Source organism: Terrabacter sp. P2_E3 (assembly GCF_056403915.1).
In genome coordinates this window covers 1-57,461 of the sequence record NZ_JBFUEN010000013.1, presented here as the reverse complement: position 1 = coordinate 57,461, position 57,461 = coordinate 1, and the positions used below count along the sequence as shown (strand labels likewise).

Annotated in this window: 52 protein-coding genes, 1 rRNA gene and 1 pseudogene (1 of these 54 running past the window's edge); 46 read left to right on the top strand and 8 right to left on the bottom strand. The window is 71.8% G+C overall.

What is annotated here, in order from left to right; genetic code table 11:
* From murC to AC1DW8_RS17335, 8 genes are all read left to right on the top strand, one after another.
* A protein-coding gene (gene murC / locus AC1DW8_RS17370; protein ID WP_056827286.1) for a UDP-N-acetylmuramate--L-alanine ligase crosses the window boundary here: on the top strand, positions 1-633 show its 3' portion. It extends 843 nt beyond the left edge of the window; 633 of the gene's 1,476 nt are visible here — the last part of the coding sequence; its start codon lies beyond the left edge, outside the window; its stop codon occupies positions 631-633.
* The gene (locus tag AC1DW8_RS17365; protein WP_082623027.1) at positions 630-1,406 is read left to right on the top strand and encodes a cell division protein FtsQ/DivIB; all 777 of its coding nucleotides are present in this window, start codon (positions 630-632) and stop codon (positions 1,404-1,406) included. The genes murC and AC1DW8_RS17365 overlap by 4 nt, the downstream gene beginning before the upstream one ends.
* A 361-nt stretch (positions 1,407-1,767) precedes the next feature.
* Positions 1,768-3,057, top strand: coding sequence for a cell division protein FtsZ (gene ftsZ, locus AC1DW8_RS17360; RefSeq protein WP_056827287.1), 1,290 nt, complete (start codon positions 1,768-1,770; stop codon positions 3,055-3,057).
* A gap of 141 nt (positions 3,058-3,198) precedes the next feature.
* Positions 3,199-3,945 carry a purine nucleoside phosphorylase YfiH/LACC1 family protein gene (locus AC1DW8_RS17355; protein WP_056827288.1) on the top strand — a complete coding sequence of 249 codons (747 nt, stop codon included), beginning with the start codon at positions 3,199-3,201 and terminating at the stop codon, positions 3,943-3,945.
* Positions 3,942-4,682, top strand: coding sequence for a YggS family pyridoxal phosphate-dependent enzyme (locus AC1DW8_RS17350; RefSeq protein ID WP_056827289.1), 741 nt, complete (start codon positions 3,942-3,944; stop codon positions 4,680-4,682). Before AC1DW8_RS17355 ends, AC1DW8_RS17350 begins: the two co-directional genes overlap by 4 nt.
* Positions 4,683-4,722: 40 nt before the next feature.
* The gene (locus AC1DW8_RS17345) at positions 4,723-5,205 is read left to right on the top strand and encodes a cell division protein SepF (RefSeq protein ID WP_056776256.1); all 483 of its coding nucleotides are present in this window, start codon (positions 4,723-4,725) and stop codon (positions 5,203-5,205) included.
* A 100-nt stretch (positions 5,206-5,305) separates the two neighbouring features.
* On the top strand, positions 5,306-5,590 hold the full coding sequence (locus AC1DW8_RS17340; protein ID WP_020144665.1) for a YggT family protein: 285 nt from the start codon (positions 5,306-5,308) through the stop codon (positions 5,588-5,590).
* A gap of 133 nt (positions 5,591-5,723) precedes the next feature.
* Positions 5,724-6,956 carry a DivIVA domain-containing protein gene (locus AC1DW8_RS17335; RefSeq protein WP_056776258.1) on the top strand — a complete coding sequence of 411 codons (1,233 nt, stop codon included), beginning with the start codon at positions 5,724-5,726 and terminating at the stop codon, positions 6,954-6,956.
* A 130-nt stretch (positions 6,957-7,086) separates the two neighbouring features.
* On the opposite strand, the gene AC1DW8_RS17330 is transcribed toward AC1DW8_RS17335, so the two are convergent.
* Positions 7,087-7,779, bottom strand: a complete 693-nt coding sequence (locus AC1DW8_RS17330; protein ID WP_162260626.1) for a hypothetical protein — start codon at positions 7,777-7,779, stop codon at positions 7,087-7,089.
* A 31-nt stretch (positions 7,780-7,810) separates the two neighbouring features.
* On the opposite strand from AC1DW8_RS17330, the gene AC1DW8_RS17325 reads away from it, so the two are divergent.
* From AC1DW8_RS17325 to AC1DW8_RS17315, 3 genes are read left to right on the top strand one after another with little or no spacing between them, the layout of a single operon-like run.
* Complete coding sequence (locus AC1DW8_RS17325) at positions 7,811-8,293, top strand: TraR/DksA family transcriptional regulator (RefSeq protein WP_056776261.1); 483 nt, start codon at positions 7,811-7,813, stop codon at positions 8,291-8,293.
* A gap of 44 nt (positions 8,294-8,337) precedes the next feature.
* Positions 8,338-9,054, top strand: a complete 717-nt coding sequence (gene lspA / locus AC1DW8_RS17320; RefSeq protein ID WP_056776263.1) for a signal peptidase II — start codon at positions 8,338-8,340, stop codon at positions 9,052-9,054.
* Positions 9,047-9,979 carry an RluA family pseudouridine synthase gene (locus AC1DW8_RS17315; protein WP_056776265.1) on the top strand — a complete coding sequence of 311 codons (933 nt, stop codon included), beginning with the start codon at positions 9,047-9,049 and terminating at the stop codon, positions 9,977-9,979. Before lspA ends, AC1DW8_RS17315 begins: the two co-directional genes overlap by 8 nt.
* Before the next feature lie 3 nt (positions 9,980-9,982).
* Here the strand turns inward: AC1DW8_RS17315 and AC1DW8_RS17310 are convergent, their stop codons facing one another.
* The 3 genes from AC1DW8_RS17310 to AC1DW8_RS17300 form a co-directional block, all read right to left on the bottom strand.
* Positions 9,983-10,747: a hypothetical protein gene (locus AC1DW8_RS17310; protein WP_478095315.1), complete on the bottom strand. Its 765-nt coding sequence runs from the start codon at positions 10,745-10,747 to the stop codon at positions 9,983-9,985.
* A 78-nt stretch (positions 10,748-10,825) separates the two neighbouring features.
* Positions 10,826-11,665, bottom strand: coding sequence for a hypothetical protein (locus AC1DW8_RS17305; RefSeq protein WP_478095314.1), 840 nt, complete (start codon positions 11,663-11,665; stop codon positions 10,826-10,828).
* Complete coding sequence (locus tag AC1DW8_RS17300) at positions 11,658-12,221, bottom strand: RNA polymerase sigma factor (protein WP_478095313.1); 564 nt, start codon at positions 12,219-12,221, stop codon at positions 11,658-11,660. Before AC1DW8_RS17300 ends, AC1DW8_RS17305 begins: the two co-directional genes overlap by 8 nt.
* A 139-nt stretch (positions 12,222-12,360) precedes the next feature.
* On the opposite strand from AC1DW8_RS17300, the gene dnaE reads away from it, so the two are divergent.
* The 7 genes from dnaE to AC1DW8_RS17265 all read left to right on the top strand — a co-directional run bounded on the left by dnaE (position 12,361) and on the right by AC1DW8_RS17265 (position 24,240).
* Positions 12,361-15,954: a DNA polymerase III subunit alpha gene (gene dnaE, locus AC1DW8_RS17295; RefSeq protein WP_478095312.1), complete on the top strand. Its 3,594-nt coding sequence runs from the start codon at positions 12,361-12,363 to the stop codon at positions 15,952-15,954.
* On the top strand, positions 15,954-17,069 hold the full coding sequence (locus AC1DW8_RS17290) for a winged helix DNA-binding domain-containing protein (RefSeq protein ID WP_442297834.1): 1,116 nt from the start codon (positions 15,954-15,956) through the stop codon (positions 17,067-17,069). The genes dnaE and AC1DW8_RS17290 overlap by 1 nt, the downstream gene beginning before the upstream one ends.
* Position 17,070: 1 nt before the next feature.
* Positions 17,071-18,033: a pseudouridine synthase gene (locus AC1DW8_RS17285; protein ID WP_478095311.1), complete on the top strand. Its 963-nt coding sequence runs from the start codon at positions 17,071-17,073 to the stop codon at positions 18,031-18,033.
* A gap of 134 nt (positions 18,034-18,167) precedes the next feature.
* On the top strand, positions 18,168-21,599 hold the full coding sequence (locus AC1DW8_RS17280; protein ID WP_478095310.1) for an ExeM/NucH family extracellular endonuclease: 3,432 nt from the start codon (positions 18,168-18,170) through the stop codon (positions 21,597-21,599).
* A gap of 97 nt (positions 21,600-21,696) precedes the next feature.
* Positions 21,697-22,008: a nitroreductase/quinone reductase family protein gene (locus AC1DW8_RS17275; protein WP_478095309.1), complete on the top strand. Its 312-nt coding sequence runs from the start codon at positions 21,697-21,699 to the stop codon at positions 22,006-22,008.
* Positions 21,974-22,114 (top strand): nitroreductase/quinone reductase family protein, encoded by a 141-nt coding sequence (locus AC1DW8_RS17270; RefSeq protein ID WP_478095308.1) that lies wholly within the window; start codon positions 21,974-21,976, stop codon positions 22,112-22,114. The genes AC1DW8_RS17275 and AC1DW8_RS17270 overlap by 35 nt, the downstream gene beginning before the upstream one ends.
* 26 nt (positions 22,115-22,140) lie before the next feature.
* A complete protein-coding gene (locus tag AC1DW8_RS17265) occupies positions 22,141-24,240 on the top strand; it encodes a S9 family peptidase (RefSeq protein WP_478095307.1) in 2,100 nt (699 codons plus the stop codon).
* A 33-nt stretch (positions 24,241-24,273) separates the two neighbouring features.
* Here the strand turns inward: AC1DW8_RS17265 and AC1DW8_RS17260 are convergent, their stop codons facing one another.
* On the bottom strand, positions 24,274-25,530 hold the full coding sequence (locus tag AC1DW8_RS17260) for an endonuclease (protein ID WP_478095306.1): 1,257 nt from the start codon (positions 25,528-25,530) through the stop codon (positions 24,274-24,276).
* Positions 25,531-25,763: 233 nt separating this feature from the next.
* On the opposite strand from AC1DW8_RS17260, the gene hisD reads away from it, so the two are divergent.
* The 5 genes from hisD to AC1DW8_RS17235 are packed head-to-tail and all read left to right on the top strand — an operon-like array spanning position 25,764 to position 30,042.
* Entirely contained in the window at positions 25,764-27,131 is a 1,368-nt protein-coding gene (hisD, locus tag AC1DW8_RS17255; protein ID WP_056776288.1) for a histidinol dehydrogenase, read from the top strand.
* On the top strand, positions 27,128-28,297 hold the full coding sequence (locus AC1DW8_RS17250) for a histidinol-phosphate transaminase (RefSeq protein ID WP_056776291.1): 1,170 nt from the start codon (positions 27,128-27,130) through the stop codon (positions 28,295-28,297). Before hisD ends, AC1DW8_RS17250 begins: the two co-directional genes overlap by 4 nt.
* Positions 28,294-28,902: an imidazoleglycerol-phosphate dehydratase HisB gene (gene hisB, locus AC1DW8_RS17245; protein ID WP_056776294.1), complete on the top strand. Its 609-nt coding sequence runs from the start codon at positions 28,294-28,296 to the stop codon at positions 28,900-28,902. Before AC1DW8_RS17250 ends, hisB begins: the two co-directional genes overlap by 4 nt.
* 16 nt (positions 28,903-28,918) lie before the next feature.
* On the top strand, positions 28,919-29,557 hold the full coding sequence (gene hisH, locus AC1DW8_RS17240; RefSeq protein ID WP_056776297.1) for an imidazole glycerol phosphate synthase subunit HisH: 639 nt from the start codon (positions 28,919-28,921) through the stop codon (positions 29,555-29,557).
* 56 nt (positions 29,558-29,613) lie between these two features.
* Positions 29,614-30,042 carry a hypothetical protein gene (locus AC1DW8_RS17235; RefSeq protein ID WP_478095305.1) on the top strand — a complete coding sequence of 143 codons (429 nt, stop codon included), beginning with the start codon at positions 29,614-29,616 and terminating at the stop codon, positions 30,040-30,042.
* 6 nt (positions 30,043-30,048) lie between these two features.
* Here AC1DW8_RS17235 and AC1DW8_RS17230 read toward each other — a convergent pair whose 3' ends face one another.
* Positions 30,049-31,008 carry a homocysteine S-methyltransferase family protein gene (locus tag AC1DW8_RS17230; protein WP_478095304.1) on the bottom strand — a complete coding sequence of 320 codons (960 nt, stop codon included), beginning with the start codon at positions 31,006-31,008 and terminating at the stop codon, positions 30,049-30,051.
* Between the two features lie 261 nt (positions 31,009-31,269).
* On the opposite strand from AC1DW8_RS17230, the gene priA reads away from it, so the two are divergent.
* The 3 genes from priA to AC1DW8_RS17215 are packed head-to-tail and all read left to right on the top strand — an operon-like array spanning position 31,270 to position 34,258.
* Positions 31,270-32,028: a bifunctional 1-(5-phosphoribosyl)-5-((5-phosphoribosylamino)methylideneamino)imidazole-4-carboxamide isomerase/phosphoribosylanthranilate isomerase PriA gene (priA, locus tag AC1DW8_RS17225; RefSeq protein WP_478095303.1), complete on the top strand. Its 759-nt coding sequence runs from the start codon at positions 31,270-31,272 to the stop codon at positions 32,026-32,028.
* Positions 32,025-32,816 carry an SseB family protein gene (locus AC1DW8_RS17220; protein ID WP_056827298.1) on the top strand — a complete coding sequence of 264 codons (792 nt, stop codon included), beginning with the start codon at positions 32,025-32,027 and terminating at the stop codon, positions 32,814-32,816. Before priA ends, AC1DW8_RS17220 begins: the two co-directional genes overlap by 4 nt.
* Before the next feature lie 26 nt (positions 32,817-32,842).
* A complete protein-coding gene (locus tag AC1DW8_RS17215) occupies positions 32,843-34,258 on the top strand; it encodes a DUF445 domain-containing protein (RefSeq protein WP_478095302.1) in 1,416 nt (471 codons plus the stop codon).
* A 30-nt stretch (positions 34,259-34,288) separates the two neighbouring features.
* On the opposite strand, the gene AC1DW8_RS17210 is transcribed toward AC1DW8_RS17215, so the two are convergent.
* Complete coding sequence (locus AC1DW8_RS17210; protein WP_056776314.1) at positions 34,289-34,750, bottom strand: MarR family winged helix-turn-helix transcriptional regulator; 462 nt, start codon at positions 34,748-34,750, stop codon at positions 34,289-34,291.
* Between the two features lie 59 nt (positions 34,751-34,809).
* On the opposite strand from AC1DW8_RS17210, the gene AC1DW8_RS17205 reads away from it, so the two are divergent.
* Both AC1DW8_RS17205 and AC1DW8_RS17200 read left to right on the top strand, forming a co-directional pair.
* Entirely contained in the window at positions 34,810-35,238 is a 429-nt protein-coding gene (locus tag AC1DW8_RS17205; RefSeq protein WP_056776317.1) for an organic hydroperoxide resistance protein, read from the top strand.
* Between the two features lie 65 nt (positions 35,239-35,303).
* A complete protein-coding gene (locus AC1DW8_RS17200; RefSeq protein WP_478095301.1) occupies positions 35,304-36,305 on the top strand; it encodes an NADP-dependent oxidoreductase in 1,002 nt (333 codons plus the stop codon).
* A gap of 77 nt (positions 36,306-36,382) precedes the next feature.
* Here AC1DW8_RS17200 and AC1DW8_RS17195 read toward each other — a convergent pair whose 3' ends face one another.
* The gene (locus AC1DW8_RS17195) at positions 36,383-38,449 is read right to left on the bottom strand and encodes an elongation factor G-like protein EF-G2 (RefSeq protein WP_056776323.1); all 2,067 of its coding nucleotides are present in this window, start codon (positions 38,447-38,449) and stop codon (positions 36,383-36,385) included.
* 166 nt (positions 38,450-38,615) lie between these two features.
* On the opposite strand from AC1DW8_RS17195, the gene AC1DW8_RS17190 reads away from it, so the two are divergent.
* From AC1DW8_RS17190 to AC1DW8_RS17105, 18 genes and pseudogenes are all read left to right on the top strand, one after another.
* On the top strand, positions 38,616-39,947 hold the full coding sequence (locus AC1DW8_RS17190) for an MFS transporter (RefSeq protein ID WP_478095300.1): 1,332 nt from the start codon (positions 38,616-38,618) through the stop codon (positions 39,945-39,947).
* Between the two features lie 331 nt (positions 39,948-40,278).
* On the top strand, positions 40,279-40,875 hold the full coding sequence (gene infC, locus AC1DW8_RS17185) for a translation initiation factor IF-3 (RefSeq protein ID WP_369793525.1): 597 nt from the start codon (positions 40,279-40,281) through the stop codon (positions 40,873-40,875).
* A gap of 93 nt (positions 40,876-40,968) precedes the next feature.
* The gene (gene rpmI, locus AC1DW8_RS17180) at positions 40,969-41,163 is read left to right on the top strand and encodes a 50S ribosomal protein L35 (RefSeq protein WP_020144695.1); all 195 of its coding nucleotides are present in this window, start codon (positions 40,969-40,971) and stop codon (positions 41,161-41,163) included.
* A gap of 96 nt (positions 41,164-41,259) precedes the next feature.
* Complete coding sequence (rplT, locus tag AC1DW8_RS17175) at positions 41,260-41,661, top strand: 50S ribosomal protein L20 (protein ID WP_020144696.1); 402 nt, start codon at positions 41,260-41,262, stop codon at positions 41,659-41,661.
* A gap of 49 nt (positions 41,662-41,710) precedes the next feature.
* Positions 41,711-42,514 (top strand): TrmH family RNA methyltransferase, encoded by an 804-nt coding sequence (locus AC1DW8_RS17170; protein WP_478095299.1) that lies wholly within the window; start codon positions 41,711-41,713, stop codon positions 42,512-42,514.
* A 38-nt stretch (positions 42,515-42,552) separates the two neighbouring features.
* Positions 42,553-43,680, top strand: coding sequence for a sensor histidine kinase (locus AC1DW8_RS17165; RefSeq protein WP_478095298.1), 1,128 nt, complete (start codon positions 42,553-42,555; stop codon positions 43,678-43,680).
* Positions 43,681-43,788: 108 nt separating this feature from the next.
* Complete coding sequence (gene pheS / locus AC1DW8_RS17160; protein ID WP_056827316.1) at positions 43,789-44,898, top strand: phenylalanine--tRNA ligase subunit alpha; 1,110 nt, start codon at positions 43,789-43,791, stop codon at positions 44,896-44,898.
* Between the two features lies 1 nt (position 44,899).
* A complete protein-coding gene (pheT, locus tag AC1DW8_RS17155) occupies positions 44,900-47,458 on the top strand; it encodes a phenylalanine--tRNA ligase subunit beta (protein WP_478095297.1) in 2,559 nt (852 codons plus the stop codon).
* Positions 47,459-47,503: 45 nt separating this feature from the next.
* Positions 47,504-48,547 (top strand): N-acetyl-gamma-glutamyl-phosphate reductase, encoded by a 1,044-nt coding sequence (gene argC / locus AC1DW8_RS17150; protein WP_478095296.1) that lies wholly within the window; start codon positions 47,504-47,506, stop codon positions 48,545-48,547.
* The gene (gene argJ, locus AC1DW8_RS17145; protein ID WP_478095295.1) at positions 48,544-49,707 is read left to right on the top strand and encodes a bifunctional glutamate N-acetyltransferase/amino-acid acetyltransferase ArgJ; all 1,164 of its coding nucleotides are present in this window, start codon (positions 48,544-48,546) and stop codon (positions 49,705-49,707) included. Before argC ends, argJ begins: the two co-directional genes overlap by 4 nt.
* Positions 49,704-50,711: an acetylglutamate kinase gene (argB, locus tag AC1DW8_RS17140; protein ID WP_478095294.1), complete on the top strand. Its 1,008-nt coding sequence runs from the start codon at positions 49,704-49,706 to the stop codon at positions 50,709-50,711. The genes argJ and argB overlap by 4 nt, the downstream gene beginning before the upstream one ends.
* Positions 50,708-51,901 carry an acetylornithine transaminase gene (locus AC1DW8_RS17135; RefSeq protein WP_478095293.1) on the top strand — a complete coding sequence of 398 codons (1,194 nt, stop codon included), beginning with the start codon at positions 50,708-50,710 and terminating at the stop codon, positions 51,899-51,901. Before argB ends, AC1DW8_RS17135 begins: the two co-directional genes overlap by 4 nt.
* Positions 51,898-52,383 (top strand): arginine repressor, encoded by a 486-nt coding sequence (argR, locus tag AC1DW8_RS17130; protein WP_056776346.1) that lies wholly within the window; start codon positions 51,898-51,900, stop codon positions 52,381-52,383. The genes AC1DW8_RS17135 and argR overlap by 4 nt, the downstream gene beginning before the upstream one ends.
* 66 nt (positions 52,384-52,449) lie before the next feature.
* The gene (gene argH / locus AC1DW8_RS17125) at positions 52,450-53,940 is read left to right on the top strand and encodes an argininosuccinate lyase (protein ID WP_478095292.1); all 1,491 of its coding nucleotides are present in this window, start codon (positions 52,450-52,452) and stop codon (positions 53,938-53,940) included.
* 22 nt (positions 53,941-53,962) lie between these two features.
* Positions 53,963-54,601 carry a DNA-3-methyladenine glycosylase gene (locus tag AC1DW8_RS17120; protein ID WP_200961796.1) on the top strand — a complete coding sequence of 213 codons (639 nt, stop codon included), beginning with the start codon at positions 53,963-53,965 and terminating at the stop codon, positions 54,599-54,601.
* Positions 54,598-55,104: pseudogene (locus tag AC1DW8_RS17115) on the top strand (DNA-3-methyladenine glycosylase); the annotation flags it as partial. The gene AC1DW8_RS17120 and the pseudogene AC1DW8_RS17115, both read left to right, overlap by 4 nt.
* Positions 55,105-55,320: 216 nt before the next feature.
* Entirely contained in the window at positions 55,321-56,580 is a 1,260-nt protein-coding gene (tyrS, locus tag AC1DW8_RS17110; protein ID WP_056827308.1) for a tyrosine--tRNA ligase, read from the top strand.
* A gap of 664 nt (positions 56,581-57,244) precedes the next feature.
* Positions 57,245-57,461 (top strand): 16S ribosomal RNA (locus AC1DW8_RS17105); the annotation flags it as partial.

Sequence of the window (57,461 nt, the reverse complement as noted above, 5' to 3'; positions counted from 1 at the left end):
GTCACGTCCTCGGTCACGCTGCTCGACGAGGGCGTCGAGCGACGCATGACGCTCGGTGTGCCGGGCCGCCACAACGCGCTCAACGCCGCGGCCGCGTACGCCGCCGCCGTCCACGGGCTCGGTCAGGCGCCCGACCAGGTCCTGGCCGGGCTGGCGTCCTTCACGGGGACGCGCCGTCGTTTCGAGCCGAAGGGCGAGGCCGGCGGAGTCGTCGTCGTCGACGACTACGCCCACAACGCGGGCAAGGTCGCAGCGGTCGTCGAGACCGCCAAGGACCTCGTCGGCGACACCGGCCGGCTCGTCGTCGTCTTCCAGCCGCACCTCTACAGCCGCACGCGCGACTTCGCCGCCGAGCTCGGGGCCGGTCTGTCCCCGGCGGACGTCGTCGTCCTCATGGACGTCTACGCCGCCCGCGAGGACCCCGTGCCCGGAGTGTCCGGCCGACTCGTCGCCGACGCCGTGACGGCGGCCCGGCCCGAGGTGGAGGTCCACTACGTGCCCTCGTGGTCGGAGGTGGCCGGTCGGGTCGCAGGCCTCGCCCGGCCAGGGGACCTCGTGCTCACCGTCGGCGCGGGCGACGTCACGATGATCGGCCCGGAGGTGCTGCGGATCCTCGGGGGAGGCACGCCATGATGCTCGAGCACGGCAACGCCCGCCGCCGGGTCGCGGGCACCGGGCTCGCCTCGTCGCGCACCCGCTTCGAGCGCCGCGCGGCCGCCGCTCGGCGACGTCCTCGCCTCGTCGCGGGGATCCTTGCGACCCTCGTGCTGGGCGCCGGGCTGCTCGTGTGGGTGGGGTGGTTCAGCAGTGCCCTCACCGCGTCTCGCGTCGAGGTGCACGGCGTGAGCGCGGCCGCCTCCGCGCAGGTGCGTGCCGTCGCCCGGGTGCCGCTCGGCGGGCCGCTCATGCGCGTCGACACCGACGCCGTCGCGCAGCGGCTGCTCGCCGGCAAGGCGTGGAGCTCGGTCACCGTCGGCCGCGGTCTGCCCGACACCGTCGTCATCACGGTGACGCCCAGGGTCGCCGTGCTCGCCGTCCGCAACCCTCGAGGTGAGGTGGACGTCGTGGACCGCGACGGGGTCGCCTTCCGCACCGTCGGCAGTGCCCCCGACGGCGTCCCGCTCGTCAGCTCGGGGTCCGCGCAGGTCACCAAGGCCGGGGTCGAGGCAGCCCTGGGCGCGCTGGGGTCCCTCGACCCGTCGCTGCGTGCCGACGTCTCAGGGGTGTCGGTGTCGACGGCGGACCAGGTCTCCTTCACCGTCAAGGCCAAGGGGGAGAAGCGCAAGACGGTCGTCTGGGGTGGCGCCGCCGACGGCAAACGCAAGGCGAACCTCGTGAAGATCCTTCTGCCAGAACCCGGTTCGACGATCGACGTCAGCGTCCCGTCGTCACCGGTCACACGCTGACACCCACGGCCGGGGCGTCTCGTCCGCCACGGGACCCGCCCACGGGCCCGCAGGCCGGTCGTGGGAGGGTGATCCCCGGGCGGTCGTGACCCGAGTGTCCGGTGGTGCTGGTGTGGCCCTTGGGGCGCGGCTCCCGGAATTGGGTCAATCCCGGTGACGACACGCCGCGGCGTGGGTTGATCGACCCTGTGCCTCGTCATACCGTCAGGGCACTGGTTCGTGACCAAACTGTAACCTTTATGTCTACGTTTAAGGTTTGAGGGCTACACGCTCGGAACGAGCCGCACCACCCAGACCACGCACCGCCCGTCCCCCAGACCACCCGCAGCACCGGCACCACCAGTCAGGAAGGCCCACTCTCGTGGCAGCAGCACCGCAGAACTACTTGGCCGTCATCAAGGTCGTCGGCATCGGCGGCGGCGGCGTCAATGCCATCAATCGCATGATCGAGGTCGGCCTCAAGGGTGTCGAGTTCATCGCCATCAACACCGATGCCCAGGCGCTGCTCATGAGCGACGCCGACGTCAAGCTCGACGTCGGCCGCGAGCTGACGCGCGGCCTCGGCGCCGGCGCCGACCCCGAGGTCGGCAAGAAGGCCGCCGAGGACCACTCCGAGGAGATCGAGGAGGTCCTCAAGGGGGCCGACATGGTCTTCGTCACCGCCGGTGAGGGCGGCGGCACGGGCACCGGCGGCGCCCCCGTCGTGGCTCGCATCGCGCGCGAGCTCGGTGCCCTGACGATCGGTGTCGTCACTCGCCCGTTCACCTTCGAGGGCCGTCGTCGCGCCAACCAGGCCGAGTCCGGCATCGGCAGCCTCCGCGAGGAGGTCGACACCCTGATCGTCATCCCCAACGACCGGCTGCTCTCGATCAGCGACCGCAACGTGTCGATGATGGACGCCTTCCGCTCGGCCGACCAGGTCCTGCTCTCCGGTGTCCAGGGCATCACCGACCTCATCACGACGCCCGGTCTCATCAACCTCGACTTCGCCGACGTCAAGTCGGTCATGCAGGGGGCGGGCTCAGCCCTCATGGGCATCGGGTCCGCGCGCGGCGAGGACCGGGCCGTCCAGGCGGCCGAGCTCGCGATCAGCAGCCCGCTGCTCGAGGCGTCCATCGACGGCGCGCACGGCGTCCTCCTCTCCGTGCAGGGTGGGTCCGACCTCGGTCTCTTCGAGATCAACGAGGCCGCTCGCCTGGTCCAGGAGGCCGCCCACCCGGAGGCCAACATCATCTTCGGTGCCGTCATCGACGACGCCCTGGGCGACGAGGTCCGGGTCACGGTCATCGCCGCGGGCTTCGACAGCGGCGGCCCCAGCCAGCGACACGACGACCGCGCCCTCGGGCAGGTCATGGGTCGCTCGCAGCCGGCCCAGCAGCGTCCGGCCTCGCCGGCCCCGCAGTCGGCGCCGCAGCACTCCAACGGCGTGCCCCAGGCGGCTCCGCAGCAGGCGGCGCCGCAGCAGGCACAGGCGGCCCCGGTGCACCACCAGCAGCCCGCCCAGCAGCTGCCGACCCAGCAGCCCGCTGCCCCGGCGCAGCAGCCCCAGCACCACGCTCCGGCCCCCGCGGCCCAGCCGGTGCAGCAGCCGCCGCGCCAGGTGACGTTCGACGAGGGCGACGACCTCGACGTCCCCGACTTCCTCAAGTAGGGCCACGGGCGGCCCGAGGCCGAGATCGACCCGGACGGGCGGGAGACGCGCTCAGCGTCTCCCGCCCGTCGGCGTCCCAGGGGCCCCGCAACGGTGCGGTCGGCCGCGGGCCGCTCTGGTCCCCGGGATAGGTTTGTCGTCGTGTTCTACTGGCGCACCACCACCGCGAGCGACGGCGACACCTGCTCCGTCGACCTCGCCTTCACGGGTCGGTCGGCAGGCCGGGGGAGCGGGCCGTATGCCGGTCTCAACCTCGGCGGTCACGTCGGCGACGACCCCGCCGATGTCGAGGGCAACCGCACCGCCGTCGCGCACGAGATCGACGTCCCACGCGATCGTCTCGTCCTCATGAACCAGGTCCACGGGGCCGACGTCGTGCAGGTCGACGGGCCGTGGGTCGGGGAGCCACCAGCGGTCGACGGAATCGTCACGCGCGCAACCGATCTCGCGCTCGGTGTGCTGGTCGCCGACTGTGTTCCGGTGCTGCTGCACGATGCTCGCGCCGGAGTCGCCGGCGCGGTGCACGCCGGTCGGCCGGGCATGCTCGCGGGCATCGTCGGCCGGGCCGTCACCGCGATGCGCGACCTCGGTGCGACGTCCGTCTCGGCGACCGTGGGGCCGTCCGTCTGTGGACGGTGCTACGAGGTCCCGACAGAGATGGCGCGCACCGCCGCCGAGACCTCAGCGGCCTCCGCCGCACGATCCTGGACCGGGACCCCGGCCATCGACGTGGCCGCCGGCGTCGTCGAACAGCTCGCTGCGGCTGACGTCGCGGTGCAGTGGGTCCCGGGCTGCACCCGCGAGAGCGGCGACCTCTACTCCTACCGGCGCGACGGCCGTACCGGTCGTTTCGCCGGCATCGTCGCGCTCCGGCCGGTGCACGCGTGACGGGCGCCCCGTCGAGCGGTGACGCGGCGCGACGCGACGAGCTGCGCGACAGCCTCGGTGCCGTGCGCACGCGCATCGAGCGCGGCTGCGCCGAGGCCGGACGCGACCCCGACGACGTCACCCTCGTCGTCGTCACGAAGTACTTCCCGACCTCCGACGTCCTGCTCCTGCACGACCTCGGCGTCAGGCACTTCGGCGAGAACCGCGACCAGGAGGCCGCCGAGAAGTTCCGAGAGGTCCGGCACCGGCTCTCGGAGGCCGGCGCCGAGGCGCCGACCCTCCACTTCATCGGCCGGCTCCAGAGCAACAAGGCGGCGCACGTCGCGGGCTACGCCGACGTCGTCCAGTCCGTCGACCGCACGAAGCTCGTCGCCGCCCTCGCCAAGGGCGCCCACGCCGCGGACCGGACCGTCGAGGTGCTGCTCCAGGTGAGCCTCGACGGCGACACGTCGCGCGGTGGTGTCCTCCCCGCCGATGTCGACGCCCTCGCGGACACCGTTGCGGCACAACAGCTCCTGGACCTGCGCGGCGTCATGGCCGTCGCCCCTCTGGGCGCCGACCCCGACGCGGCGTTCACCCGGCTGCGAGAGGTGGCGGACGGCATACGTGCTCGGCACCCCGGTGCCGACTGGATCTCCGCCGGCATGAGCGGCGACCTCGAGGCCGGGCTGCGGCACGGAGCGACACTCCTGCGTGTCGGCACGGCAATCCTCGGTTCACGCCCGTCACTTCTGTAACGTCGTCAACGATCACAATCCGACGTTTTGGGAGTTGGCCATGGCAGGGGCACTGCGCAAGACGATGGTGTACCTCGGACTGAGCGAGGAGGACCAGCGTCATGATCGTTACGACGACTACGACGCCTACGACGAGTCCGACCGCTACGACGACGAGACCGAGCACACCGCTGCCGTGACGCAGCTGCCCACGAAGCGGCCCGTCGCCGCCGTCGTGCGCGACGTCGAGGTCGGTTCGCTCAACCGCATCACGACGATCCACCCTCGCACCTACAACGAGGCCAAGAACATCGGTGAGTGGTTCCGCGACCAGGTGCCGGTCATCATGAACCTCAGCGACATGGACGACGCCGACGCCAAGCGTCTCGTCGACTTCGCGGCTGGGCTCGTCTTCGGGCTGCACGGCACGATCGAGCGGGTCACCTCCAAGGTGTTCCTCCTCTCGCCGGCGCACGTCGAGATCTCCGCCGACGAGCCCGAGGCGCCGGCGGCCAACACCCGCGGCTTCTTCAACCAGAGCTGAGCCCACCAGTCCACCGCCGTGAGCGCGAACCGGGGTCACAGGACCATCGACCTGGGCCCCGGTTCACACTCTTGCCCCGACATCAGGGACACTGACCGACATGGACGCGTTCTGGACGATCTACGGGGTGGTGGTCTTCACCTTCTTCATCGCCCTCATCGGCCGCTTCGTCATCGACTGGGTGCAGGTGCTGGCCCGGTCCTGGCGACCCACCGGGGTCGTCCTGGTCCTCGCCGAGGCCGTCTACACCGTGACCGACCCGCCCCTGCGCGCCCTGCGCAAGGTCATCCCGTCACCGAGCCTCGGTGGCGTCCGACTCGACCTCAGCTTCCTCGTCCTGATGTTGCTGACCTCTCTCGCTCTCAACGTGCCGAGCTTCTTCTGACCGACCGGCGGTCACCCGTCCCGCACCTCGGGCCGCGGGTGTCCACACGCCGATCGGTGAGCATGGCTTTGGTTCGTGACCGGAACGTTAGATACCGTTGACCCGAACCATTACGTCTGTATCGAGGTGACACATGGCGCTTACGCCTGAACAGGTGCTCAACAAGCACTTCCAGACCACGCAGTTCCGTCGTGGCTACGAGGAGCGGGACGTTGACGACTTCCTGGACGAGATCGTGGCGGAGATGCGTTCGCTCATCGAGCAGCGTGACGACTACCTGAAGCAGCTCAACGACTGCCGCGCGAGCAAGAACCAGTCGGCCGTCCGTGCCGACGGTGCGACCGCGGCCATGCCGGCCGTGGGCCGGCCCGGTGACGACGCCAAGCTCGGCGGCCTCACCGCGAAGATCCAGGACGCGGAGCGCGCCTTCAAGGCCGCCACCGACCGCGCGGCCAAGGCCAAGGCCGACGCCGAGAACGCCGAGCGGGTCGCCAAGGAGCGCATCGACCGCGCCAAGGCCGAGGCCGAGCGCGCCGAGGCGGCCGCCAAGTCCGCCGTCGACTCGCAGGCGCTCAACGACGCCCAGGCCAAGCTCAACGGCATCAACTCCCAGGTCGCCGACGCCGAGGGCAAGCTCACCAAGGCGCAGGAGAACGCCCGCGCCGCCGAGGAGCGGGCCGCCAAGGCCCAGGCCGACGCGGAGGCTGCCGCGGCCACCGCTGCACGACTGCGCGAGGAGGCCGCCAAAGCTCCGGCGCCGGCTCCCGCTCCCGCCGCAGCCGCTGCTGCCGCGCCGGCCGCAGCCGCCGCGACGGGCAACGTCGACGCCGCGGGTGTCATCGCCCTCGCCCAGCGCCTGCACGACGAGCACGTGGCCGCCGGTGAGACCCGTCGCGACGAGCTCATCTCCGAGGCCGAGAACCGCCACCGCGAGCTGCTCGCCGCGGCCCAGGCCCGGCACGACGATCTCATCAACACCGGTCAGAGCCGTCACGACGAGGCCACCCAGCAGGCCGAGCAGATCTCGGCCGCAGCCGCGGCCCAGCGTGAGCAGATGATCTCCGAGGCGACCTCGCAGCGCGACCAGATGATCGCCGAGGCGACGTCCAAGCGTGACGAGATGCTCACCGAGGCTCGCGAGCGGGCCACCGGCATGGTCGCCGAGGCGCAGCAGAAGAAGGCGGCCCTCCTCGAGGAGCTCGACAAGCAGAAGGGCCTGCTCGACCGCAAGATCGCCGAGCTGCGTGGCTTCGAGAAGAACTACCGCAGCAACCTCAAGTCCTACATCGAGGGTCAGCTGCACGACCTCGACTCGAGCGCCCAGGAGCCGGCCCACGCCGGAGCCGGAGACGGCAACCAGGGCTGAGTCCCACCTCGAACAGACGCACGCAGGCCGTCCGGGCATCGTCCCGGGCGGCCTGAGGTGTATCCGAAGGGCGAACACTTCGCCCGCATAGGCGTTTCGCGTTTGTGCACGACCCGTGCGGGGCTTATTGTCAGCCCCACTTGTCAGCGTCGACGGCTTGAGCGACGGAGGGTCTGATGGCGGCGAAGAAGACGGCAGCGGCGACGACCGCGGCCAAGCGGGCCACCGCGAGCAGGACGACGGGCGCAGCCAGGAAGGCAGCGCCTGCGGCGAAGACTGCGACGAAGCCTGCGACCGCGAGCAGGACCGCGACGAAGACGGCGACGAAGACCGCGACCACGGCTTCAACGGCCAAGAAGGCCGCGACGAGAGCCACGCCGGCGAAGAAGACGGCGACCAAGGCCGTCCCCGTGAGGACGACGGCGACCAAGGCCGCGCCGGTCAAGAAGGCCGCGACGAAGGCCGCGCCGGTCAAGAAGGCCGCGACGAAGGCTGCGCCGGCGAAGAAGGCCGCGACGAAGGCTGCGCCGGCGAAGAAGGCCGCGACGAAGGCTGCGCCGGCGCAGAAGACGGCGACCAAGGCTGCGCCGGCGCAGAAGACGGCGACCAAGGCTGTGCCCGTGAAGAAGACGGCGACCAAGGCCGCCGCCGAGAAGCGGGTCACGACGAAGGCCGCGCCGGCGAAGAAGACCGCGACGAAGGCCGCGCCCGTCAAGAAGTCCGCTCCGGCGGCTGGAAGGACCACCCGGTCCACGGCGGCGACGAAGCCGCCCGCCACGACGTCCACCCGAGCAGGAGCCGCGAGCGCGAAGTCCGCTGCCAAGGCCCCTGCGACACGAACCAAGAAGGCATCAGTGACCACGAGCTCCACGGCAGGACCCCGCTCGACCACGAAGAAGGCCGCGGGCACCACGACGAACCGCACCAGCGCCCGCAAGCTCGCTGAACAGCTGCGGGTCAAGGACGACGAGAGCCCCTGGAGCGAGGACGAGATCAGCGAGGTGCGTGGGGTCCTGCTCGAGGAGATCGAGCAGCACCGCGTCGAGCTCAAGCTCGCGGAGGACGAGCTCGACGACCTGCTGCGCGCCTCGGGCGACGGCTCGGGCGACGACCAGGCGGACGCCGGCGCCAAGACGGCCGAGCGCGAGCACGAGATCTCCGTCGCGGCCAACGCTCGCGCGAGCCTGCGCCAGGCCGAGCACGCGCTCGAGCAGCTCGAGGCCGGCACCTACGGCATCTGCGAGAACTGCGGCAACCCGATCGGCAAGCTTCGACTTCAGGCCCGTCCTCGTGCGACCCTGTGCATGACATGCCAGGAGAAGCAAGACCGCCACTGACGCCCACGCACGCCACGTCGACCCCCCGCGCGGGGGTCGACGGCGTGTCCACCACTACCTCGACCGAGACCGTGAGTTCGACGCCCGCCGACGAGAGCCGCCCGACGCCCGACCGGCGCAGGCGACTGTTCGTCGTCCTCGGCGTCGTCGCCGTTCTCGCCTTCGTCAGCGACCAGTTGACGAAGATGGTCGCCCTCGACGTGCTCGGCGACGGCGAGTCACGCCCGTTCGTCGGAGACTTCATCCGGCTCAAGCTCATCGGCAACCCCGGCGCGGCCCTGTCGCTCGGGGCGGGCAACACGTGGGTCATGACCGGCATCGCCCTCGCGGTGCTCGTCGCGATCGTCGTCGTCGCCCGCCAGCTCGGGTCGCGGGCCTGGGCCATCGCGCTCGGCCTGCTGCTCGGAGCCGCGATCGGCAACCTCACCGACCGGTTCGTCCGTCCACCCGGCGGCGGCCAGGGGCACGTCGTGGACTTCATCGACTACAACCGCTGGTTCATCGGCAACGTCGCCGACATCTGGATCGTCTCCGCAGCGTGTCTCGTCGTCATCCTGGCTCTGCTCGGGATCGGCGTCGACGGCCGGCGCGACCACGGCCGGGCCGCGACCGCTCCCGACGCCACGACCGACCAGACCACTGTCCGGACCACCGGCGAGACGACCACGAACGGCGAGACCGACATGACGCAGCAGACCCACGGGACGCCGGACGCTCCCGAGACGCACGAGGCGCGGCGTCAGGGGGGCGACCATGCCTGACGTGCGCACCGTGCTCGTGCCGGACGGCCTCGAGGGCGAACGCGTCGACGCCGGCGTGGCCCGCCTCTTCGGGGTCTCGCGCACCAAGGCCGCCGACCTCGCCGCCGACGGCCACGTCGTCATCGACGGCAAGGCGGTCGCGAAGTCCGAGCGGCTCTCCGCCGGCTCGATGCTCGAGGTCTCGTTGCCGCGCGCCGAGGACAGCCCGAGCCTGCAGGTCATCGCCCAGCCGGTGCCAGGCATGTCGATCGTCCACGACGACGACGACATCGTCGTCGTCGACAAGCCGGTGGGTGTCGCCGCGCACCCCAGCGTCGGCTGGAGCGGACCGGACGTCGTGTCGGGGCTCGCCGCGGCGGGCTACCGGATCTCGACCTCGGGGGCCCCCGAGCGCCAGGGCGTCGTCAGCCGACTCGACGTCGGCACGTCCGGTCTCATGGTCGTCGCCAAGAGCGAGTACGCCTACTCCCGGCTCAAGCAGGCCTTCCGCAGCCGGACGGTCGACAAGACGTACCACGCCCTCGTCCAGGGCCTGCCGGACCCGGTCGTAGGGACCATCGACGCGCCGATCGGACGCCACCCCGGGCACGACTACAAGTTCGCCGTGATGAAGAGCGGCAAGCCGTCGGTGACGCACTACGAGGTCATCGAGGCGTTCCGCTACGCCAGCCTGCTCGACATCCACCTCGAGACGGGCCGCACCCACCAGATCCGCGTGCACTTCGCAGCGCTGCACCACCCGTGCTGCGGTGACCCGACCTACGGCGCCGACCCGAAGCTCGCAGCTCGCCTCAAGCTCGAGCGACAGTGGCTGCATGCAAAGGGTCTCGGCTTCGAGCACCCGGGCACGGGGGAGTACGTCCACTTCGAGAGTGACTACCCGGAGGACCTCCAGCGCGCGCTCGACATCATCGCGACCTTGTGACCTTCACCCTCGAGGTGAGGGTGAAGGCCCGTGCGGGCCGTTCCGTATGCCGTGTGGCGGCGTCGTGTCCGTGCTGAACCCGACCGGGGCGGCGCGCTCCGGGTCGGGCCGGCGCGGGTTCGTGGCGGCCACGGTGCCGGAGCCTGCCCGGGACCGCCACCGTCCGAGAGCGACCCCGAGCCCGATCGCCAACACCGCGGCGGCGGTCGTCGCCCACCAGGGCACCGCACCGGGAGCCGCCCCCGCGACCGTGGTGGGCAACACGGCTGCCACCCGGGCGGCAGCCACCGGCCGTGCCGTGGGCGAGGACGTCGAGGTCGGGGACGGCCTCGCGTCGCCGTAGACGCCGAGGGAGGTCAGCGTCGCGAGGAGCAGGGCGGTGTCCTTGGGCCGGTGCAGCACGGCGGGCGCCTGGAAGAGGTCCTTGCCGTCGGCGAGGTTCATCGACGTCTCGACCCAGACGTCGTCGCCGTCGATGATGACGGCGTCGACGCGCCACGGCGTGACGTCGTGGATCAGCCACGTCAGCCGGACCCGCGAGTCCATGAACGACACCGCGGGCATCGCGTCACCGGTGGGGGTGTTGTAGACGTCGAGGGCCTTCTCGAGGTTCGCGTAGGCCTGGCTCCCGGTGAGGGCGCCCGCGGCCCGGGACCCGTCGTAGTCGACGGCGAGCACGGACGTCGGGCCGCCGGCGGAGGCCGGCGGCGCGGCCACGACGAGCAGCGCCGCCGCGACGGCGGCGACGAGCAGGGGGAGTCTGCGCATGGTGTTCTCCTGGGGCGAGTGGGCCCCCGCGAGGGGCCGACGCCACCTCAACACCGCTGCGGGCGCGGAGGTTCGCCCTCAGCCGGCCGACCGGGCCACGCGCAGCGCTTCCTCGAGGCTGTTCGCACCCTCGAGGCGGTAGGTCACCTCACCCGCCGAGGACGGGACGACCCAGACGAGAGTCGGCCCGGCGAGGCGCGGCGGCTCGGAGTGGGTGTCCCCGGTCCGGTCCACCCACTCGACGCGGTGCGGCGACCCGATCCACACCGCGTCGTGGTCGGCCACCCGGGTCGGGGTGACCGCGTCCCACACCGTCTTGAGGTAGCCCCACGACAACGACCCGACGAAGACGTCGAGACGGGTCGTGTCGGCGCCCGACCCCCACACCAGCTCGGCGACGCGACCGTCGTGCGTGACCGTGACGGACGTCGGTGGGCCGAGCGCCGTGGGCGTCCCGATGTCCGCGCCGATGACCTGCTCCGCCTGCCTCAGCGTCACTGGCGTCGCCGTGGCCCCTCCGGCGCTGCTGCCCACCGCTCTGGACGCCGGCGATGTCGTCGTGGGAGTCGTGGGAGTCGCGGGCGGTGCGGGCACCTCCCGTACCACGATGCCGCCGATGCGGAGCAGCTCGAGGACCGCCGCACGGACCGGCGGGACGAGAGCGAGCACGAGCACGACGACGGCGGCCGTCGCCCAGCCGAGCCGGCGCCTCATGACGCGCGTGGGACGTGCGACGCTGGGGGTCGTCGCCACCACCTCGGGCGGCCGCACGGATGGCGGCTCGGGCGCCGGCTCGGCCCGCTGCACGGCGGCCAGGCGGGTGAGCACGAGTTTCGCGAGGTCCGGCCTGGGCGGCTCGGTCACGAGCGTGCGGCCGAGGGCGACGAGCTCGGCTTCGAGGTCGAGGTGGTCAGGCATCGGCCATCACCTCCCGGAGCGAGCGCAGGGCGCGGTGGAGCCGGGACTTGACCGTTCCCGGCGGGATGTCGAGCGTCCCGGCGGTCTCCGCCTCCGAGAGCTCGAGCAGGTAGCGGCACGTCACGACCTCGCGCAGGTCGTCGGGCAGACCCTCCACCGCCTCGACGAGCCCGGCTCGCCGGTCGCGTGAGACCGCTGCGTCGGCCGGGTCCGGGACGGGGTCCGTCGCCGTCCTCTCCGCGGCCACACGGAGCTCGCGCAGGGCGCGCCGTGACCGGCCGCGCTGGAGGTTGCGCGTCTCGTTGACGACGATCCGCAGCAGCCACGGACGGAAACCCGCGCCCTCGTGGAACCGCGGCAGGGCCTGGTATGCCTTCACGAACGCCTCCTGCACGACGTCGTCGGCCTCGCTGCCGGCGCCGGAGAGCACCGCCAGTCGTTTGGCGATCGGGGCGTGCAGCGTGACGAGCACCGCGTACGCCGATGCGTCCCCGGCGCGTACGCGAGCCAGTACCGCTGCCTCATCCGACGTGTCGATCGCTGCCTCCGTCCCCACCGACGACCGTGCCTCGGAACCATGGTGCCGTCCCGACGCCTCCTCAACACCGCTCGCGCCGGATCGGTTCGCGCGGACCGCGCGACACCCCAACCGACACGCCGAGGAGTGTCCTCGCGGAGGCTTAGACTCGTCCACGATGTCGACCGAAGCCGCCCCGCGCAACGACCAGAACTTCGTGCACCTCCACGTGCACACGGAGTACTCCATGCTCGACGGGGCGGCGCGTATCGGCGACCTCTTCAGCGAGGCGGCGCGGATGGGCATGCCGGCCCTCGCGACGACCGACCACGGCTACGTCTTCGGCGCCTACGAGTTCTGGAAGAAGGCGCAGGGCACCGGCGTCAAGCCGATCATCGGCGTCGAGGCCTACATCACGCCGGGCACGCACCGCACCGACCGCACCAAGGTCAGCTGGGGCGACGGCGGTCGCGACGACATCTCGGGCAGCGGCGCCTACACCCACATGACGATGCTCGCCGAGAACAACCAGGGCATGCACAACCTCTTCCGGATGAGCTCCATCGCGAGCCTCGACCAGGTCTACACCAAGTGGCCGCGCATCGACCGCGACCTCCTCTCGACCTACGGCAAGGGCCTCATCGTCACGACAGGCTGCCCGTCGAGCGAGATCCAGACGAAGCTGCGGTTCGGGATGTACGACGAGGCGCGCGAGGTCGCCGGCGAGCTGCGTGACATCTTCGGCAACGAGAACGTCTACGTCGAGCTGATGGACCACGGCCTCGACATCGAGCGCCGCACCCAGAAGGACCTCATCCGGCTCGCGCGCGACCTAAAGCTGCCGCTCCTGGCCACCAACGACCTGCACTACACCCGCGCCGAGGACGCCAAGGCCCACGCCGCCCTGCTCTGCGTCCAGTCGGGCTCGACCTTGATGGACCCCAACCGGTTCAAGTTCGACGCCGACGACTTCTACCTCAAGTCCGCGCAGGAGATGCGCCACCTGTGGCGCGAGCTGCCCGAGGCGTGCGACAACACGCTGCTCATCGCCGAGCGTTGCGAGGTCTCCTTCACCGAGGGGGAGGGGCGCTTCATGCCGCGCTTCCCTGTGCCCGAGGGCGAGGACGAGACGTCGTGGTTCATCAAGGAGGTCGAGACCGGCCTGTCGCGCCGCTTCCCCGAGGGAGTGCCCGACTACGCCCGCAAGCAGGCGGCCTTCGAGGAGGACGTCATCGTCTCCAAGGGCTACCCGGGCTACTTCCTCGTCGTCGCCGACTTCATCAACTGGGCCAAGCGCAACGGCATCCGCGTCGGTCCCGGCCGAGGCTCGGGTGCCGGCTCGATGTGCGCCTACGCCATGGGCATCACCGACCTCGACCCGATCCCGCACGGCCTCATCTTCGAGCGGTTCCTCAACCCCGAGCGCATGTCGATGCCCGACTTCGACGTCGACTTCGACGAGCGCCGGCGTGGTGAGGTCATCCGCTACGTCACCGAGAAGTACGGCGAGGAGCGCGTCGCGCAGATCGTCACCTACGGCACGATCAAGGCCAAGCAGGCCCTCAAGGACGCGAGCCGCGTCCTCGGTCACCCGTTCGCGATGGGCGAGAAGCTCACCAAGGCGATGCCACCCGACGTCATGGGCAAGGGCATGCCGCTCGCCGACGTCTTCAAGCCCGACTCCAAGCGCTACAACGAGGCCGGCGACTTCCGCGTCGTCCACGACGAGGACCCCCAGGCGCAGGAGGTCGTCGCCACGGCGCTCGGCCTCGAGGGCCTGAAGCGCCAGTGGGGCGTCCACGCGGCCGGCGTCATCATGTCGAGCGAGCCGCTCGTCGACGTCATCCCGATCATGCGCCGCCTGCAGGACGGCCAGATCATCACGCAGTTCGACTACCCCAGCTGCGAGTCGCTGGGCCTGGTCAAGATGGACTTCCTCGGCCTGCGCAACCTGACGATCCTCGACGACGCCATCGAGAACATCAAGCTCAACCGCGACGAGGACATCGACCTCGACGAGCTGTCCAAGACCCTCGACGACCTCGCCACCTACGACCTGCTCGGTCGCGGCGACACCCTCGGCGTCTTCCAGCTCGACGGCGGCGGCATGCGCTCGCTGCTGCGCCTCATGCAGCCCGACAACTTCGAGGACATCTCGGCGGCCCTCGCGCTCTACCGACCGGGGCCGATGGGTGTCAACGCCCACACGAACTTCGCGCTGCGCAAGAACGGCAAGCAGGAGGTCGTCCCGCTCGACCCCCAGCTCAAGGGCAAGCTCCAGCAGGAGATGATCGACGCCCTCGACCCGATCCTCGGGATGACCTACGGCCTGGTCATCTACCAGGAGCAGGTCATGGAGATCGCCCAGAAGCTCGCCGGCTACACGCTCGGCAACGCCGACCTGCTCCGCCGCGCGATGGGCAAGAAGAAGAAGGAGGTCCTCGACGCCGAGTACGTCCCCTTCTCGGAGGGCATGAAGTCGCAGGGCTTCAACGAGGCCTCCATCGCGGCGCTGTGGGGCGTCCTCGTCCCCTTCTCGGACTATGCGTTCAACAAGGCGCACACGGCGGCATACGGCCTCGTGTCGTACTGGACGGGCTACCTCAAGGCCAACTACCCCGCCGAGTACATGGCGGCCCTGCTGACGAGCGTGCGCGACGACAAGGACAAGTCGGCGCTCTACCTCAACGAGTGCCGGCACATGGGCATCAAGGTGCTGCCGCCCGACGTCAACGAGTCGATCGCCAACTTCGCGGCCGTCGGCACCGACATCCGCTTCGGTCTCGCCGCGATCCGCAACGTCGGCCTGCCTGTCGTCCAGGCGATCATCAAGGCCCGCGAGGAGAAGGGGTCCTTCGCCTCGTTCAAGGACTTCCTCTCGAAGGTGCCGGCCGTCGTCTGCAACAAGCGCACCATCGAGTCCCTCATCAAGGGTGGCGCGTTCGACTCGCTCGGCGAGAGCCGGCGCGGCATGGTCGAGGTCCACGAGCGCTACATCGACGCGCTCGTCGAGGTCAAGAAGCAGGAGGCCATCGGCCAGGACAGCCTCTTCGGCAGCTTCGGCGACGACGACGACGCCGGCGCCTCCGACGGCCCGGGGGCCTTCGACGGCCTGCCGCCCGTGCCGACGCTCGAGTGGGACAAGGCCAGCCTGCTCTCCTTCGAGCGCGAGATGCTCGGCCTCTACGTCAGCGACCACCCGCTCTTCGGCATCGAGCACATCCTCGCCACGCATGCCGACACCTCGATCGCCTCGCTCATGGGCGACGACCCCAAGGCCGACGGCACGCCCGTCACCGTCGCCGGGCTCATCACGAGCCTCCAGCTCAAGCGCACGAAGAAGGGCGACCTCTGGGCCATCGCGACCGTCGAGGACCTCGACGGCGCCATCGAGTGCCTCTTCTTCCCCTCGGCCTACATGACGTACTCGACGATGCTCGCCCAGGACACCGTCTGCGCGGTCAAGGGCCGCATCAGTGCCCGCGACGACTCGATCTCGATCTTCGCCCAGGAGCTGACGATCCCCGACATCAAGGAGGGACCGCGCGGGCCGGTCGTCCTGACCCTCCCACTCGGTCGGGCCACCCCCGCCGTGGCCGAGAGCCTCAAACGCGTCCTGGGGGAGCACCCCGGCGCGACCGAGGTCCAGGTCAAGCTGACCCAGCCCGGGCGCTCGGTGCTCATGTCGCTCGACGACTCGCTCCGGGTCAACGCCACCTCGGCGCTCTTCGGCGACCTCAAGGCCCTGCTCGGTCCGGCCTGCCTCAGCTGATGCGCGAGGCGGACCGCCGGCGGCTGCGTCGGGCGCGGATGGCCGCGCTCCTCCTGTCGCCCCCGCTCGGCAGCGACGGTCCGGTGTCGGCGCTCGCCGTCGCCCGGGAGCTCGGCGCCCTGCAGGCCCAGGACTACGGCAGCGGTGTGTGGTCCCTCGGGGTGCGCTCGGGACTGACGCTCGAGCAGGTCGAGCAGGCTGTCGTCGACCATGAGGTCGTGCGCACGTGGCCGATGCGCGGCACGATCCACTGGGTCCCGGCCGAGGACGCCCGGTGGATGTGCGAGCTGCTCGCGTCGCCCCGCAGCACGACGCTCGCCACGCGCTTCGCCCAGCTCGGCATCACCGAGGCCGATGTCGAGCTGTCCGGACGACTCTTCGAGCAGCACCTCCGTGAGCCCATGAGCCGTCCCGACGTCGCCGCCCTCCTCGTCGATCACGGCATCGACCCCACCGACCAGCGCAACTACCACCTCATCGGGCACCACTGCATGAGCGGACTCATCTGCCAGGGGCCGGTCATCGGCAAGCAGCCGAGCTTTGTCCTCATCGACTCGTGGGTTCCTTACTCCCGCAAGCCGTCCCGCGAGGAAGGGCTCGCGACCGTGGCCGAGCGCTACGTCCGCAGCCACGGTCCCGTCACCGAGAAGGACCTCGCCGGCTGGCTGCTCAAGCCGCTCGGTCTCACGCGCGAGGCGCTCGCGTTGGTCGGTGACCGCATCGTGAGCGAGGTGCTCGACGGGCAGAGGTGGCTCACCCACGTGGACGCGCGCCCGGTCCCCGAGGGTCCTGGCGGCGTGCACCTGCTGCCCCAGTGGGACGAGTTCCTCCTCGGCTACAAGTCGCGCGACGTGACCCTGCCGCCCGAGCACTTCGTCAAGGTCGTGCCCGGCCGCAACATGGTCTTCAAGCCGACGCTCGTCGTCGACGGCGAGGTCGCCGGCACCTGGCGGCGCGTCCAGAAGCGCGAGCACGTGCTCGTCGAGGTCTCCCCGTTCGCCGACCTGTCGGCCCGCCGGTGGCGCGAGGTCGACGCAGCGGCCGCCGCCTACGGCACGTTCCTCGGCACCGAGGCCGAGGTCGTACGCGTCGGGCCGGCCGACAGGACCGCCTGACGTGGCGCGGGGGCCGGTTCCACCCTCCCCGCTGCCGCCGCGTCACGGCGTCGACGCCCAGCGCTTCCGGATGCCGCAGTCGGGGCCGTGGGGGTCGCTGCGCGACCACCTCGTCGAGCGGCTTGCACCGGGACTCACGGCCGACGAGGTCGACCGGATGCTCGGGGCGGGGGAGTTCGTCGACGCCTCGGGAGCGCCGGTGCCCGCGGACGCCCCGTTCGTGCCGCAGTCGGCCGTCTGGGCGCACCGCGACCTACCGGTCGAGGTGGTGCATCCGGAGGAGCTCGTCGTGCTGCACCGCGACGAGCGCATCGTCGTCGTCGACAAGCCGCACGACATGGCGACGATGCCCCGCGGCCGGCACGTCGTGCAGAGCGCCCTGGCCCGGGCCCGCGTCCTGACCGGCGAGCACCGGCTCGCCCCGGCCCACCGCCTCGACCGGCCGACGGCGGGTGTCCTGATGTTCACGACGGAACAGCGGTGGCGCGGCGCGTACCAACGCGTCTTCGCCGAGTCGCTCGCGCGCAAGGAGTACCGCGCGGTCGCACCCGTCCGTGAGGGGCTCGTCCTGCCCCTCGTCCGGCGCACGCACCTCGTCAAGGAGCACGGCACGCATCAGGCCCACGAGGTCGAGGGCGCCGAGCCCAACTCCGAGACGCTCGTCGAGCTGCTCGACACGGCGTCCGGTGCCGGGCGGGCGGGGGAGGACCTCGGGCTCTACCGCCTGACGCCCCGCACCGGGCGCACGCACCAGCTGCGCTGCCAGCTCCAGGGCCTCGGCGTCCCCATCGTCGACGATCCGCTCTACCCCGTCGAGCGAGACGTGCCGGTGGGCGACTTCAGCTCCCCGCTGCAGCTGCTCGCCGCCGTGCTGGCCTTCGACGACCCCGTCGACGGCACACCCCGCCGGTTCGTCACGCGGCGCCGGCTGGCCCGCTGGCCCGGCTCGTGGCCCGCCTGCTGAGCCCCGGCGACGGGCCGGCCGCGATGTCACCGGGCGTTCAGCAACCGGTGGTCATCTCGACGCGCGAGACGGACCGCCCCGGTCTAGGGTGACCCGCAGACCGCGCGGAAGAGCCGGTCCCAGGGAGGAAATCCATGCGTCAATCTCGTCCTGCCCTGCGCCGGGTCGCCGCGGTCACCACCGCTGCGCTCGCCGTGGGCATCACCCCCTTCGTCGCGGCCGCACCGGCCTCAGCGGCGGCCCCGACGGAGCTGTTCATCAGCGAGTACGTCGAGGGCTCGAGCAACAACAAGGCGCTCGAGATCTACAACGGCACCGGGGCGACGGTCGACCTCGCCGCGGCCGGGTACACCGTCCAGGTCTTCGCCAACGGCGCCACGACCGCGACCAACACGACCAGCCTCACCGGCAACCTGTCCTCCGGCGACGTCTTCGTCTTCGCCAACTCCGGGGCCTCTGCCGCGATCCTCGCCCAAGCGGACCTAGCCAACGCCAGCGCCAACTGGAACGGTGATGACGCCGTCGTCCTCCGCAAGGGCACCACGGTCCTCGACGTCATCGGCCAGGTCGGGTTCCGTCCCGCGACCCCGGCCGAGTGGGGCACCGGGCTCACCTCGACCATGGACAACACCCTGCGGCGCAAGTCGTCCGTCACCAAGGGCGACACCAACGGTTCCGACGCGTTCGACCCCGCCGTCCAGTGGGACGGCTACGCCGTCGACACCATCGACGGCCTGGGCAGCCACTCCGTCGACGGCGGTCCGGCGACCGACGTCGCCCCGAGCGTGACCTCGACGACCCCGACCGACGGCTCGCCCAACGTCGCGGTCGACGCGAGCCCCACGGTGACCTTCTCCGAGCCGGTCAACGCCACCGCGGGAGCCTTCACCCTCTCGTGCTCCCTGTCCGGCGCCAAGACCTTGGCTGTCACCGGCGGCCCGACGACCTTCACGCTCGACCCGTCGGCCGACTTCGCCCTCGGCGACGCCTGCACCCTGACGGTCTCGGCCCCCGCCGTCACCGACCAGGACGCCATCGACCCGCCGGACTCCCTGGCGACCGACGTCGTCGTGCACTTCTCGGTGCCGGCCGCCAACCCGTGCGAGGTCACCCCGACCCCGATCCCGGCCATCCAGGGCAGCAGCGACACCGCGGCGACCACCGGCTCGGTCACGACGCGCGGCGTCGTCGTCGGTGACTACGAGGGCGGGTCACCCGCCCTGCGCGGCTTCTTCCTCCAGGACCCGAAGGGCGACGGCGACCCCGCGACGTCCGACGGCATCTTCGTCTTCGAGGGCAGCAACGCCAATGCCGTCCAGCTCGGTGACGTCGTCACCGTGACGGGCAACGCCGGCGAGAACCAGGGCCAGACCCAGGTCAGCGCCGCCACCGTCGCGGTCTGCGGCACCGGTTCGGTCGCCCCGACCGAGGTGCGCTTCCCCGTGGCCAGCCCGACGGCGCTCGAGCGCTACGAAGGCATGCTCGTCACGCTCCCGCAGGACATGTCCGTCACCGAGCACTTCCAGCTCGGCCGCTTCGGCCAGGTCACGCTCTCGCAGGGAGGCCGCCTCGAGCAGCCGACCAACGTCGTCGCCCCGGGGGCCGACGCCGCGGCCCTCCAGGCGTCCAACAACCTGCGCAAGATCATCCTCGACGACACGACGCAGGCCCAGAACGTCGACCCGATCGTCTTCGGTCGAGGCGGCCAGCCGCTGACCGCGGCCAACACCCTGCGCGGTGGCGACACCGTCACTGACCTGACCGGTGTCCTCAACTACACCTGGGGTGGCAACGCGGCCAGCGCCAACGCCTACCGCATCCGCCCGGTCTCCCCGTCCGCGACCGTCGACTTCCAGCCGACGAACCCGCGTCCTTCGAGCCCGCCCGCCGTGGGTGGCGACACCCGCGTCGTCGGGATGAACCTGCTCAACTTCTTCAACACGCTCGACACGACCGGCAACAACTGCCGCGGCGGGCTCACCGGTGCGGTCATGGACTGCCGCGGAGCCAACACCGCAACGGAGTTCGACCGCCAGTGGCGCAAGACCCTCGCTGCAGTCTCGGGCACCCATGCCGACGTCGTCGCCTTCATGGAGATGGAGAACGACGGCTACGGCGCGGACAGCGCCGAGCAGTTCCTCGTCGGGAAGCTCAACGAGAAGGACGGCTACGGCACGTGGGCGTTCATCGACGCCGACGCCGGCACCGGCCAGACGGACGCCCTCGGCAACGACGCGATCAAGGTCGGCATGCTCTACAAGCCGGCCGCGGTGACGCCGGTGGGCACGACCGCGGCGCTCAACTCCGTCGACTTCGTCAACGGTGGCGACTCCGGCCCGCGCAACCGTCCCTCGCTCGCCCAGGCGTTCCGCGACAACTCGACGGGTGGCACGTTCGTCGCCGTCGCGAACCACCTCAAGAGCAAGGGCAGCGCGTGCGACGCGCCCGACGCCGGCGACGGCCAGGGCAACTGCACCGCGGTCCGCGTCCGTTCGGCGCAGCTGCTCGCCGCCTGGCTGGCCGGTGACCCCACGGGCACGGGTGACCCCGACGTCCTCATCCTCGGCGACATGAACTCCTACGCCAAGGAGGACCCGATCACGACGCTCGAGAAGGCCGGCTTCACCAACCTCATCGAGCAGCGCAACGGGCGTGAGGCGTACTCCTACGCCTTCGACGGGCAGTGGGGCTACCTTGACCACGCGCTCGGCTCGGCGTCGATCAGCAGCCAGGTGACGGGAGTCGGCGACTGGCACGTCAACGCCGACGAGCCCGCGATCCTCGACTACAACACCGAGTTCAAGACGGCCCGGCAGGTCACGAGCCTCTACGCGGCCGACGAGTTCCGGATCTCCGACCACGACCCCGTCGTCGTCGGGCTCGACCTCACCAACGCCGCCCCGGTCGTCGGCACGGTCACCGGCCCGACGTCGGCCGTCTCGGTCGGCTCCCCGGCGGGCGTCAGCGCGACGTTCTCCGACGCCGACCCACTCGACACCCACACGGCGAGCATCGCGTGGGGTGATGGGACGACCGCGGCGGCCACCGTCACCGGTGGCACGGTGAGCGGCAGCCACGTCTACGCGGCGGCGGGCATCTACACCGTGACCGTCACCGTCACAGACCAGTGGGGCAACGCGGGCTCGGGCACGACGAGCGTCGTCGCCTACGACCGCGCGGCCGGCTTCGTCACCGGGGGCGGCACGATCGCGTCCCCGGCCGGCGCCCTGACCTCGAACCCGTCGCACAGCGGCAAGGGCAGCCTAGAGCTGTCCGTCGCCTACGGCAGCGGGGCCACCGTTCCGTCCGGCTCGTTCGGCTACGGCCTCGCGGGCACGTCGTTCTCCGTCGCCACGACGACGTTCGACTGGCTCGTCGTCAGCGGCACGACGGCGACCTTCTCGGGGCCGGTCACGGTCAACGGGACCGCCGGCTACCGCGCGGTCGTCACCGTCACCGACCAGGGCAAGAGCGACACGTTCCGCCTCGTCGTGACGACGACGTCGGGCTCCGTGGCCTACGACTCCGGCACGCAGACCGTGAATGGTCAGATCGTCATCCACTGACCGACGCATGGACGCACGCCCCGGGATCGACCGATCCCGGGGCGTTCGTCGCGTCCGGAGGGGCCGTTCCGGGCCGGCCGGCCGCTACCGTGACGCCATGAGGCGAGCACTGTTCGTGCGGGTCAACCGGGTCGTCAACGTCGTCGTCAGGCGTCTCGGGCTGCGCCGCTTCCGAGGTGGTGACCTGCTCCTGCTGACGACGACCGGGCGACGGAGCGGGCAGCGCCGCACGACGCCGCTCCTGCACCTCGCCCGGGACGGGGGATGGCTGGTCGTGGCCTCCAACGGCGGCGCCGACTGGGAGCCGGGCTGGTGGCTCAACCTCCGCGCCGGGGCCCCCGGGCACGGTGGAGGTCGACGGCCGAGCGGTGCCGGTGCGCGGCGAGGAGGTCACCGGGCCCGAGCGTGAGCAGCTCTGGGGCGAGCTCACCGAGAGGGTCTTCGACTTCGACTCCTATCAGGCGAAGGTGAGCCGACGGATCGCCGTCGTCAGGCTGACGCCCACCTCCGGCTGACCGGGGCCGCAACCTAGACTGCCCGGATGCAGCACCCCCCGACCGCTCGGCGCGACCCCGTCGCCCGCGAGCACCACGGCGACCGTTTCGACGACCCCTACGCGTGGATGGCCGACCGTGACTCGGACGAGCTGCGCGAGCTGCTCGTGGCCGAGAACGCTCATGCCACCGAGCGCACCGAGCACCTGCGTCCGCTCGCCGAACAGGTCTTCGAGGAGTTCCGCTCGCGCATCGAGGAGACCGACCTGTCGGTGCCCGTGCGTCACGACCGCTGGTGGTACTACTCCCGCACGGTCGAGGGCGAGCAGTACGCCGTCGAGGCGCGCGTGCTCGTCGCCGACCACCCGCAGCGGCCGACGCTCGACGCCGGTCGCCCGCCCGTCGGCGAGCACGTGCTCCTCGACCAGAACGAGGAGGGCCGGGACCACGAGTTCTTCGCGGTCGGCGTGAGCGAGGTGTCGCCGTCCGGCGACCTGCTCGCGTATGCCGTCGACGTCGTCGGCGACGAACGCTACGACGTGCGCGTGCGCCGGATCGAGGACGGAGTCGTCCTCGACGACGTCGTGCGCCGCACCGGCGGGTCGTTCGCCTGGTCACTCGACGCGGGGCACTTCTTCTACACGCGCGTCGACGACGCCTGGCGGCCGCACCAGGTGTGGCGCCACGAGGTGGGCACATCCGCCGAGGCCGACGTGCTCGTGCACGAGGAGGCCGACGAGCGATTCTTCGTCGGGGTCGGCACCTCGCGCGACGACCGGCTGGTCATCATCGCCATCGGGTCCAAGACGACGAGCGAGTTCCGCCTCCTCGAGGCCGACGCACCGATGGGCACGCCCCGGGTCGTGGCCGAGCGCCGCCAGGGCGTCGAGTACGACATCGAGCCCTTCGGCGACCAGCTGCTCGTCACGCACAACGCCAACCGCGTGAACTTCGAGCTGGCCACGGCCCCCGTGACGAGCACCACGGTGGACGACTGGGTGCCGCTGGGCATCACGACGGAGGACGAGTACGTCACGGGCGCAGAGGGATTCGACGACTTCATCGCGGTCTCGCTGCGTCGGGAGGGCGGCACCGGAGTGCGCGTCGTGCTGCGCGACCCGACCGCCCCCAACGGTCTGGGGGAGTCGCACGACATCGCGGTCGGGGAGCCCATCGGCACGCTCCACGTCGGCGTGAACCCCGAGGCGGACACACCCACGCTCCAGGTCGTCCACGAGTCCCTCGTCACGCCCCGGACCGTGGAGGACTACGACGTCCGTGCCCGCACCTTCACGCTGCTCAAGCAGCAGCACGTACGAGGCGACGTCGACCTGGCGCAGTACCGCCAGCGACGCGAGTGGGCCACGGCGCCCGACGGGACCCGCGTGCCGATCTCCGTCGTGCACCGCCACGACGTCACGGCCGACGGCACGGCTCCCGGGCTGCTCAACGCGTACGGCGCCTACGGCATCTCGAGCGACCCGTGGTTCTCCGTCCTGCGACTCTCGCTCCTCGACCGCGGATGGGTCTTCGCCATCGCACACGTGCGCGGTGGGTCCGAGATGGGGCGGTCGTGGTACGACGACGGCAAGCTCGAGGCGAAGCCCAACACGTTCACCGACCTGGTCGCGTGTGCGGACCACCTCGTCGAGAGCGGCATCGTCGCGCCGGATCGTCTTGCGGCAGAGGGCGGCTCGGCAGGGGGCCTGCTCATGGGGGCCGTCGTGAACCTCGCTCCTGAGCGCTTCCGCTTCGTCCACGCGCAGGTGCCGTTCGTCGACGCACTGACGACGGTGCTCGACCCGAGCCTGCCCCTCACGGTCGTCGAGTGGGAGGAGTGGGGCAACCCGCTCGAGGACCCGACGGCATACGCGCTCATGAAGTCCTACAGCCCCTACGACAACGTCCGGCCGACGCGCCACCCGAGCCTGCTCGTCACGGCGGGCCTCGACGACACCCGCGTCTACGTCACCGAGCCGGCCAAGTGGGTCGCGGCGCTGCGGCACGCCGACCTCGACGTGGACGACCCCGCGCAGATCCTCTTCCGCACCGAGATGGCCGCGGGCCACGGTGGCCGGTCCGGGCGCTACGACCTGTGGCGGGAGTGGGCCTGGGAGACGGCCGTGCTCATCGACCAGACGTCGTGAGCCGGCCGTCCCCGGGCCCCACCGCGCTGCGGGTCAGGAGCCGTAGATCGCGGTCACCCACTCCGGGTGGTCGATGAACGGGTTCCGGTTGTGCTGCCAGGTGTCGAAGATGACCTGGTTGCGGCGCTTCTCGAACGCGTCGGGCGGGTCCTGCAGGTTCCACTGCTTGAGCACCGAGAGCTTGCCGATGTAGGGCGCGGTGCCGTTGCCGACGAGGTTGTTCGGCTCGAGGTCGGCGAAGCCGTCACCGCCGTCCCAGCGGACCGCCATGTAGAAGATCATCCGGGCGACGTCGCCCTTGACGGCGTTGCGCGGCTCGAAGGAGTCTGCATCGCTGAGGCAGCCGGTGCACTGGGACACCGCCGACCCGCCGAGGTCGAAGTCGAGGTTGCCGCGGGTGGAGTTGACGGTGACGTCCTCGGGCCGCAGGTGGTGCACGTCGGTGCCCGGGCCGTTGACCGTGCCGAAGTCGCCGTGGCTCTTGGCCCAGACGTGCTCGCGGTTCCACTGGTCGACGCCGCCACCGTTGTCGGACTTGGCGATCGAGCGCCCCGAGTAGATCTCGACGACGTTGTTGGTGTTGCTCGGGTCCTGGTCGGTGTCCTTCAGGGCGGTCCAGACCTGGTCGTAGGTCAGGGTCGTGACGCCGCTGGAGATGATGCGGTGCAGCTCGGTGTGCAGCGCCGAGCCGGTCTTGCCGATGGCCGACGCGTAGTACGTCGAGTCGTAGGGGCTCGTCGTGCCGGTGGGGCTCGGGCTCGTCGTCGTGCTCGTTGGGCTGGTCGTCGTGGTCGTCGTCGACGTGCCGCTGAACGCGACGGCGCTCGTCGAGGTCATGCCCGGGTGCGAGAAGTACGTCGCCAGCGCACCGGTCACGTCGAGCTGGCGCCCCATGAGGGAGGGGTTGCTCTGCAGACCCCACGAGGACCGGAACGCCGACGGGATCTGGACGTAGAGCATCCGGCTCGTCGACGTCTCCGACGCGGAGTCGGCGATGGCGAGCGCGTAGTCGTTGGGGAAGTTCGAGCGCACGACGGTGCTCGTCGCGGTCGGCTGTCCCACGACGTAGCCGCGGACGGTCGCGCTATGACCGGTCTGCGACCCGATGGCCTGCGACACCGTGAGCGGGGCGGCCGCGGCCAGAGCGGGCGCTGCCGCCACGCGGGTGAGTGGCAGGGTCGTCGCCGGCGAGCCCGCAGCGCTGGTGAGCGCGAGACTCGGCGGGACGAGGGCGATGGCGAGGCCGGTGACGACGGCAGCGATGCGACGCCGGGGGATGACGACGGGCACGGGTTCTCCTGTCGGGCGGGGGAGCCGGGTGGATGACGCAACCCACGGCCCGGGTCGGGCGGTGGCCCCACGAGCGTGTCGGAACGGCCGTGAACGCCGGGTCAGTCGTTGGTCTGACCTTCGTCAGGGCCGGTCCAAGATTCGGCAGGCGCGAGGACCGACGCCGCGCCCCTCGCTCCGCACGGTGAGACCGTGGTCCGGGCCCCGGGCCGCGCCTTCTAGACTGGTGACCCATGATGTCCTCCCTCGACCTGCGCGGGCGCACGCTCGACGTGCGCTTCCTGCGCAAGGCCCTGCCCCGAGCCGAGTTCGACGTCACGGCAGCCCTCGAGCAGGTGCGGCCGATCTGTGAGGACGTCGAGCATCGCGGGGCCGTGGCACTGCGCGACCTCGGCGAGCGGTTCGACGGCGTGCGGCCGACCCACCTGCGGGTGCCGCGGGCCGTGCTGCAGTCCGCCCTCGACCGGCTCGACCCCGACCTGCGCGCCGCGCTCGAGGAGTCCATCCGTCGCGCCCGCATCGTCCACGCCGACCAGCGCCGCACCGACACGACGACCGAGGTCGTCCCCGGCGGCACCGTCACCGAGCGGTGGGTGCCCGTCGACCGCGTCGGTCTCTACGTGCCCGGTGGACTCGCCGTCTACCCGAGCAGCGTCATCATGAACGTCGTCCCGGCCCAGCTCGCCGAGGTCGGTTCGCTGGCCGTCGCGTCACCGCCGCAGCGCGAGAACGTCGGCGAGTTCGCCGGCTACCCGAACCCGACGATCCTCGCGGCGTGCGCGCTCCTCGGCGTCGACGAGGTGTATGCCGTCGGCGGCGCCCAGGCGGTCGCGATGTTCGCGCACGGCTTCGTCGACGACGACCCCCAGTGGGGCGAGGTCGACGGCGAGCCGGTCGTGTGCGACCCCGTCTCGCTCGTCACCGGCCCCGGCAACATCTGGGTCGTCGCCGCCAAGCGCCTGCTCAAGGGCCTCATCGGCATCGACGCGGAGGCCGGTCCCACCGAGATCGCGATCCTCGCCGACGACTCGGCCGACGCGGACCACGTGGCCGCCGACCTCGTGAGCCAGGCCGAGCACGACCCGCTCGCGGCCTCGGTGCTCGTCACCGACAGCGAGGAGCTCGCCGAGGAGACCCGGCGCGCCCTGGCCCGTCGGGTGCCCGCCACGAAGCACGCGGAGCGCGTCACCGAGGCGCTCGAGGGCACGCAGTCGCGGATCGTCCTCGTCGACGACGTCGTCGCCGGTCTCGCCGTCGTCAACGCGTATGCCGCCGAGCACCTCGAGATCCAGACCCGCGACGCCGCGGGCGTCGCCGCCCGCGTGCGCAACGCCGGTGCCGTCTTCGTCGGTCCGCACAGCCCGGTGAGCCTCGGCGACTACGCCGCCGGCTCCAACCACGTCCTGCCCACCGCCGGCTGCGCGTGCCACTCGAGCGGCTTGTCGGTGCAGTCCTTCCTGCGCGGCATCCACGTCGTCGACTACGACGAGCCCGCCCTGCGCGATGTCGCCCGCCACGTCGTCACGCTCGCCCAGGCCGAGGACCTCCCGGCCCACGGCGAAGCCGTGACGGCGCGGTTCGGCGACGAGGTGCCCCGGTGACCGACCGGCCGAGCGCCGCCGACGAGGTCCAGCGTCTGCTCCGGCCCGACCTGCGCGGTCGCACGCCGTACGGCGCTCCGCAGCTCGACGTGCCGGTCCGGCTCAACACCAACGAGAACTCCTACCCAGTTCCCCAGGTCGTCGTCGACGCGGTCGTCGCGGCGCTCGCCGACGACGTCGCCTCGCTCAACCGTTACCCCGACCGCGAGTTCACCGACCTGCGCAAGGCGCTGACGGCATACCTCGAGAAGCAGTCGGGGGTGTCGGTGACGCCCGAGCAGGTGTGGGCCGGCAACGGCTCCAACGAGGTGCTGTCGCACATCGTGCAGGCCTTCGGCGGTCACGGCCGGGTCGCGCTCGGCTTCACGCCGAGCTACTCGATGCACCCCATCATCAGCGAGACGCACGGCACCACATGGGTCGACGGGCTCCGCTCTGCCGCAACCGATCCCGATGCCTTCGACCTGACCGCAGAGTCGGCTGCGCAGCAGGCCCGGGCGCACGACCCGTCGATCGTGTTCCTCTGCTCGCCCAACAACCCGACCGGCACGGCGCTGCCGTTCGAGGTCATCGGTGCCGTGCTCGAGGCGGCCCCGAACGCTGTCGTCGTCGTCGACGAGGCCTACGCCGAGTTCGCCCGGCCGGGCACGCGGTCGGCACTGACGCTGCTCGCCGAGCACCCCAGGCTCGTCGTGACGCGCACCATGAGCAAGGCGTTCGCCTTCGCCGGCGGTCGCCTCGGCTACCTCGTGGCGGCGCCAGAGCTCGTCGACGCGCTGCGCCTCGTCAGGCTGCCCTACCACCTGAGCAGCCCGACGCAGACGATCGCCCGCATCGCCCTCGAGCACGCCGACGTCATGCTCGGCACGGTCGAGGTCATCAAGCACCAGCGCGACCGGATCGTCGACCGTCTCGCCGCGCTCGGTGCGCGCCCCGTCGCCAGCGACAGCAACTTCGTCCTCTTCGGCGGCCTCCGAGACGAGAAGGCCACGTGGGAGGCCCTGCTCGACGAGGGCGTCCTCGTCCGCGACATGGGGATCGCCCACCACCTGCGCGTCACGGCCGGCGACCCCCACGAGACGACCGCGTTCCTCGAGGCCATGACGCGCCTCGCCCCCGCCCACGTCCTCCCCAGCAGCGCCGACCGGCAGGAGCCACCCGCATGAGCCCCACCAGCCGCACCGCGAAGATCAGCCGTGCGACGTCCGAGTCGTCCGTCGAGCTCTGGCTCGACCTCGACGGCACCGGCACGTCCGACATCTCGACCGGCGTCCCGTTCTACGACCACATGCTCCACTCGCTGAGCAAGCACTCGCTCATCGACCTCACGGTCAAGGCCACGGGAGACGTCGACGTCGACGTGCACCACACGGTCGAGGACACGGCGATCGTCCTCGGCCAGGCCCTGCGCGAGGCGCTCGGCGACAAGGCCGGCATCTCCCGCTTCGGTGACGCCACGGTCCCGCTCGACGAGGCCCTGTGCCACGCCGTCGTCGACGTCGCCGGTCGTCCGTACGTCGTGCACGAGGGCGAGCCGGAGGGCCAGCAGTACGCCCTCATCGGTGGCCACTTCACCGGCTCGATGACACGGCACGTCCTCGAGTCCTTCGCCTACAACGCCGGACTGTGCCTGCACGTGCGCGTCCTCGCGGGCCGCGACCCCCACCACATCGTCGAGGCGCAGTTCAAGGCCGTGGCGCGCGCGCTCCGGGCGGCCATCGCACCCGACCCCCGCGTCGTCGGGATCCCGAGCGCCAAGGGAGCGCTCTGACGATGGTGGCTCGTCGATGAGCGCCGGCGTCGTCGTCCTCGACTACGGCAGCGGCAACGTCCGGTCGGCCGTGCGTGCCCTGGAGCGCGTCGGTGCCACGGTCACCCTGACGTCCGACCCCGTCCGCGCCCTCGAGGCGGACGGACTCTTCGTGCCCGGTGTCGGCAACTTCCACGCCTGCATCGCGGGACTCGCGGCCGCGCACGGACCCCGCATCATCGGTCGACGGATCAGCGGGGGCCGGGCGGTCCTCGGCGTCTGCGTCGGCATGCAGGCGCTCTTCGACGGCTCGACCGAGCCGTCCGACCACCCGCTCGAGGGGCTCGCGGAGTGGCCCGGCACGGTCGAACGCCTCCCGGCCGACGTCGTGCCGCACATGGGCTGGTCCGAGGTCGAGGCCGCCGAGGGCTCGCGGCTCTTCGCCGGCGTCGAGCACGAGCGCTTCTACTTCGTCCATTCGTACGCCGTGCAGCAGTGGACGCTGGAGGCCACCGGCGCCTTCGCCCGCGTCGCACCCGCGGTCACGTGGGCGAGCCACGGTGCGAAGTTCGTCGCCGCGGTCGAGAATGGGCCCCTGAGCGCGACCCAGTTCCACCCCGAGAAGTCCGGCGACGCCGGGCTGCACCTGCTCGAGAACTGGGTCCGCAACCTGTGACCGTGCCGACGTCCGCCGACTGACCGGCGGGCGGTGGCCTCGACGAGGAGTGGATCGTGGCGACGAGGAAGACGGCGAGCAGCTCCGGAAGTGCGAGCAGGAAGCGCACGTCAAGGGTGACCAAGAGCGCGACGAAGAGCACGACCAGGCGGACCGCGTCGTCGACGCGGCGGTCCTCGTCCGGTGCGCTCTACCCGCGGCGCCGGAGCAGCCACCCCGGACTGCCGACGACGCTGGGCACGGCACTCGGGACGCTCGTCGTGACGACCCTGCTCGACCTGTCCTGGCCGGTGCGCATCGTCCTCGTCGTCGTGGTCGTCGTCGCCGGGCTGGGATACGTCCTGTGGCGTCACCGGGCCGAGCTCGCCGCCGGGGGAGGTGTCGACGCCACGCCAGACGGCCCGTCCGCTCCGGACGTGGCTCCCGCGCCGGGCGCGGGCGAGCCGCCGGCTCCCGCCGCCCCGCCTGCCACGCCGGCGTCGTAGGCCCGTTCAGACCGGGACGTCGCCGCCGCGATGCTGGTCGACGCCCCAGAGCCGTGCGACGTGAGAGGCGTCGGTGCCACAGCACCCTCCGACGACCGTGACACCCGGGAGCCGTCCGACCACCCGGTCGTGTCCCGCCGAGATCGTGTCGAGGTCGCCCGCGTCCAGGTCGTCGGCGTCGTCGAGCTCCGCGTGGCTGCGCGTCGACGCGTTGTAGCGCAGCCCGAGCAGCCTGCTGCGCCAAGCGCTCCCGTCGTCGTCGGCGTCCAGCCCCGCGAGCACGTGCTCCGGGTGGGCGCAGTTGACGAGGTAGTAGTCCGGGGCCTCCCGGTCGTCGACCTCGGAGATCGTCTCGGCCAGCGTCGTCCCGTCGGGGAGCCGCCCGTCCACCTCCACCGTGAACGAGATCGCCACGGGCAGCCCGTGCTCCCGGCAGGACTGCGCGATCCCGATCGCCTCGCCGGCTGTGGTGAGGGTGTACGCCGTGACGACGTCCACGCCCGCCTCGGCGAACGCCGCCACCTGGGCGTGGTGGTAGTCCGCGGCCTCGGCCGGGTTCGGCGCGCCGGCACTGCGGTAGCCGTCGCCCCGAGGGCCGACCACCCCCACGACGACGACGTCCTGCAGCCCGAGCTCGACGGCATACCGGCGACGCAGTGAACGGAGCAGGTCGACGGCGTCCGCGTTGGCACGGTCCAGGTCGGCCCTCGTGTGGCCGAGCCGCGCGCCCCAGTCCGGGTTGGCACGCCACGTCGGTGACTCGAGGAGCAGGCCTGCCCCGGCCCGGGCAGCGATGGAGGCGTAGGCGTCGTAGTAGCCCGTGAGCAGGTCGCGGCCGGCCGCGACGCCGAGCAACGGGTAGGCGGCGAACTCGTCGAGCTCGACCCCGTGGTTGAAGATGAGGTCGGTCTCGAGGCCACCGTCCGTCACCATCGGCCGACCGGCCAGCTGTGGCAGGTGATCCATGGCGGCTCCCGTGCGTCGCGAGGTTCGGGTCCCACCGGTCTACCAGACGCCACCAGCCGGCAGGCGCGGAACGTGGGGAAGGTGACCGCGCCGTGGTGGGCGCGTGATCCACGGACCGACACGTCGGGAGCGGCGCCGCGGGCACACGGCATACTCGGTGGTCGCACGTCCGGCGTCCCGACGCCCGGGCGCACCTGACACCGACCACGACACACCGACCACGACCGCGACGGTCGTGACCGACCCGAGGAGCCGACCCCGATGACCGGCCAGCACCACGCCGCCCAGCCCCACCTCGAGCTGCTGCCCGCCGTCGACATCGCCGGCGGCCGTGCCGTCCAGCTGGTCCAGGGCGTCGCCGGCACCGGCGGCGAGTTCGGCGACCCGTGGGAGGCCGCGCTGCGCTGGCAGGAGCAGGGGGCGGAGTGGATCCACCTCGTCGACCTCGACGCGGCCTTCGGTCGTGGCAGCAACCGCGACCTCATCGCCTCGATCGTCAGTCGGCTCGACCTGCAGGTCGAGCTCTCTGGCGGCATCCGCGACACGGAGTCGCTCGACGCGGCGCTCGCCACGGGCTGCCGCCGCGTCAACATCGGCACCGCCGCGCTCGAGGACCCCGAGTGGACGGCGTCGATCATCGCCGCGCACGGCGACCGCGTCGCCATCGGCCTCGACGTCCGGGGCACGACGCTCGCGGCACGGGGATGGACCCGCGAGGGCGGTGACCTCTGGGAGACGCTCTCACGCCTCGACGCCGAGGGTTGTGCGCGCTACGTCGTCACCGACGTCAACAAGGACGGCATGCTCCAGGGCCCCAACGTCGAGCTGCTCCGCGACGTGTGCGCCCGCACCGACCGTCCGGTCGTCGCCAGCGGCGGCGTCTCGACCCTCGAGGACATCGCGGCGGTCCGCGAGCTCGTCGGCGACGGGGTCGAGGGGGCCATCGTCGGCTCGGCCCTCTACCGCGGCGCCTTCACGCTGCCCGAGGCGCTCGACGTCGCCGGCCGCCCGGGCGCATGAGCTCACCGACGCCGGCCTCGGGCCACCACGACGAGCTGGGCCGTCCCGCCGACTCCGCCGGCCAGGCGTGGGAGGGCAAGTCGATCCCCTCCCACGGCTTCGCCGGCGACACGGGAGCGGCCGACGCGGCCCTCGTCGCAGCGTTGGCCGCGGCGCACGGCACGCCGGGTGACGATGCGGAGACGGCCCTGATGGAGCACGTGGCTCAGGCCCGCTGGCTCGTCCCCGTGGTCGCCGTGGCGACAGAGGTCGACGAGTCCGGGCCCCACGCCGTCGACACCCGCAGCGACATGGCCGCGGTCACCCTGACGTCCCCCGACGGGTCGCGGGCGCTGCCGATGTTCACCTCCCTCGAGAGCCTCGCCGCGTGGGACCCCGGCGCCCGGCCGGTGCCGGTCCGCGCCGCCGCCGCGGCGCAGGCCGCGATCAGCGAGGAGTGCCACGTGCTCCTCGTCGACGTCGCCTCGCCCCACGCGACGGTCCTGCGTCCGAGCATGCTGTGGGCGCTCGCCCAGGAGCGCGCGTGGGGACCCAGCCACCGCGATGCCCACGTCGCGGCGGCCGTGCGAGCGGCGGTCGAGACCGAGCCGCAGGTCGTGGGCCACCGCCTCGAGGCGGGGGAGCCCGCGGGCGCCGGCGTGCTGCGGGTCGTGCTCTCCCTGGAGCCCGGCCTCGGCGCCGAGCTCGTCGGGGCCGTCGCGACACGGATCGGGGAGCGGATCGCGACCGACGGCGAGACCCGTGCGAGGATCGATGCTCTGACCTTCGCGCTCGAACCGGCGCGCTGAGCACATCACCCGTGGAGGTGCCGGACGTGGACACCACACCCCAGACGACTCGGGAGCGTGACCCCGAGGTGCCTCCGGCGACGACCGGCGCCGGGACGACAGCCGACGTCCCGACCGGACCCGGGCGCCCCGGTGGACGGTCGGGCGCAGACGCCGGCCGAGGGGCGGGCCCCTCGAGCGGTCCTCTCGGCTTCATCGTCGACCCGGCCCTCGATGCGCAGCGCCGGCGCGACCTGCGGAAGATGCGGCTCGTCGCCACCGGCCTGCTCGTCTTCGCGGCGATCGTCTACGTCCTCACGCGGGGGCACGACGACGGCCTGCTCGGCTTCGTCAACGCCGGCGCCGAGGCCTCGATGGTCGGTGCCTGCGCCGACTGGTTCGCCGTCACGGCCATCTTCCGGCACCCGCTCGGGCTCCCGATCCCGCACACCGCCCTCATCCCTCGCAAGAAGGAGATGATCGGTCGCAGCCTCGAGGAGTTCGTCAGCGAGAACTTCATGCGCGAGGACATCATCCGCGAGCGGGTGCTCGACGCCGAGCCCACCCGGCGGGCGGCCGAGTGGGCTCTGACCCCCGGTCACGCGAAGCGCCTCGTCGACGAGGTCGCCACGGTCACGGTCCACGCGCTGCACCGGATCCCCGACGAGGACGTCCGCGCCGTCATCGAGCAGGCCCTGCTCCCGCGCCTCGCGCAGGAGCCGATCAGCTCGCTGGCCGGGGGACTGCTCGACCAGGTGGTGCGCGACGAGGCGCACGTCGGCCTCGTCGACCTCGCCCTCGACGAGGTGCGCGTCTGGCTCGTCGACAACGAGGACGTCTTCGAGTCGCTCATCACGCAGCGCGCCCCGGCGTGGGTGCCCGACGCGATCAACGACATCGTGGCCCGCAAGGTCCACGTCGAGGCGCTCAAGTGGCTGGCCGACATCCGCAACGACCCGCGGCACGACGTGCGCCTCGCGCTCGACAAGCTGCTCATCGACCTCGCCGACGACCTCCAGCACGACCCCGTGACGCAGGCCAAGGCGGAGCGCCTCAAGGAGCGCGTGCTGTCACACCCGCAGGTGGCGGACACGGCGATGTCGCTGTGGGCCTCGTTCCGTGCCGTCGTCGTCGCCGCCCTCGAGGACGAGGGCGGGCCGGTGCGGGCCCGCGCCGTCACGGAGGTGACGGCTCTCGCCGAGCGGCTCCTCGCCGACGCCGCGCTGCGCGAGCGCATCGACACGCGCATCTGCGACGCGACGATCTACGCGATCGACCGCTACGGCACCGAGCTGACGAGGATCATCAGCGACACCGTCGACCGGTGGGACGGCAAGGAGACGGCCGAGCGGGTCGAGCTCCAGGTGGGCCGCGACCTGCAGTTCATCCGGATCAACGGCACCCTCGTCGGTGGGCTCATCGGCATGCTCATCCATGCCGTCTCGATCGTGCTGCCCTCCTGACACCCACGCGGCACGTCGACCCGGACGCCCTCAGACCCCGGTGTCGAGCCGTTCGGTCACCTGGCGCAGCGTGCGGTGCAGGTCGACCAGCTCCTGTCGCGAGAGGCCGCTTCGGAGCGCGATCTGGTGCGGCAGGTCGCCGAGCGCCGCGAGGCGGTCGCGCCCTCCGTCCGTCGCCGACACGAGGACCCGGCGCTCGTCCTCGGGGTCGCGGACCCGCTCCACGAGGCCGGCCGACTCCATCCGCTTGAGGAGCGGGGAGAGCGTGCCCGAGTCGAGTCGCAGGTGCTCGCCCAGCCGGCTCACCGTGAGCGGCCCGTGCTCGGCGACGGCCATGAGGGCGATGTACTGCGGGTAGGAGAGTCCGTGCTCCGACAGCAGCTCGCGGTAGACGGCGTCGAACGCCCGCACGGTCGTGTGCATGGCGTAGCAGATCTGCTGCTCGAGGCTCAGCGTGCTCGCGGCGGCGGAGGTCGGATTGGACGGGCTCATGACCCAAGCGTACTATCAAATTGCGCACAATCTAATTGTTGGCAACACAAGGAGCCTCGATGAGCACCACCACCCAGACCGCCCAGTACGTCGCCTCGGCCACCGCCTCCGGGCGTGAGGGTCGCGCCGTCACGTCCGACGGTCGACTCGACGTCACGCTCGCCGCACCCCGCGAGCTCGGCGGAAGTGGGGAGGGCACGAACCCCGAGCAGCTCTTCGCCGCCGGGTATGCCGCGTGCTTCGCGAGCGCTCTCGGGCTCGTCGCGCGCAAGCGCCGCGTCGAGGACTTCGACGTCGCCGTCACGGCCGACGTCAGCCTCTCGGGGTCGTCGGGCACCGGCTTCGGCCTCGGGGTCGTGCTCCACGTCGAGCTCCCCGAGGGCCTCGACCCCCAGCTGGGCCGTGAGCTCGTCGACACGGCGCACCAGGTGTGCCCCTACTCCAACGCGACGCGCGGCAACATCCCCGTCGAGATCGTCGTCGACTGACGTCATCCGGCCACGGCCGCTTCGCACCCCGCACTTCCAGAACCGCTGTCCCAGAAGGAGACCCGATGACCACCCCCCGTGAGGTCCAGCTCGTCAGCCGTCCCGTCGGCTGGCCCACCCCTGACGACTTCGCCCTCGTCGAGAGCGCGCCCGTCGACCTTGCCGACGGCCAGGTCCGCGTCCGCAACGAGGTCATGTCGGTCGACCCCTACATGCGCGGTCGCATGAGCGACGCCAAGTCCTACGCCGAGCCGTACGCGCTGGGCGAGGCCATGCACGGCGGCGCGGTCGGTGTCGTCACCGAGTCGCGCGCCCACGGCGTCACCGTCGGCGACCACGTGCTCCACGGCCTCGGCTGGCGCGAGGAGGCCGTCGTCGACGGCTCCGCCGTCCGTGTCGTCGACACGTCGGTGGCCCCGGCGTCCGCCTACCTCGGCGTGCTCGGCATGACCGGCCTCACGGCATACGCCGGCCTGACCCGTGTCGCGCAGATCAAGGAGGGGGACGTCGTCTTCGTGTCCGGCGCCGCCGGGGCCGTCGGCAGCGTCGTCGGGCAGGTCGCCAAGGCGCTGGGCGCCAGCCGGGTCATCGGTAGCGCCGGCTCGCAGGAGAAGGTCGACCACCTGCTGGGCGACCTCGGCTTCGACGCCGCGTTCAACTACAAGGACGGACGGGTCTCCGACCTGCTCCGCGAGGCTGCGCCCGACGGCATCGACGTCTACTTCGACAACGTCGGCGGCGACCACCTCGAGGCCGCCGTCGGTTCGCTGCGGCTCGGCGGCCGCATCGCGATCTGCGGCGCGATCTCGGTCTACAACAACACCGAGGCGGCCCCGGGCCCGCGCAACCTCGCGCGCCTCATCCAGACCCGCGGCACCATCACGGGCTTCCTCGTCGGCGACCACTGGGACCTCGCGGGCGAGTACGCCCAGCGCGCGGCCGGCTGGATCGCGGACGGCACGCTGACCTCGCGCGAGACGTTCGGCGACGGGATCGACCACGCGGTCGACGCCTTCCTCGGCGTCCTGCGCGGGGAGAACGTCGGCAAGATGGTCGTCCGCCTCTGACGGCGGCCGCGCGACGGACGGGAGAGGGCGGGTGCTTCGGCACCCGCCCTTCGCCGTCCCGGCGCTCCTGCGCGACGTCAGCCCCCGAGCAGGTCCTTGGCCTTGTCGGCCGGCAGCAGGTCGTGGCGCAGCGGCTCGCGCACGAACGACCCGGTGCCGTGCGACACCGACCGGAGGTCGATGGGGTAGCGCGACAGCTCTGCCGACGGCACCTCGGCGTGCACGACGGTCCAGCCGCCCTCGGGGCCCATCCCGTCGGCCGGCTCGGTGCCGAGCACCTGGCCGCGGCGTCCGCGCAGGTCCGACATGACCGCCCCGAGGTAGTCGTCGGCGATGGTGATGTCGACGCGGTCGATCGGCTCGAGCAGCGCCATCGTCGAGGCGTTCGCCGCCTCCTTGAGAGCGAGCGCCGCGGCGGTCTGGAAGGCGACGTCGGACGAGTCGACGGAGTGCGACTTGCCGTCGGTGAGCGTGACGCGGACGTCGACGACCGGGTGGCCGGTGAGCAGGCCCTTCTCGAGCTGGAGTCGGGCCCCCTTCTCGACCGACGGGATGAACTGGCGCGGCACGGACCCGCCGACGACCTTGTCGACGAACTCGAAACCCGATCCGCGTGGCAGCGGCTCGATGACGATCGAGCACACGGCGTACTGCCCGTGACCGCCCGACTGCTTGACGTGGCGACCCTGCACCGAGCACGTGCGCACGAAGGTCTCGCGCAGCGCGGTCCGGTAGGGCTCGGCCGTCACCGTCACCCCGTAGCGCTCGGAGAGCTGGTCGATGAGGTCGTCGACGTGGGCCTGTCCCATCGTCCAGAGCACGACCTGGTCCGTCTCGTGCGAGTGCTCCATGCGCATCGTGACGTCCTCGGCCACGAGGCGTTGCAGGGCCCCGCCGAGCTTGTCGTCGTCGGACTTCGTCGCCGCGCGGATCGCGACGGGCAGCTGCGGCTCGGGGAGCAGCCACGGCTCGACGACCGCGGGCCGGTCGACGGAGGACAGGGTGTCGGAGGTCTCGGCGTGGGTCAGCTTCGTCACGAGTGCGAGGTCGCCGGCGATGGCGGTGCCGCGGGGGCGGTGCGACTCGACGAAGGGCGACGCGAGCGGGCCGACGCGCTCGTCGTCGTCGTGGGCCGGGTGGCCGGCGACCTCGTGCCCGACGAAGTCACCGAGGTGGCCCGACACGTGGACCGTCTCGTCGACGCGGAGCGTGCCGGAGAAGACGCGCACGAGCGAGAGGCGCCCGACGTACGGGTCGGTCGTCGTGCGCACGACCTCGGCCACGAGCGGCTGGGACGGGTCGCACGTCACGCCCTTGACGGGGCCACCGACCGGTGACGTGACGGCCGGCAGCGGGTGCGCGGTCGGGTCGGGGAAGGCCCGCTCGATCATGCCGAGCAGCTCCTCGGTGCCCGCGCCGGTCAGGGGCGAGACCGGGACGATCGGGAAGAAGGTGCCCTGGGCGATGGCCGTACGCAGGTCGCCGAGCAGCGACTCGGTGTCGATGGTCTCGCCCTCGAGGTAGCGGTCGAGCAACGTCGCGTCCTCGGACTCCTCGATGACGGACTCGATGAGGGCCGACCGCGCGTCCTCGTGCTCGGCGGACGTCTCGCCGGTCAGCAGTCCCATGACCCCGGTGACCGAGCCGTCCTCGACGACGGGCCAGTGGGTGGCTCGGGCGTCGCCGAAGGTGCGACGACACATCTCGACCGTCGTCGCGAAGTCGGCGCGCGGCTGGTCGAGGTGGGTCACGACGACGGCTCGCGGCATCCCGACGGCCGCGCACTCGCGCCACAGCAGCGACACGGGCCGGTCGATGTCGTCGGCGCCGGAGACGACGAAGACGGCGGCGTCCGCGGCCCGGAGGCCCGCGCGGAGGTCGCCGACGAAGTCGGGGTAGCCGGGGGTGTCGAGGAGGTTGAGGGTGACCGGACCGGACTCGAACGAGGCGGCGACGAGGGTCGTGGTGCGGACGTGGTCGCCCAGGGAGGTCCGCTGACCGGGGACACGTGCCGAGACGAGCGCCTCGAAGAGTGCGGTCTTGCCGGCCCCGCCGGGTCCGACCAGCACGACGTTGCGGATGTCCTGCGGCGAGGCGGGGTTGGGGGCCGCAGGAAGATCTGATCTGCCGGGCGTCTTAGCCATGCCCCCACCCAACTCCTGTCGCCCAGCCGTCACAAGACCCATCGCGTATGCCGCCCGCCACCTCGGTGGTTCATCCCCGGGTCGCCCCCCGGCCCGCGCCCGCGCGCTCTGCCGCCTCCGTGGAACCCGGGTGCGCACCGTCGGTGCGAGGTGACAGGCTGACGCCATGGATCTGGGGGCCTACCGGCCGGTGCTGGCCAACCGAGACACCCGCAACGCGCTGCTGCTCGGCTTCCTCATCCGCGTCCCCATGTGGGCGGGAGGGGTGATCCTCACCCTCCACGTCGTGACGTCGCTCGGCCGCAGCTACGGCGCTGCCGGCCTGGTCACGGCCGCCTCGACCGTCGCGGTCGCCGTCTCCGGGCCCTGGCGCGGCCGGCTGCTCGACCGCATCGGCCTGCGGCGCACCGTCGGCCCCTCGCTCGTCGTGCAGGTCGTGTGCTGGTCGATCGCGCCGTGGGTGGGCTACGCCCCGCTCATCGCCTTCGCGGCGCTCGCCGGGCTCTTCGTCGTGCCCACCTTCTCGATCCTGCGCCAGGTCATCATCCGTTCGGTGCCGAGCGAGCAGCGGCGCACCGCCCTGTCGCTCGACTCGTCGGCGACCGAGCTGTCGTTCATGGCGGGCCCTGCCATCGGGGTGTGGCTCGCGACCTCGTGGGACACGTCGTGGGCCCTGCTCGTCTGCGAGCTCGCATCCGTCGCAGCGGGATTCGTGCTCTGGGTGGTCAACCCCCGCCTCACCTCCGACTCCGGCGAGGGGCACCCGGACGGCGGCGCGGCGGGGGAGGCGGCGCACGACGAGCAGGGCGAGGCCGCCCGGGCCGACGCCATCGCCGCCCCGTCCGTGCCCGACGACACCGCCCCGGCCCGGGCCGTCCGCGGCTTCATCACCGTGCCGGTCGCCGCGGTCTACCTCGCCGCCGCCTGCTCGACGCTCGTCCTCAGCGGCACCGACGTGGGCATCGTCGCGGCGCTGCGGTCCTTCGGGGCCACCGGCTCGATCGGGTGGGTCCTCGCGCTCTGGGGTGCCGGGTCCCTCGTCGGCGGCATCCTCTACGGCGCCTGGCACCGCTCCTTCTCCGTCTTCTGGCTGCTCGGCGGCCTCGCGGCCACGACCGCCCCCGTCGCCCTCGCCGCGGGCGTGCCGAGCTTCGCCGTCCTCATCACCGTCTCCGGCTTCCTGTGCGCCCCCACGATCACCGCCACCGTCGAGCAGCTGAGCCGTCAGGTCCCGGAGCGGTTCCGCGGCGAGATGATGGGGTGGCACGGCTCGGCCATGACCGCGGGCTCGGCCTTCGGTGCACCGCTCGCCGGCTCCGCCATCGACCGAGGCGGCTGGCAGTGGGGGTTCGTCGTCGTCTCCGCCGTGGGCGTCCTCGTCGCACTCGTCGGCCTCCTCGGGTCGCGGGCCAGCCGGAGGGCGCAGGGCCGGACCGCTGCCGGGGGCCCTGTCGTCGATTCGGAGCACGGCGTCTCGGCTGCTAGCATGGAGCACTGACCAGCCGTCACCCATGCTCCCGCTCCGGCGGAGGCGGGTGACGACGTGCAAGAGAAGCTCGCTTCCACCCGCGCCGACCTCACAGTCGCCGGGTCAAGGTCTGCTCGACCAGGTGTCCTCCGTGGCACCGGTGTCGAGCCGTGTGACGCGACGGCGACCGTCCGGCATACGCGACCCTTGGGCTCCTCGTGCACACACGGGGAGCCCTTTTCTCGTTGTGGTCGCAGCAGGACTGGCACCACCCCCGTCTGGTCACACCATTCATCGAACTTAGGAGCACCACATCAGCGAGCCTCGCATCAACGAGCGCATCCGGGTCCCGGAAGTGCGCTTGGTTGGCCCCAACGGCGAGCAGGTCGGCATCGTCCGCGTCGAGGACGCGCTGCGTCTGGCCGAGGAGGCGAACCTCGACCTCGTCGAGGTGGCCCCCATGGCCAAGCCGCCGGTCGCCAAGCTCATGGACTTCGGCAAGTTCAAGTACGAAGCCGCCATGAAGGCACGGGAAGCGCGCAAGAACCAGGTCAACACGGTCATCAAGGAGATCAAGCTCCGTCCGAAGATCGACCCGCACGACTACGGCACGAAGAAGGGCCACGTCGAGCGGTTCCTCAAGGCCGGCGACAAGGTCAAGGTGACGATCATGTTCCGCGGTCGCGAGCAGTCGCGGCCCGAGCTCGGTCGCCGTCTGCTCGAGCGCCTCGCCGAGGACATCGCCGAGCTCGGCTTCGTCGAGTCGGCCCCGAAGCAGGACGGCCGAAACATGATCATGGTGATCGGCCCGACCAAGAAGAAGGCGGAGGCCAAGGCCGAGCAGCGTCGCTCCCGCGAGCAGCACGACCAGCGCTCCACCGGCGAGCCGGCAACGTCCGGTGAGCAGCCGGAGGCCCAGGCCCCGCAGACCGACGAGGCCACCGCCGCCGCCGAGTGATCGGCGGGCGGTGACCCGCCGGAGGCGAGAGCCCCCGGCACGACACACCACGTGCGCCCACTGGCGCACGCAACACGAAGGAGATCGGCCCCCATGCCGAAGATGAAGACGCACAGCGGTGCGAAGAAGCGTTTCCGCCTCACCGGCACCGGCAAGGTCATGCGCGAGCAGGCCGGCGGTCGCCACCTGCTTGAGCACAAGTCGAGCAAGAAGATGCGTTCCATCGCGAACGACGTCGAGCTCGCCAAGCCGGACGCCAAGAAGGCCAAGAAGCTCCTCGGCAAGTGAGCCGGGACCCCCACCCATCAGCGATTCGCTGAGCAGCCGGGTCTCCGGTAAGCCAGCAGCAGCAAGCACTGCGTCAAGCAGAGAAGGAGTATTCACGTGGCACGCGTGAAGCGGGCAGTCAACGCCCAGAAGAAGCGTCGAGTCGTTCTCGAGCGCGCCAGCGGCTACCGCGGTCAGCGGTCGCGCCTCTACCGCAAGGCCAAGGAGCAGGTCACCCACTCGCTGGGTTACGCCTACCGTGACCGTCGCGCGAAGAAGGGTGACTTCCGTCGCCTCTGGATCCAGCGCATCAACGCTGCGGCCCGCGCCAACGGCATGACGTACAACCGGTTCATGCAGGGCCTCAAGGCCGCCGGTGTCGAGGTCGACCGCAAGATCCTCGCGGACCTCGCCGTCAACGACGCCCCGGCCTTCGCCGCGCTCGTGGAGCTCTCCCGCGCCAACGTCCCGGCCGCTGTCAACGCAGCCGAGGCGAAGGTCGCCGGCGACGCCGCCTGAGCGACGTCGTCCGACGTCACACCAGCATCTCGAGCGCCGGGACACCCCCGTGCTGACCAACCCCCGATCCGATCGGGTCAAGGCGGTACGGGCGCTGTCCCGGCGCTCGGTGCGTTCCCGCACGGGTGAGTTCCTCGCCGAGGGACCGCAGGCGGTCCGCGAGGCGGTCGCCTTCCGTCCCGAGCTCGTCCGGGACGTCTACGTGACGCCCGAGGCGGCCGACCGGCATCCCGCCATCGTCGAGGCCGCGCGCTCCGCCGAGCTCTGGGTGCACGAGGTGAGTCCCGAGGTGCTCGCCGCGATGTGTGACACGGAGTCCCCGCAGGGGATCGCCGCGGTGTGCCACGTCCTCGACGTGCCGCTGGACGCCCTCCTCGCGGACCTGCCGGCCGACGCGCTCGTGTGCGTCCTGACGAACGTCCGCGACCCCGGCAACGCCGGCACCGTCATCCGGGGCGCCGACGCGGCCGGCGCCGACGCCGTCATCGTCAGCGACGCGAGCGTCGACGTCTACAACAGCAAGGTCGTCCGCTCGACCGTCGGGTCCCTGTGGCACCTGCCGCTCAGCCTCGGCGCGTCCGTCCCCGACATCCTCGCGGCCCTGCGCGAGCGAGGGGTCAGGCTGCTCGCCGCAGACGGAGCGGGAACGACTCTCCTCCATGACGCCGACCTCTCCGGTGCCCACGCCTGGGTCATGGGCAACGAGGCCTGGGGCCTGCCGCAGGACGTGCGCGACGCCTGCGACGACGTCGTCCGCGTCCCCATCCACGGCCACGCGGAGTCGCTCAACCTCGCGATGGCCGCGACGATCTGCCTCTACGCCTCGGCCGAGGCACGCCGCACGAGCCGCTGACCGGGCCCTTCGGGCGTGCCCGTGACTATCCTCGGGCCATGACCTCCGTCGACGGGACCGCGGCTCGGCTGCCCGGGTCGGCGGCCGAGATGGCTCCGGTCGCGATGATGGGCGAGCTGCTTCCCGACGGGCTCGTCGTCGTCGGCGCCGACCAGCGCATCCGGTTCGCCAATGCCGAGGCGCTGCGCATCCTCGACTGCGACCATGCCGATCTCGTCGGCCGCACGCTCGACGAGGGGCTGCCCTTCACGGACAAGTACGGCCGGAACTGGTGGGCCCACACCGACCCGTGGAACGGCCTCGCCAGCCGCGGCGGCCACCGCGAGAAGCTGCTCGTCGCGCCCCGGGGCCAGGACGTCCTCGTCACCGCGCGCTACGTGCGGTCCCGACCGGGCGGCACGGTCGAGCGGGTCATGCTCGGTCTGCGTGACGCCGAGGCCCGCCAGCGGGCGGAGCGCGACCAGGCGACCGTCCTGTCGACCGTGGCGCACGAGCTGCGGGCGCCGCTGACGTCGGTGACCGGCTTCACGAGCAGCCTGCTGCGACGGTGGGACCGGTTCACCGACGAGCAGAAGCGCCTCATGATCGAGACGATCGAGGCCGACGCCACCCGCCTGACCCGCCTCATCACCGAGCTGCTCGACATCTCGCGGCTCGACTCCGACAGCCTCAACCTGCGTCGGGGGCCCGTCGACCTCCACGCGCTGCTCACGACCCACGTCGTGCGCTACGAGCTCGGTCGGTCGTCCGGAGTCGTCCAGCTCGGGCTGGGGGAGTCCGCCATCGAAGACGGGCTGCCGGAGATGTGGGCCGACACCGACCGTCTCGAGCAGATCTTCTTCAACCTCATCGAGAACGGCCTGCTGCACGGCGCCGGCAAGGTCACGGTGACCCTCGACCGCGGCGGGGCCCTCGGTGACGCGCCGGAGTCGGTGGTCGTCGAGGTCGACGACGAGGGTGACGGCATACCCCCGTCCGACCGCGAGAAGATCTTCGGTCGCTTCTGGCACGGTCCCTCCAACGCGAGCACGGGCCTCGGGCTCTACGTCGTCCGGGGTCTCGTCGAGGCCCATGGCGGCTCGGTGCTCGTCAGCGACAACGACGCCGGCGGCGCGCGCTTCGTCGTGACGCTGCCGGCCGGCCTGCCCGAGGTCGTCGGCAGCTGACCCGCCGCTGAGCGGATGGCCCCGTGAACCGGTTCGACGCCGCCCCTAGACTGGGCACCCGCACGACAGCCCCCCGTGAACCCGAGCGAGAGCAGCGAACGCACGCCGATGTCCGGACCCAACACGAACTACGACCCGGTCGAGGTCTCCGCGCTCGACCCGGCGAACGTCGACGCAGCGGTACAGGACGCCATCGCCGCGATCACCGCGGCGTCGTCCCTCGACGACCTCAAGGCCGCGCGCATCGCGCACCAGGGGGAGAAGAGCCCGCTGGCCCTCGCCAACCGCGAGATCGGCGCCCTGCCGCCGAGCGCCAAGGCCGAGGCCGGCAAGCGCGTCGGCCAGGCCCGCGGCCGCGTCGGCCAGGCCCTGACCGTCCGGCAGGCCGAGCTCGAGGCCGAGCGCGACGAGCGCATCCTCGTCGACGAGCGCGTCGACGTCACCGTGCCGGCCCTGCGTCGCGAGCCCGGCTCGCGGCACCCGATCGAGCTCGTCGCCCAGCGCCTCGTCGACGCCTTCGTCGGCATGGGCTGGGAGGTCGCCGAGGGGCCGGAGCTCGAGAGCGAGTGGCTCAACTTCGACGCCCTCAACCTCGGGCCCGACCACCCTGCCCGGCAGATGCAGGACACCTTCTTCCTCGATCCGGTCGACTCGGGCCTCGTGCTGCGCACGCAGACGTCACCGGTCCAGATCCGCACCATGCTCGAGCAGGAGCCGCCGATCTACATCGTGGCTCCCGGCAAGGTCTTCCGCACCGACGACCTCGACGCCACGCACACGCCGGTCTTCCACCAGATCGAGTGCCTCGCGATCGACAAGGGCCTGACGATGGCCCACCTGCGCGGCGCCCTCGACGCGTTCGTGCGCATCATGTTCGGCGAGGAGACGCGCACCCGCGTCCGCGCCAACTACTTCCCGTTCACCGAGCCGAGCATGGAGACCGACTTCCTCTGCTTCGCCTGCCACGGCGAGGAGACGTGGGGCAGTGCCGAGCCGTGCCGCACCTGCGGCGGTTCCGGCTGGATCGAGCTGGGCGGCTCCGGCATGGTCAACCGCAAGGTGCTGCGCACCTGCGGCATCGACCCGGACGTCTACTCCGGCTTCGCCTTCGGGCTCGGCATCGAGCGGGCGCTCCAGCTGCGCCACGGGGTCCAGGGGATGCACGAGATCGTCGAGGGCGACGTCCGCTTCTCGCAGCAGTTCGGGATGGGGGTCTGACATGCGTATGCCGCTGAGCTGGCTCGCGGAGTACACCGACCTCGCGCCCGGGGCCCGGGGTGCCGACGTGGCCGCCAGCCTCGTCCGCGTGGGTCTCGAGGAGGAGGACCTCCACGGTGGCGACATCACCGGTCCGCTCGTCGTCGGTCGGGTCCTGTCGTTCGAGCTCGAGCCGCAGAAGAACGGCAAGACGATCCGCTGGTGCACCGTCGACGTCGGACAGAACGGCCAGATGCTGACCGAGGGCAAGCACCAGGAGATCGTCTGCGGTGCCCACAACTTCGAGGTCGGCGACCTCGTGGTGTGCGTGCTGCCCGGTGCCGTGCTGCCCGGCGGCTTCGCGATCTCCGCGCGCAAGACGTACGGCCACGTCTCCAACGGGATGATCTGCGCCGAGGACGAGATCGGTCTGGGGCACGACCACGACGGCATCATCGTGCTCAGCCGGCTGCTGGGCGAGGAGCGCGCGGCGACCCTGAGCCCCGGCGACGACGCGATCGCCCTCCTCGGGCTCGCCGACGAGACCGTCGAGACGAACGTGACGCCCGACCGTGGCTACTGCTTCTCGGTGCGTGGCCTCGCCCGTGAGTACTGGCACGCGCAGGGCAGCCCCGAGGGCGGCTACCGCGACCCGGCCGAGGTCGCGACGCCGGCCGCCACCGCAGGTGGCTACCCGGTGGAGCTCAAGGACGACTCACCCATCGACGGCAACGACGGGTGCGACCGCTACGTCGCGCGGATCGTGCGCGGCATCGATCCGACCCGGCCGTCGCCGTCGTGGATGAGCAAGCGCCTGACGCAGATGGGCATGCGTCCCATCTCGCTCGCCGTCGACGTCACCAACTACGTCATGCTCGCCGTCGGGCAGCCGCTCCACGCCTTCGACGTCGACCGGCTCTCCGGCTCGGTCGTCGTGCGCCGGGCCCGCTCGGGCGAGGTGCTGACGACCCTCGACGACGTCGAGCGCACCCTGCACACCGACGACCTGCTCATCACCGACGGTGGTGAGCAGCCGCTCGCCATCGCCGGCGTCATGGGTGGGGCCTCCTCCGAGGTCTCCGACACGACGACCGACGTGCTCATCGAAGCGGCGCACTTCGACCCGACGACCGTCGCGCGCTCGTCGCGCCGGCACCGCCTCATCACCGAGGCGTCCAAGCGCTTCGAGCGCGGCGTCGACCCGAGGGTGACCGCGGCGGCCGCCCAGCTCGCCGTCGACCTGCTCGTCGAGCACGGTGGCGGCACCGTCGACGACGCCGTCACCGACGTCGACCGCACGAGCGAGCGGACGGCATACCTCCTCGACGTCACGGAGCCGGCGCGCATCGTGGGCGTCGACTACCCGCGCGGGCGGGTCGTCGGCATCCTGCGCGACCTCGGTTGCGTCGTCGACGAGTCCGGCGAGGGCACCGACGACACGCACGTCCTCGTGACCCCGCCGTCGTGGCGCCCCGACCTCGTCGACGCGCCCGACTACGCGGAGGAGGTCGCGCGGATCGACGGCTACAACAACATCCCGTCGATCACGCCGACGCCGAGCGACGGCCGCGGCCTGACCCATGCGCAGAAGGCGCGCCGGGTCGTCGCCGACGCGCTCGCGGGTGCAGGGCTCACCGAGGTCCTCAGCTATCCCTTCGTCGCCGAGGAGCTCGCCGACCAGCTGATGCTGCCGGCCGACGACGACCGCCGTCACGCCGTCCGGCTGGCCAACCCGCTGTCGGAGGAGCGGCCGCTGCTGCGCACCTCGGTCCTCGCCAGCCTCGTCGACACGCTGCGACGCAACGTCGCTCGCGGGCGCAAGGACGTCGCGATCTACGAGCTCGGCCTCGTGTTCCGCCCGGGCGGCGCCATCGGCACCGCACCGATCCCGGGAGTCGCCGCGCGCCCCGACGCCGAGACGCTCGAGCAGCTGTATGCCGCCGTCCCCGCCCAGCCACGTCGCGCGGGCATCCTCGCGACCGGACAGGCGGAGCAGGCCGGCTGGTGGGGTCCCGGCCGCGCCGCCGACTGGAGCGACATGGTCGCCGCCGTGCAGACGGTCGCCGCCGCGCTCGCCGTGCCGGTGGTCGTCGCCAACGACCCCGGTCACGCCCCGTGGCACCCCGGCCGATGCGCCCGGATCACGCTCGTCGACGGCACGCTCGTGGGCCACGCAGGGGAGCTGCACCCCAAGGTGGTCGCGGCCCTCGACCTGCCGGAGCGCACGGTGGCCGCGGAGTTCGACGTCGACGTGCTCGTCGCCGCCAGCGCCGAGCCCGTCCAGGCCAGGCCCTTCTCGACGTTCCCGCCGGCGATGACCGACATCGCCCTGCTCGTGGCCGCTGATGTGGCCGCCGCCGACGTCGAGACGGCCCTGCGCTCCGGTGCGGGCGAGTCGCTCGAGTCGGTCGTGCTCTTCGACGTCTACGAGGGGGAGCGCATCGAGGCCGGACACCGGTCGCTGGCCTACCGCCTCACGTTCCGGGCGCCCGACCGGACGCTGACGACCGACGAGGTCAACGACTTCCGCGACGCGGCGGTCGCGGCGGCCGCGTCTGCGACGGGGGCCGTCCAGCGCTGAACCCCCCAATGCACGAATATGCATGAGCGTGTATAGTCATGCATCGTGATCAGGGCAGCAGTGGCGGGGGCGAGCGGCTACGCCGGAGGAGAGATCCTCCGGCTGCTGCTCGCCCACCCGCAGTTCGAGGTCGGCGCCGTCACGGCGGCCAGCAGTGCGGGTGAACGGCTCGGGGGCGTCCACCCGCACCTGGTCCCCCTTGCGGACCGTGTGCTCGAGGTGACCAGCGTCGAGACGCTGTCCGGCCATGACGTCGTCTTCCTCGCCCTGCCGCACGGCCACTCGGGGGCGCTCGCCGCGCAGCTGCCCGACTCGGTCGTCGTCATCGACTGCGGGGCCGACTTCCGGCTCGAGTCCGAGTCCGCGTGGACGACCTTCTACGACACGGCGTATGCCGGCTCGTGGCCCTACGGCCTCCCTGAGCTCCCCGGACCGGCGGGCACCGTGGCGCGCGAACGGCTCGCGGGCGCACGCCGCATCGCCGTGCCGGGCTGCTACCCGACCGGCATCTCGCTCGCGCTGGCCCCCGGGTTCGCCGCCGGCCTGCTCGAGGCCCAGGACGTCGTCGTCGTCGCCGCCTCCGGCACGTCGGGTGCCGGCAGGTCGCTCAAGCCGCACCTGCTCGGCAGCGAGGTGATGGGCTCCATGTCGCCCTACGGCGTCGGAGGCGGCCACCGGCACACCCCGGAGATCGAGCAGAACCTCTCCCGCGCTGCGGGCGAGCCCGTCACGGTCTCGTTCACACCGACGCTGGCGCCGATGCCGCGCGGCATCCTCGCGACGTGCACGGCCCGCCTGCGTCCGGGCGCCGACCCGGCGTCCGTGCGCGCGGCCTGGGAGGCGGCATACGCCGCCGAGCCCTTCGTCCACGTCCTGCCCGAGGGCTCCTGGCCCGCCACGGCCTCGGTCGTGGGCAGCAACCACGTGCAGCTGCAGGTGGCCGTCGACGAGCGGCTCGGTCGGGTCGTCGTGGTGTCGGCCATCGACAACCTCACCAAGGGCACTGCCGGCGCCGCCGTGCAGTGCGCCAACCTCGCCCTGGGTCTCGAGGAGACCCTCGGCCTCCCCATCGCAGGAGTCGCCCCGTGAGTGGCCACCCGACCGTCCAGCTGCCCGCGGGCTTCCGTGCGGCGGGCGTCACCGCGGGCCTCAAGGCGAGCGGCACCCCCGACCTCGCCCTCGTCGTCAACGACGGTCCGGACCGCCACGCGGCGGCCGTCTTCACGACCAACCGCGTCGAGGCCGCGCCGGTCACGTGGTCGCGCCAGGTCGTCGCCGACGGCCGGGTCGACGCCGTCGTCCTCAACTCCGGGGGCGCCAACGCCTGCACCGGAGCCCAGGGCTTCCTCGACACCCACCGCACCGCCGAGCACGTGGCGGAGGTGCTCGGTGTCTCGGCGGGCGACGTCGTCGTCTGCTCGACCGGCCTCATCGGCGAGCTGCTCCCCATGGACAAGGTCCTCACCGGTGTCGACGCCGCTGCCACCGCCCTGTCCGCCGAGGGCCACGAGGCGGCGGCCGTCGCGATCAAGACGACCGACACGGTGCACAAGGTCTCGACGTACGGGGGCGCCGGCTGGTCGGTGTCCGGCATGGCCAAGGGCGCCGGCATGCTCGCACCGGCACTGGCGACGATGCTCGTCGTCGTGACGACCGACGCCGTCGTCGACCAGCCAGACCTCGACGCCTCGCTCCGCGCCGCGACATCCGTCTCCTTCGACCGCATCGACTCCGACGCATGCATGTCGACGAACGACACCGTCGTCGTCCTCGCCTCCGGGGCCTCGGGCGTCTCCGTCGAGCGGGACGAGCTCACCGAGAGCCTCACCGCCGTGTGCTCCGACCTCGCCCGCCAGCTCATCGCCGACGCCGAGGGCGCCGCACACGACGTCGCCATCGAGGTGGTCGGCGCCGCGAGCACCGACGACGCCCTCGAGGTGGCGCGGTCGGTGGCCCGCAACACCCTCTTCAAGTGCGCGATCTTCGGCAACGACCCCAACTGGGGGCGCGTGCTCGCGGCCGTCGGCACGACGAAGGCCGCCTTCGACCCGACGACGCTCGACGTGACGATGAACGGCGTCCAGGTGTGCCGCGCCGGTGGGGTGGGGGAGGACCGCACCCTCGTCGACCTCGCCCCGCGCGAGGTCCACGTCCTCGTCGACCTGCACGCCGGCCCCGAGGCCGCGACGATCTGGACCAACGACCTGACCCACGACTACGTCCACGAGAACTCGGCCTACAGCACATGACCACCACGAGCACCCGCTCCGACCAGCCCGCCGACCTCCGCGGCCTCATCGACGCCGCGGCCATCCGCGTCGCCGCGGGCAAGGCCGCCACCCTCGTCGAGGCGCTGCCCTGGCTCGAGCGGTTCCGCGGTGCGCTCGTCGTCGTCAAGTACGGCGGCAACGCCATGGTCGACGACGAGCTCAAGGCCGCCTTCGCCGAGGACATCGCGTTCCTCCGGTACGCCGGGCTGCGCCCTGTCGTCGTCCACGGTGGAGGGCCTCAGATCAGGGCGATGCTCGAGCGGGTCGGGCTCGAGAGCGAGTTCAAGGGCGGCCTGCGCGTCACGACGCCCGAGGTCATGGACGTCGTGCGGATGGTCCTGACCGGTCAGGTCGGGCGCGAGCTCGTCGGCCTGCTCAACCAGCACGGTCCCATCGCGGTGGGCCTGTCCGGTGAGGACGCGGCCCTGCTCGGCGCGCGGCGCCGCGGCACGGTCGTCGACGGCGAGGAGGTCGACCTCGGCCTCGTCGGGGACGTCGAGAGCGTCAACCCGTCCGCGATCATCGACATCCTCGACGCCGGCCGGGTCCCCGTGGTCTCCACGGTGGCACCCGACCTCGACGTCGAGGGGCAGGTGCTCAATGTCAACGCCGACACCGCCGCCGCGGCGATCGCCGTCGCTCTCGGTGCCGAGAAGCTCGTCGTCCTCACCGACGTCGAGGGCATCTACGCCGACTGGCCCGACCGTGGCTCGCTGCTCTCGACCATCACCGTCAGCGCAGCCCGGGAGCTGCTCTCGCGCGTCGACCACGGGATGGTGCCCAAGCTCGAGGCGTGCATCCGTGCCGTCGAGGGCGGCGTGCCGCAGACCCACGTCGTCGACGGCCGCAAGCCGCACTCGATCCTGCTCGAGATCTTCACCGACGAGGGGATCGGCACCATGGTCCTGCCCGACATCACCGGCTCCGAGCCGACGCCACCGCGCACATCCGGACCACCCGCCACGCCCGAGGAGGACTCATGACCGCCGGCAGCGACCTGCTCGGCCGCTACGCCGGAGCCATGGTCCAGGTCTTCGGCACGCCCCAGCTCGTCCTCGCCTCCGGCCATGGCTGCTGGGTCACCGACGTCGACGGCAAGCGCTACCTCGACCTGCTCTCCGGCATCGCCGTCAACGCCCTCGGCTACGGCCACCCGGCGCTCGTGCAGGCCGTGACGAAGCAGGCCGAGTCGGCCATCCACGTGTCCAACTTCTTCACCTCGGAGCCGGCCATCGCGCTCGCCGAGCGCATCCTCGCGGTTGCGGCGGCGCCCGCGGGCTCAGGCGTCTTCTTCGCCAACTCCGGCACCGAGGCGACCGAGGCCGCGATCAAGCTGTCGCGGCGCACGGGTCGCACCCGCATCGTCGCGCTCGAGGGGTCCTTCCACGGCCGGTCCACGGGCGCCCTGGCCCTGACCCACAAGGCCGCCTACCGCGAGCCGTTCGAACCGCTCATCCCCGAGGTCGTCTTCGTCCCGCCGAACGACGCTGACGCCCTGCGGGCGGCGGTCGGCGACACGACGGCAGCGCTGTTCGTCGAGCCGGTCCAGGGCGAGGCAGGGGTCCGCGAGCTGTCGGTCGACTACCTGCGCCTCGCTCGCGAGGTGACCTCGGCTCACGACGTCCTCCTCGTCGTCGACGAGATCCAGACCGGCATCGGCCGCACCGGCGACTGGTTCGCGCACCAGCAGTCGGGCATCGTCCCGGACGCCATGACGCTGGCCAAGGGCCTCGGTGGTGGCGTGCCGATCGGCGCGCTCGTCACGTTCGGTCCCGACACCACCGCCCTGCTCGCCGCCGGCCAGCACGGCACGACCTTCGGCGGCAACCCGCTCGCGTGCGCGGCCGGCCTCGCCGTCCTCGACACCATCGAGCGCGACCACCTGCTCGAGCACGTCCGCGACGTCGCCGCGCTGCTCGACGACGTCGAGATCGAGGGCGTCAGCGACACGCGCGGACGCGGCCTGCTGCGGGCGATCGAGCTGGACGGCATACCTGCTCCGGCCGTCATGGCGGCCGCCCGCGACGCGGGCTTCATCGTCAACGCGGTGACTCCGACGGCGCTCCGCCTCGCGCCGCCGCTCGTCATCTCGGCGGACGAGCTCCAGGGCTTCCTCGACGCCCTGCCGGCGATCCTCGAGGCCGCTCACGCGGCGGGGGAGACGACGTCGTGAGCCGCACCCAGCGCCAGCGCCGCATCGTCGAGCTGCTCGGCGCCCATGAGGTGCACAGCCAGGGCGAGCTGTCCGACCTCCTCGCCGCCGAGGGCACCGAGGTGACCCAGGCGACGCTCTCGCGTGACCTCGTCGAGCTCGGCGCCGTCAAGGTCAGGCGCGGCCGCGCCCTGGCGTATGCCGTCCCGGGGGAGGGCGGTGAGGTGGCCGCCGTGGGGTCCATCGGTGACGCCGCCTCGGCCCGTCTGCGTCGCACGTGCGAGGAGCTGCTCGTGTCGGCCGCGGCCGCCGTCAACCTCGTCGTGCTGCGCACCCCTCCGGGCGCGGCCAACTACCTCGCGTCGGCCATCGACCAGACCCGCGACCCCGAGGTGGTGGGCACGATCGCCGGCGACGACACGATCCTGCTCGTGACCGGCAGCGCCGAGCAGGCGAGCGCCGTGGCCGAGCGGCTGCAGTCCCTCGCAGGCACGCGAGACTGAGACCTACTGCACCTGCCTTCCCCTGCCGGCGCCTGCCGCACCCCCACCCACGAGGAGAACCCCGCGATGACCGACCCCACCCACCCGAGCTCCACCGACGGTCCTGAGGGGGCGGAGGGTGCGCCGGGCGCCGCGGCCGCGCCGGCCGAGCGCGTGAGCCTGTGGGGCGGGCGTTTCGCCGGCGGTCCCGACCAGGCACTGGCCGCACTGTCCAAGAGCACCCACTTCGACTGGCGCCTCGCGCCGCACGACATCGCCGGGTCTCGCGCCCACGCCCGTGTGCTCCACTCGGCCGGGCTGCTCTCCGACGAGCACCTCCAGGCGATGCTCGACGGTCTGGACGGGCTCGAGGCCGACGTCGTGTCGGGCGCCTTCACGCCCGCGGAGGACGACGAGGACGTCCACACCGCTCTCGAGCGCGGCCTCATCGAGCGCGTCGGCCCCGACGTCGGCGGGCGGCTGCGCGCCGGCCGGTCCCGCAACGACCAGGTGGCGACGCTCTTCCGGATGTACCTGCGCGAGCACGCTCGCGTCGTCGGAGGCCTCGTCCTCGACGTCGTCGACGGCCTCGTGTCGCAGGCCGACCGTCATCTCGGCGTCGCCATGCCGGGCCGCACGCACCTGCAGCACGCCCAGCCGGTCCTCCTGTCGCACCACCTGCTCGCCCACGCATGGGCGCTGCTGCGCGACGTCGACCGACTGCGCGACTGGGACGTCCGCGCGAACGCCTCTCCCTACGGGTCCGGGGCCCTCGCCGGCTCCTCGCTCGGGCTGGACCCCGAGGCCGTGGCCCACGACCTCGGCTTCGCTCGCGCCGTCGAGAACTCCATCGACGGCACCGCGTCGCGCGACTTCGTGGCCGAGTTCTCGTTCGTCTCGGCAATGACCGCGGTCGACATCTCCCGGATCGCCGAGGAGGTCGTCATCTGGGCGACCAAGGAGTTCTCCTTCGTCACGCTGCACGACTCGTACTCGACGGGGTCGAGCATCATGCCGCAGAAGAAGAACCCCGATGTGGCCGAGCTGGCCCGCGGCAAGGCCGGTCGTCTCGTGGGCGACCTCGCCGGGCTGCTGACGACCCTCAAGGCGCTCCCGCTGGCCTACAACCGTGACCTCCAGGAGGACAAGGAGCCGGTCTTCGACGCCGTCGACACGCTGGAGGTCCTGCTGCCGGCCTTCTCGGGCATGGTCGACACCCTCGTCTTCGACACCGAGCGCCTCGCGTCCCTCGCGCCGCAGGGATTTGCCCTGGCCACCGACATCGCCGAGTGGCTCGTGCGCCAGGGCGTCCCGTTCCGCGTCGCGCACGAGGTGGCCGGCGCGTGCGTCCGCGAGTGCGAGCCGCGCGGCATCGAGCTGTGGGACCTCACCGACGAGGACTTCGCCCGGATCAGCGAGCACCTGACGCCCGACGTGCGGTCGGTCCTCTCGGTCGAGGGTTCCCTGGCCTCGCGGGACGCCCAGGGCGGCACCGCACCGGTCCGGGTCACCGAGCAGCTGGTGCTCGCGCGCGAGCGTCTCGCCGACGCCCGGACGTGGACCTCGGCGACCGTCTGACCCTGCCGTTAGCGTGTCGTCGGTGAGCCCCGACCACACCCGCCTGCCGCGATCGTTCTTCGCCAGGCCGTCCGTCGAGGTCGCACCCGACCTGCTCGGGCGACACCTGGCGTTCGGCGGCGTCGTGCTGCGCCTGACCGAGCTCGAGGCGTATGCCGGCACGCTCGACCCCGGGTCACACGCCTATCGCGGTGAGACGCCGCGCACGCAGCCCATGTTCGGACCGCCAGGGTTCACCTACGTCTACTTCACCTACGGCCACCACTGGTGCGTCAACCTCGTCGTCGGCGAGGAGGGAGCGGCCTCGGCCGTGCTCGTGCGGGCCGGTGAGGTGGTCGCCGGCCATGACCTCGTCCGGTCCCGGCGGGGGCCGGTGCGCGAGCGCGACTGGGCACGTGGACCGGGGCGGGTCGGCCAGGCGCTCGCGATGACCAAGGAGCACACGGGGCTCGACTTCTGCCGACCTCTTGTGGGGGAGCCGATCGACCTCGTCGTGGCCGAGGGCGAGCGGACCCCTCCCGAGCGCGTCGGCGTCGGCCCCCGGGTCGGCGTCAGCGGCCCGGGTGGTGACGGCACCGCCTTCCCGTGGCGCTTCTGGGTCGACGGTGACCCGAACGTCTCGGCCTACCGCCCCGGCGTCGTGCGGCGCCGACGCGGGTGAGGCGTCTGCCGCGGTCGTTCTTCGCGAGGCCGGTCCTCGACGTGGCCGCCGACCTGCTCGGCCGACACGTGCAGCACGGCGGGGTCACGGTGCGCGTCACCGAGACGGAGGCGTATGCCGGTCTCGTCGACCCCGCGTCACGAGTGCTCAGTCGGCCGACCCGTCACAACGCCCCGGTCTTCGGGCCGTCCGGGCACGCCTTCGTCTACTTCACCTACGGCCACCACTGGATGCTCTGCGTCGTCACGGGCGCCGAGGGCGTCCCCGACGTGGTCCTGCTGCGCGCCGGTGAGGTGGTCGCGGGTCACGACGTCGCCGCGGGGCGCCGGCCGGGCGTGCGTGAGCGCGACTGGTGCCGGGGACCGGGACGGCTGACCAACGCGCTCGCGGTCACAGGGACGCTCTCTGGTGTCGACGTGTGCGCGGTCGGATCCGCGCTCGCCCTCGGCGCCGGCGACCCCGCGGAGGGGAAGGCCGTGCGCGCCGGCCCACGCGTGGGCGTGAGCGGCCCCGGGGGCGACGGCGGGGCCCACCCGTGGCGCTTCTGGATCGACGCGGAGCCGACCCGTCTCGCCGTACCGTCCCGGGGTCGCCCGACGACGCTCGTGACGCCCGCCATGCGGGACCGCGCGGTACTCGGTGGCCGGGGCGCGGCGGCATACGGCAGGCTGTGTGCCGGTGGGCAGGGAGCCCACCCGACCGAGAGGACACCGATACCCGTGACGGACATCTTCGACGAGCTGCAGTGGCGCGGCCTGGTGGCACAGACCACCGACGAGGCGGCGCTGCGCGAAGCACTCGCGGAGGGACCCCTCACGCTGTATTGCGGCTTCGACCCGAGCGCGCCGTCGTTGCACTTCGGCAACTTCGTCCAGCTGTCGGTCATGCGACGGATGCAGGCTGCCGGGCACCACGTCATCTGTCTCGTCGGGGGGTCCACCGGACTCATCGGTGACCCCAAGCCCGACGCGGAGCGCGTGCTGCAGGACAAGGACACCATCGCGTCCGCGGTGAACCGGATCCAGCAGCTCGTCGGGCCACTGCTCGACTTCGAGGGCGAGAACGCCGCCGTGCTCGTCAACAACCTGGACTGGACGGCGCCGATGAGCGCGCTCGACTTCCTGCGCGACGTCGGCCGCCACTTCCGCGTCAACCAGATGATCCGCAAGGAGGCCGTGGCGCGGCGGCTCGAGAGCGACCAGGGGATCTCCTACACGGAGTTCAGCTACCAGATGCTCCAGGCGCTCGACTACCTCGAGCTGCACCGGAGCCGAGGCTGCACCCTCCAGATCGGTGGCAGCGACCAGTGGGGCAACATCACGGCCGGCGTCGACCTCGTCCACCGGGTCGAGGGCACGTCGGTGCACGCGCTCGCGACGCCGTTGCTCGTCGACTCGACGGGCCGCAAGTTCGGCAAGTCGGAGGGCAACGCGGTGTGGCTGAGCGCCGACATGACGAGCCCGTACGTCTTCTACCAGTACTTCCTCAACGTCGAGGACGCATCGGTCATCAGCATGCTCAAGGCGCTCTCGGACCGGTCCCGCGACGAGATCACCGAGCTCGAGCGGCAGGTGGCGGAGGAGCCGTTCCGCCGAGCGGCGCAGAAGGCGCTGGCCGCCGACGTCACGACTCTGGTCCACGGAGCCGACGCGACCGCCTCGGTCCAGGCGGCCTCCGAGGCGCTCTTCGGCAAGGGCGACCTGACCGGTCTGGATGCGTCGACACTGACGGACGCCACGGCCGAGCTGCCCGGCGCTCCCGTGTCCGTGGGGACGTCGGTCGTCGACGCCCTCGTGGCGGTCGGGCTCGTCGACTCGCGCAACGCGGCGAGGCGGGCGATCGGTGACGGCGGGGCCTCGCTCAACAACGTCAAGGTGACCGACCCGGAGCAGGTGCTGGGGGAGGGCGACTTCCTGCACGGGAGTGTCGCCGTCATCAAGCGGGGTCGACGCAACCTGGCGGCGGCGCGACGCGCCTGAGACCTCGCGTGGGTGAGGATCGAGCTGTGCCCGAACGCGGCACCTCCCACACATCTGGGACTGCTTGAGGGGGCGGATTCCGTTGGGCGACAACGGTATCCGCCCCTTCAGTGTCGACCAGGCGGTCCGAGGAGAGCGGATTTGTGTTTCTCCGGAGGGCCGGGTTAATGTTCTCTTCGTCAGCCCGACAGGGAGCACCGGACACCACCGCCGAGCGAGCGATCGCGACGCGAAGCAGGCCGGTCCCGGGGGTGGCAGAAGGACCGAGGTGCTCGATCTGATCGGGTAGCCTCGGGGAGCAGGACCGCTGACACCAAGCGGGTCGGATCCGGTCGTCCTGAAGGACGCTTCGCGGGTTTGACTCCCAAGCCCCCGGCGGGTAAGTTTGAAGGGTTGCCCCGGAGGCCTCCTCGTTGAGGTGGTTGATGGTGTGTGTCCGATTCTTGAGAACTCAACAGCGTGTCAAAAATCGATGCCAATTACCTCGTCCCGAGGCCTGGTTCGGTCCACCGTCTGGTGGTCTGGGTGGGTTTTGGGCGAATTATCCTTTGGTTGAATTGAACTTCTAGCTTTTTGAGCTGGTTGTTCGACTTCAGTCAGGTTTTCGAGCCCTTCATGGGTTCAAAGTTTGCTCGTCCTCTTTTCGGGGGTGGGTGTTTGAACATCAACGGAGAGTTTGATCCTGGCTCAGGACGAACGCTGGCGGCGTGCTTAACACATGCAAGTCGAACGGTGATGACGGGAGCTTGCTCTTGTTTGATCAGTGGCGAACGGGTGAGTAACACGTGAGTAACCTGCCCCAGACTCTGGGATAACCCCGGGAAACCGGAGCTAATACCGGATATGACACCAACCTGCATGGGTATGGTGTGGGTATGGTG

Excerpts from the sequence above, each read along its gene's own strand:
- pheT (WP_478095297.1), top strand. The coding sequence starts at position 44,900 with ATGCGTATGCCGCTGAGCTGGCTCGCGGAGTACACCGACCTCGCGCCC.
- AC1DW8_RS17315 (WP_056776265.1), top strand. The coding sequence starts at position 9,047 with ATGCCTGACGTGCGCACCGTGCTCGTGCCGGACGGCCTCGAGGGCGAA.
- AC1DW8_RS17230 (WP_478095304.1), bottom strand. The coding sequence starts at position 31,008 with ATGGATCACCTGCCACAGCTGGCCGGTCGGCCGATGGTGACGGACGGT.
- AC1DW8_RS17280 (WP_478095310.1), top strand. The coding sequence starts at position 18,168 with ATGCGTCAATCTCGTCCTGCCCTGCGCCGGGTCGCCGCGGTCACCACC.
- AC1DW8_RS17195 (WP_056776323.1), bottom strand. The coding sequence starts at position 38,449 with ATGGCTAAGACGCCCGGCAGATCAGATCTTCCTGCGGCCCCCAACCCC.
- AC1DW8_RS17165 (WP_478095298.1), top strand. The coding sequence starts at position 42,553 with ATGACCTCCGTCGACGGGACCGCGGCTCGGCTGCCCGGGTCGGCGGCC.
- AC1DW8_RS17340 (WP_020144665.1), top strand. The coding sequence starts at position 5,306 with ATGGACGCGTTCTGGACGATCTACGGGGTGGTGGTCTTCACCTTCTTC.
- AC1DW8_RS17135 (WP_478095293.1), top strand. The coding sequence starts at position 50,708 with ATGACCGCCGGCAGCGACCTGCTCGGCCGCTACGCCGGAGCCATGGTC.
- AC1DW8_RS17205 (WP_056776317.1), top strand. The coding sequence starts at position 34,810 with ATGAGCACCACCACCCAGACCGCCCAGTACGTCGCCTCGGCCACCGCC.
- argH (WP_478095292.1), top strand. The coding sequence starts at position 52,450 with ATGACCGACCCCACCCACCCGAGCTCCACCGACGGTCCTGAGGGGGCG.
- argB (WP_478095294.1), top strand. The coding sequence starts at position 49,704 with ATGACCACCACGAGCACCCGCTCCGACCAGCCCGCCGACCTCCGCGGC.
- AC1DW8_RS17335 (WP_056776258.1), top strand. The coding sequence starts at position 5,724 with ATGGCGCTTACGCCTGAACAGGTGCTCAACAAGCACTTCCAGACCACG.
- AC1DW8_RS17190 (WP_478095300.1), top strand. The coding sequence starts at position 38,616 with ATGGATCTGGGGGCCTACCGGCCGGTGCTGGCCAACCGAGACACCCGC.
- AC1DW8_RS17275 (WP_478095309.1), top strand. The coding sequence starts at position 21,697 with ATGAGGCGAGCACTGTTCGTGCGGGTCAACCGGGTCGTCAACGTCGTC.
- AC1DW8_RS17200 (WP_478095301.1), top strand. The coding sequence starts at position 35,304 with ATGACCACCCCCCGTGAGGTCCAGCTCGTCAGCCGTCCCGTCGGCTGG.
- dnaE (WP_478095312.1), top strand. The coding sequence starts at position 12,361 with ATGTCGACCGAAGCCGCCCCGCGCAACGACCAGAACTTCGTGCACCTC.
- AC1DW8_RS17310 (WP_478095315.1), bottom strand. The coding sequence starts at position 10,747 with ATGCGCAGACTCCCCCTGCTCGTCGCCGCCGTCGCGGCGGCGCTGCTC.
- AC1DW8_RS17365 (WP_082623027.1), top strand. The coding sequence starts at position 630 with ATGATGCTCGAGCACGGCAACGCCCGCCGCCGGGTCGCGGGCACCGGG.
- pheS (WP_056827316.1), top strand. The coding sequence starts at position 43,789 with ATGTCCGGACCCAACACGAACTACGACCCGGTCGAGGTCTCCGCGCTC.
- rpmI (WP_020144695.1), top strand. The coding sequence starts at position 40,969 with ATGCCGAAGATGAAGACGCACAGCGGTGCGAAGAAGCGTTTCCGCCTC.
- AC1DW8_RS17265 (WP_478095307.1), top strand. The coding sequence starts at position 22,141 with ATGCAGCACCCCCCGACCGCTCGGCGCGACCCCGTCGCCCGCGAGCAC.
- AC1DW8_RS17290 (WP_442297834.1), top strand. The coding sequence starts at position 15,954 with ATGCGCGAGGCGGACCGCCGGCGGCTGCGTCGGGCGCGGATGGCCGCG.
- AC1DW8_RS17345 (WP_056776256.1), top strand. The coding sequence starts at position 4,723 with ATGGCAGGGGCACTGCGCAAGACGATGGTGTACCTCGGACTGAGCGAG.
- hisB (WP_056776294.1), top strand. The coding sequence starts at position 28,294 with ATGAGCCCCACCAGCCGCACCGCGAAGATCAGCCGTGCGACGTCCGAG.
- priA (WP_478095303.1), top strand. The coding sequence starts at position 31,270 with ATGACCGGCCAGCACCACGCCGCCCAGCCCCACCTCGAGCTGCTGCCC.
- AC1DW8_RS17210 (WP_056776314.1), bottom strand. The coding sequence starts at position 34,750 with ATGAGCCCGTCCAATCCGACCTCCGCCGCCGCGAGCACGCTGAGCCTC.
- hisH (WP_056776297.1), top strand. The coding sequence starts at position 28,919 with ATGAGCGCCGGCGTCGTCGTCCTCGACTACGGCAGCGGCAACGTCCGG.
- AC1DW8_RS17220 (WP_056827298.1), top strand. The coding sequence starts at position 32,025 with ATGAGCTCACCGACGCCGGCCTCGGGCCACCACGACGAGCTGGGCCGT.
- AC1DW8_RS17305 (WP_478095314.1), bottom strand. The coding sequence starts at position 11,665 with ATGCCTGACCACCTCGACCTCGAAGCCGAGCTCGTCGCCCTCGGCCGC.
- hisD (WP_056776288.1), top strand. The coding sequence starts at position 25,764 with ATGATGTCCTCCCTCGACCTGCGCGGGCGCACGCTCGACGTGCGCTTC.